The organism is Pseudomonas vranovensis DSM 16006 (assembly GCF_000425805.1).
GTDB classification, from domain to species: domain Bacteria; phylum Pseudomonadota; class Gammaproteobacteria; order Pseudomonadales; family Pseudomonadaceae; genus Aquipseudomonas; species Aquipseudomonas vranovensis.
Window position 1 is genome coordinate 164,674 of record NZ_KE384454.1, and the last position, 55,328, is coordinate 220,001.

Annotated in this window: 58 protein-coding genes and 2 riboswitches (1 of these 60 running past the window's edge); of the genes, 18 read left to right on the forward strand and 40 right to left on the reverse strand. The window is 62.6% G+C overall.

The features are described from left to right. Positions 1-64: 64 nt before the first annotated feature. The 5 genes from H621_RS0120260 to H621_RS0120280 are packed head-to-tail and all read right to left on the reverse strand — an operon-like array spanning position 65 to position 2,403. Positions 65-310, reverse strand: coding sequence for a DUF1272 domain-containing protein (locus tag H621_RS0120260; RefSeq protein WP_028945124.1), 246 nt, complete (start codon positions 308-310; stop codon positions 65-67). A 26-nt stretch (positions 311-336) separates the two neighbouring features. Further along, on the reverse strand, positions 337-1,083 hold the full coding sequence (gene cobM / locus H621_RS0120265; protein WP_028945125.1) for a precorrin-4 C(11)-methyltransferase: 747 nt from the start codon (positions 1,081-1,083) through the stop codon (positions 337-339). Between the two features lie 28 nt (positions 1,084-1,111). Beyond that, complete coding sequence (locus H621_RS0120270) at positions 1,112-1,513, reverse strand: cobalamin biosynthesis protein (protein WP_028945126.1); 402 nt, start codon at positions 1,511-1,513, stop codon at positions 1,112-1,114. A gap of 1 nt (position 1,514) precedes the next feature. Beyond that, complete coding sequence (locus H621_RS0120275) at positions 1,515-2,207, reverse strand: CbtA family protein (protein WP_028945127.1); 693 nt, start codon at positions 2,205-2,207, stop codon at positions 1,515-1,517. Between the two features lie 10 nt (positions 2,208-2,217). Next, entirely contained in the window at positions 2,218-2,403 is a 186-nt protein-coding gene (locus H621_RS0120280; RefSeq protein ID WP_028945128.1) for a CbtB domain-containing protein, read from the reverse strand. A gap of 97 nt (positions 2,404-2,500) precedes the next feature. Then, a riboswitch (cobalamin riboswitch) is annotated at positions 2,501-2,729 on the reverse strand. A gap of 60 nt (positions 2,730-2,789) precedes the next feature. Next, positions 2,790-2,986, forward strand: a riboswitch (cobalamin riboswitch). Positions 2,987-3,084: 98 nt separating this feature from the next. Between H621_RS0120280 and cobW the strand changes: the two genes are divergently transcribed. From cobW to H621_RS0120300, 4 genes are read left to right on the forward strand one after another with little or no spacing between them, the layout of a single operon-like run. After that, a complete protein-coding gene (gene cobW, locus H621_RS0120285; RefSeq protein ID WP_028945129.1) occupies positions 3,085-4,155 on the forward strand; it encodes a cobalamin biosynthesis protein CobW in 1,071 nt (356 codons plus the stop codon). A 3-nt stretch (positions 4,156-4,158) separates the two neighbouring features. Beyond that, entirely contained in the window at positions 4,159-7,920 is a 3,762-nt protein-coding gene (gene cobN, locus H621_RS0120290; protein ID WP_028945130.1) for a cobaltochelatase subunit CobN, read from the forward strand. 1 nt (position 7,921) lies between these two features. After that, positions 7,922-8,920, forward strand: a complete 999-nt coding sequence (locus H621_RS0120295) for a magnesium chelatase ATPase subunit I (RefSeq protein WP_028945131.1) — start codon at positions 7,922-7,924, stop codon at positions 8,918-8,920. Between the two features lie 47 nt (positions 8,921-8,967). After that, positions 8,968-9,582 (forward strand): vWA domain-containing protein, encoded by a 615-nt coding sequence (locus tag H621_RS0120300; protein ID WP_028945132.1) that lies wholly within the window; start codon positions 8,968-8,970, stop codon positions 9,580-9,582. Positions 9,583-9,680: 98 nt separating this feature from the next. Here the strand turns inward: H621_RS0120300 and H621_RS0120305 are convergent, their stop codons facing one another. Next, complete coding sequence (locus H621_RS0120305; protein ID WP_028945133.1) at positions 9,681-9,947, reverse strand: hypothetical protein; 267 nt, start codon at positions 9,945-9,947, stop codon at positions 9,681-9,683. A gap of 318 nt (positions 9,948-10,265) precedes the next feature. On the opposite strand from H621_RS0120305, the gene H621_RS0120310 reads away from it, so the two are divergent. Beyond that, positions 10,266-11,591 carry a sigma-54 dependent transcriptional regulator gene (locus H621_RS0120310; protein WP_028945134.1) on the forward strand — a complete coding sequence of 442 codons (1,326 nt, stop codon included), beginning with the start codon at positions 10,266-10,268 and terminating at the stop codon, positions 11,589-11,591. A 104-nt stretch (positions 11,592-11,695) separates the two neighbouring features. Here H621_RS0120310 and H621_RS0120315 read toward each other — a convergent pair whose 3' ends face one another. From H621_RS0120315 to pnuC, 8 genes are all read right to left on the reverse strand, one after another. Then, the gene (locus tag H621_RS0120315) at positions 11,696-12,976 is read right to left on the reverse strand and encodes a transporter (protein WP_028945135.1); all 1,281 of its coding nucleotides are present in this window, start codon (positions 12,974-12,976) and stop codon (positions 11,696-11,698) included. Positions 12,977-13,022: 46 nt separating this feature from the next. After that, on the reverse strand, positions 13,023-13,799 hold the full coding sequence (locus tag H621_RS0120320; RefSeq protein ID WP_028945136.1) for a hypothetical protein: 777 nt from the start codon (positions 13,797-13,799) through the stop codon (positions 13,023-13,025). A 33-nt stretch (positions 13,800-13,832) separates the two neighbouring features. Beyond that, complete coding sequence (locus H621_RS0120325; protein ID WP_028945137.1) at positions 13,833-14,516, reverse strand: C39 family peptidase; 684 nt, start codon at positions 14,514-14,516, stop codon at positions 13,833-13,835. A 64-nt stretch (positions 14,517-14,580) separates the two neighbouring features. Continuing rightward, positions 14,581-15,852: a hypothetical protein gene (locus H621_RS0120330; protein ID WP_028945138.1), complete on the reverse strand. Its 1,272-nt coding sequence runs from the start codon at positions 15,850-15,852 to the stop codon at positions 14,581-14,583. A 51-nt stretch (positions 15,853-15,903) separates the two neighbouring features. Beyond that, positions 15,904-16,476 (reverse strand): hypothetical protein, encoded by a 573-nt coding sequence (locus H621_RS0120335; protein WP_028945139.1) that lies wholly within the window; start codon positions 16,474-16,476, stop codon positions 15,904-15,906. Between the two features lies 1 nt (position 16,477). Then, positions 16,478-16,915, reverse strand: coding sequence for a hypothetical protein (locus H621_RS0120340; RefSeq protein ID WP_028945140.1), 438 nt, complete (start codon positions 16,913-16,915; stop codon positions 16,478-16,480). Positions 16,916-17,241: 326 nt separating this feature from the next. Then, on the reverse strand, positions 17,242-17,766 hold the full coding sequence (locus H621_RS0120345; RefSeq protein WP_028945141.1) for an AAA family ATPase: 525 nt from the start codon (positions 17,764-17,766) through the stop codon (positions 17,242-17,244). Next, positions 17,763-18,329, reverse strand: coding sequence for a nicotinamide riboside transporter PnuC (pnuC, locus tag H621_RS0120350; RefSeq protein ID WP_028945142.1), 567 nt, complete (start codon positions 18,327-18,329; stop codon positions 17,763-17,765). The genes H621_RS0120345 and pnuC overlap by 4 nt, the downstream gene beginning before the upstream one ends. A 279-nt stretch (positions 18,330-18,608) precedes the next feature. On the opposite strand from pnuC, the gene H621_RS0120355 reads away from it, so the two are divergent. Further along, a complete protein-coding gene (locus H621_RS0120355; protein WP_028945143.1) occupies positions 18,609-19,439 on the forward strand; it encodes an undecaprenyl-diphosphate phosphatase in 831 nt (276 codons plus the stop codon). A 4-nt stretch (positions 19,440-19,443) separates the two neighbouring features. Continuing rightward, positions 19,444-19,890: a DUF1294 domain-containing protein gene (locus H621_RS0120360; protein WP_028945144.1), complete on the forward strand. Its 447-nt coding sequence runs from the start codon at positions 19,444-19,446 to the stop codon at positions 19,888-19,890. On the opposite strand, the gene H621_RS0120365 is transcribed toward H621_RS0120360, so the two are convergent. Next, positions 19,883-20,242 carry an MmcQ/YjbR family DNA-binding protein gene (locus tag H621_RS0120365; protein WP_028945145.1) on the reverse strand — a complete coding sequence of 120 codons (360 nt, stop codon included), beginning with the start codon at positions 20,240-20,242 and terminating at the stop codon, positions 19,883-19,885. The genes H621_RS0120360 and H621_RS0120365 overlap by 8 nt on opposite strands. After that, positions 20,235-21,143 carry a LysR substrate-binding domain-containing protein gene (locus tag H621_RS0120370; protein WP_028945146.1) on the reverse strand — a complete coding sequence of 303 codons (909 nt, stop codon included), beginning with the start codon at positions 21,141-21,143 and terminating at the stop codon, positions 20,235-20,237. Before H621_RS0120370 ends, H621_RS0120365 begins: the two co-directional genes overlap by 8 nt. A 128-nt stretch (positions 21,144-21,271) precedes the next feature. On the opposite strand from H621_RS0120370, the gene H621_RS0120375 reads away from it, so the two are divergent. Further along, positions 21,272-21,883, forward strand: a complete 612-nt coding sequence (locus tag H621_RS0120375) for an FMN-dependent NADH-azoreductase (RefSeq protein ID WP_028945147.1) — start codon at positions 21,272-21,274, stop codon at positions 21,881-21,883. A 138-nt stretch (positions 21,884-22,021) separates the two neighbouring features. Further along, positions 22,022-23,056, forward strand: coding sequence for an alpha/beta hydrolase family protein (locus H621_RS0120380; RefSeq protein ID WP_028945148.1), 1,035 nt, complete (start codon positions 22,022-22,024; stop codon positions 23,054-23,056). Here the strand turns inward: H621_RS0120380 and H621_RS0120385 are convergent. Then, positions 23,050-24,240 (reverse strand): MFS transporter, encoded by a 1,191-nt coding sequence (locus H621_RS0120385; protein ID WP_028945149.1) that lies wholly within the window; start codon positions 24,238-24,240, stop codon positions 23,050-23,052. The two genes, H621_RS0120380 and H621_RS0120385, sit on opposite strands and share 7 nt — an antisense overlap. A gap of 223 nt (positions 24,241-24,463) precedes the next feature. After that, positions 24,464-26,050 carry an ABC-F family ATPase gene (locus H621_RS0120390; protein WP_028945150.1) on the reverse strand — a complete coding sequence of 529 codons (1,587 nt, stop codon included), beginning with the start codon at positions 26,048-26,050 and terminating at the stop codon, positions 24,464-24,466. 225 nt (positions 26,051-26,275) lie between these two features. Here H621_RS0120390 and H621_RS0120395 point away from each other — a divergent pair, with 225 nt between their 5' ends. Then, the gene (locus tag H621_RS0120395) at positions 26,276-26,608 is read left to right on the forward strand and encodes a YceK/YidQ family lipoprotein (RefSeq protein WP_036990185.1); all 333 of its coding nucleotides are present in this window, start codon (positions 26,276-26,278) and stop codon (positions 26,606-26,608) included. Between the two features lie 23 nt (positions 26,609-26,631). Here H621_RS0120395 and H621_RS0120400 read toward each other — a convergent pair whose 3' ends face one another. Further along, positions 26,632-27,303, reverse strand: a complete 672-nt coding sequence (locus H621_RS0120400; protein WP_028945152.1) for an SOS response-associated peptidase family protein — start codon at positions 27,301-27,303, stop codon at positions 26,632-26,634. A 145-nt stretch (positions 27,304-27,448) separates the two neighbouring features. Between H621_RS0120400 and H621_RS0120405 the strand changes: the two genes are divergently transcribed. Beyond that, positions 27,449-27,979 carry a DUF2867 domain-containing protein gene (locus H621_RS0120405; protein ID WP_028945153.1) on the forward strand — a complete coding sequence of 177 codons (531 nt, stop codon included), beginning with the start codon at positions 27,449-27,451 and terminating at the stop codon, positions 27,977-27,979. Here the strand turns inward: H621_RS0120405 and H621_RS0120410 are convergent. Both H621_RS0120410 and H621_RS0120415 read right to left on the reverse strand, forming a co-directional pair. Continuing rightward, positions 27,976-28,260, reverse strand: coding sequence for a hypothetical protein (locus H621_RS0120410; protein ID WP_028945154.1), 285 nt, complete (start codon positions 28,258-28,260; stop codon positions 27,976-27,978). The genes H621_RS0120405 and H621_RS0120410 overlap by 4 nt on opposite strands. A 79-nt stretch (positions 28,261-28,339) precedes the next feature. Then, positions 28,340-28,858 (reverse strand): DUF3016 domain-containing protein, encoded by a 519-nt coding sequence (locus tag H621_RS0120415; RefSeq protein ID WP_028945155.1) that lies wholly within the window; start codon positions 28,856-28,858, stop codon positions 28,340-28,342. Positions 28,859-28,934: 76 nt separating this feature from the next. Between H621_RS0120415 and H621_RS0120420 the strand changes: the two genes are divergently transcribed. After that, positions 28,935-29,630, forward strand: coding sequence for a metallophosphoesterase (locus H621_RS0120420; RefSeq protein WP_028945156.1), 696 nt, complete (start codon positions 28,935-28,937; stop codon positions 29,628-29,630). On the opposite strand, the gene H621_RS0120425 is transcribed toward H621_RS0120420, so the two are convergent. From H621_RS0120425 to H621_RS27370, 3 genes are all read right to left on the reverse strand, one after another. Then, entirely contained in the window at positions 29,599-30,225 is a 627-nt protein-coding gene (locus H621_RS0120425; protein WP_028945157.1) for a LysE family translocator, read from the reverse strand. The genes H621_RS0120420 and H621_RS0120425 overlap by 32 nt on opposite strands. Before the next feature lie 82 nt (positions 30,226-30,307). After that, a complete protein-coding gene (locus tag H621_RS0120430; RefSeq protein WP_028945158.1) occupies positions 30,308-31,126 on the reverse strand; it encodes an AraC family transcriptional regulator in 819 nt (272 codons plus the stop codon). Then, entirely contained in the window at positions 31,110-32,003 is an 894-nt protein-coding gene (locus H621_RS27370) for an alpha/beta hydrolase family protein (protein WP_105641313.1), read from the reverse strand. The genes H621_RS0120430 and H621_RS27370 overlap by 17 nt, the downstream gene beginning before the upstream one ends. 164 nt (positions 32,004-32,167) lie before the next feature. Between H621_RS27370 and H621_RS0120440 the strand changes: the two genes are divergently transcribed. Together H621_RS0120440 and H621_RS0120445 are read left to right on the forward strand one after the other, a co-directional pair. After that, positions 32,168-32,794, forward strand: coding sequence for a LysE family translocator (locus H621_RS0120440; protein ID WP_028945159.1), 627 nt, complete (start codon positions 32,168-32,170; stop codon positions 32,792-32,794). Positions 32,795-32,914: 120 nt separating this feature from the next. Beyond that, entirely contained in the window at positions 32,915-33,175 is a 261-nt protein-coding gene (locus tag H621_RS0120445) for a DUF1652 domain-containing protein (RefSeq protein ID WP_028945160.1), read from the forward strand. Here H621_RS0120445 and H621_RS0120450 read toward each other — a convergent pair. The 12 genes from H621_RS0120450 to H621_RS0120505 form a co-directional block, all read right to left on the reverse strand. Beyond that, a complete protein-coding gene (locus H621_RS0120450) occupies positions 33,172-33,447 on the reverse strand; it encodes a peptidylprolyl isomerase (protein ID WP_007932676.1) in 276 nt (91 codons plus the stop codon). The two genes, H621_RS0120445 and H621_RS0120450, sit on opposite strands and share 4 nt — an antisense overlap. A gap of 34 nt (positions 33,448-33,481) precedes the next feature. Further along, on the reverse strand, positions 33,482-35,443 hold the full coding sequence (locus H621_RS0120455) for an acetoacetate--CoA ligase (RefSeq protein ID WP_028945161.1): 1,962 nt from the start codon (positions 35,441-35,443) through the stop codon (positions 33,482-33,484). 24 nt (positions 35,444-35,467) lie between these two features. Further along, positions 35,468-35,947 carry a serine protease inhibitor ecotin gene (gene eco, locus H621_RS0120460; protein ID WP_028945162.1) on the reverse strand — a complete coding sequence of 160 codons (480 nt, stop codon included), beginning with the start codon at positions 35,945-35,947 and terminating at the stop codon, positions 35,468-35,470. 56 nt (positions 35,948-36,003) lie between these two features. Beyond that, on the reverse strand, positions 36,004-36,774 hold the full coding sequence (hbdH, locus tag H621_RS0120465; RefSeq protein ID WP_028945163.1) for a 3-hydroxybutyrate dehydrogenase: 771 nt from the start codon (positions 36,772-36,774) through the stop codon (positions 36,004-36,006). 10 nt (positions 36,775-36,784) lie between these two features. Beyond that, positions 36,785-38,176, reverse strand: a complete 1,392-nt coding sequence (locus tag H621_RS0120470; RefSeq protein ID WP_028945164.1) for a GntP family permease — start codon at positions 38,174-38,176, stop codon at positions 36,785-36,787. A 211-nt stretch (positions 38,177-38,387) separates the two neighbouring features. After that, complete coding sequence (locus H621_RS0120475) at positions 38,388-39,779, reverse strand: sigma-54 interaction domain-containing protein (RefSeq protein WP_028945165.1); 1,392 nt, start codon at positions 39,777-39,779, stop codon at positions 38,388-38,390. 30 nt (positions 39,780-39,809) lie between these two features. Further along, a complete protein-coding gene (locus H621_RS0120480; protein ID WP_028945166.1) occupies positions 39,810-40,832 on the reverse strand; it encodes an ABC transporter permease in 1,023 nt (340 codons plus the stop codon). Next, positions 40,832-41,890, reverse strand: a complete 1,059-nt coding sequence (locus tag H621_RS0120485; protein ID WP_028945167.1) for a microcin C ABC transporter permease YejB — start codon at positions 41,888-41,890, stop codon at positions 40,832-40,834. The genes H621_RS0120480 and H621_RS0120485 overlap by 1 nt, the downstream gene beginning before the upstream one ends. After that, positions 41,887-43,737: an extracellular solute-binding protein gene (locus tag H621_RS27375; protein WP_036990188.1), complete on the reverse strand. Its 1,851-nt coding sequence runs from the start codon at positions 43,735-43,737 to the stop codon at positions 41,887-41,889. The genes H621_RS0120485 and H621_RS27375 overlap by 4 nt, the downstream gene beginning before the upstream one ends. A 98-nt stretch (positions 43,738-43,835) precedes the next feature. Then, positions 43,836-44,117, reverse strand: coding sequence for a peptidylprolyl isomerase (locus tag H621_RS0120495; RefSeq protein WP_010226518.1), 282 nt, complete (start codon positions 44,115-44,117; stop codon positions 43,836-43,838). A gap of 32 nt (positions 44,118-44,149) precedes the next feature. Further along, complete coding sequence (locus tag H621_RS27380) at positions 44,150-45,247, reverse strand: 3-deoxy-7-phosphoheptulonate synthase (RefSeq protein ID WP_051270642.1); 1,098 nt, start codon at positions 45,245-45,247, stop codon at positions 44,150-44,152. Positions 45,248-45,799: 552 nt separating this feature from the next. Next, positions 45,800-46,465 (reverse strand): response regulator transcription factor, encoded by a 666-nt coding sequence (locus H621_RS0120505; protein ID WP_028945168.1) that lies wholly within the window; start codon positions 46,463-46,465, stop codon positions 45,800-45,802. Between the two features lie 169 nt (positions 46,466-46,634). Between H621_RS0120505 and H621_RS0120510 the strand changes: the two genes are divergently transcribed. Then, positions 46,635-47,276, forward strand: coding sequence for a response regulator (locus H621_RS0120510; protein WP_028945169.1), 642 nt, complete (start codon positions 46,635-46,637; stop codon positions 47,274-47,276). On the opposite strand, the gene H621_RS0120515 is transcribed toward H621_RS0120510, so the two are convergent. Both H621_RS0120515 and exaA read right to left on the reverse strand, forming a co-directional pair. Beyond that, positions 47,273-47,911 carry a pentapeptide repeat-containing protein gene (locus H621_RS0120515; RefSeq protein ID WP_028945170.1) on the reverse strand — a complete coding sequence of 213 codons (639 nt, stop codon included), beginning with the start codon at positions 47,909-47,911 and terminating at the stop codon, positions 47,273-47,275. The genes H621_RS0120510 and H621_RS0120515 overlap by 4 nt on opposite strands. 83 nt (positions 47,912-47,994) lie before the next feature. Beyond that, complete coding sequence (gene exaA / locus H621_RS0120520) at positions 47,995-49,800, reverse strand: quinoprotein ethanol dehydrogenase (protein WP_371919702.1); 1,806 nt, start codon at positions 49,798-49,800, stop codon at positions 47,995-47,997. A 325-nt stretch (positions 49,801-50,125) separates the two neighbouring features. On the opposite strand from exaA, the gene pedF reads away from it, so the two are divergent. Next, positions 50,126-50,563, forward strand: coding sequence for a cytochrome c-550 PedF (gene pedF, locus H621_RS0120525; protein WP_028945172.1), 438 nt, complete (start codon positions 50,126-50,128; stop codon positions 50,561-50,563). A 126-nt stretch (positions 50,564-50,689) separates the two neighbouring features. Here pedF and H621_RS0120530 read toward each other — a convergent pair whose 3' ends face one another. Both H621_RS0120530 and H621_RS0120535 read right to left on the reverse strand, forming a co-directional pair. Next, a complete protein-coding gene (locus tag H621_RS0120530; protein WP_028945173.1) occupies positions 50,690-51,841 on the reverse strand; it encodes an acyl-CoA dehydrogenase family protein in 1,152 nt (383 codons plus the stop codon). 16 nt (positions 51,842-51,857) lie between these two features. Further along, the gene (locus tag H621_RS0120535) at positions 51,858-52,928 is read right to left on the reverse strand and encodes an enoyl-CoA hydratase/isomerase family protein (RefSeq protein WP_028945174.1); all 1,071 of its coding nucleotides are present in this window, start codon (positions 52,926-52,928) and stop codon (positions 51,858-51,860) included. Positions 52,929-53,263: 335 nt separating this feature from the next. Between H621_RS0120535 and H621_RS0120540 the strand changes: the two genes are divergently transcribed. Next, complete coding sequence (locus H621_RS0120540) at positions 53,264-54,445, forward strand: porin (protein WP_028945175.1); 1,182 nt, start codon at positions 53,264-53,266, stop codon at positions 54,443-54,445. 229 nt (positions 54,446-54,674) lie between these two features. After that, on the forward strand, positions 54,675-55,328 hold the 5' portion of the coding sequence (gene nosP / locus H621_RS0120545; RefSeq protein ID WP_028945176.1) for a nitric oxide-sensing protein NosP. The gene runs 510 nt beyond the window's last position; the window shows 654 of its 1,164 coding nt (coding positions 1-654); the start codon lies at positions 54,675-54,677; its stop codon lies off the right edge, out of view.

A 55,328-nucleotide genomic window follows, 5' to 3' on the forward strand; every position in this document is an offset into this window, starting at 1 on the left:
CATACGGTGTAGCCGCTGCCGAGGAACGAGGCTGCGATCGACTGCGCAGCAGTCGCCGATAAGGTCAGTGAGTCGGGCAGCCTTGCGCCTTGACTATCCGCTGGGTAGACGCCGGGTACTTGATCAGCTTCTCAGCCGCCCGCGCCGGGCGCTTGACCAGCTCACCACCACAGTTGGGGCACTGGCCCTTGAGGGGCTGCTCGCTGCAGGCACGGCAAAAGGTGCATTCGAACGAGCAGATCAACGCATCCTTACTGTCGCCCGGTAGGTCACAGCCACAGCATTCGCAGTTGGGTCGCAATTCAAGCATGGTCAACACCTCAGGGTAGTATGCGTTCAGGGCCGATACAGGTGCGCATGGCTGGCACGGTACAACGCTGATTCGGAAAAACTGTCACTGGCCAGCACCCGGCCCACGAGGATCAGCGCAGTGCGTCGAAAGCCCTTGGCCTGCACCTGCGCGACAATTCCGTCCAGGGTGTCGAGCACCCAGTCCTGGTCTGGCCAGGTGGCGCGATGCACCACGGCAATCGGACAGTCACCACCGTAATGCGGACGCAGGGTTTCGACAATCCTCTCCAGGTGCTTGACCCCCAGGTGGATCGCCAGGGTACTGCGATGACGCGCCAGGTCAGCCAGTTGTTCGCCTTCGGGCATCGGTGAGTTGTCGCCGAAACGGGTGAGGATCACGGTCTGGGCGATGTCCGGCAAGGTCAGCTCGCAGCCGAGCAGGGCAGCGCTGGCCGCCACTGCGGTGACGCCGGGGACGATCTCGTAGGGAATGCCCAGCGCGCGCAGGTGGCGAATCTGCTCGCCAATGGCGCCATACAGGCTTGGGTCGCCACTGTGTACCCGGGCCACATCACGGCCCAGGTCATGGGCGGCCTTGATCGCCTCGATGATTTGCCCCAGGTGCAGTTCGGCGCTGTTGATGACGGTCTGGGCGCTGTGTCCTTCGAGCACAGCGGCAGGCACCAGTGAGCCGGCATAGATGATCACCGGACAACGGTGGATCAGGCGTTGGCCCTTGACGGTAATCAGTTCGGGATCGCCGGGGCCGGCACCGATAAAGTAGACGGTCATGCACAGTCCTTGGGATAGAAAGGGAGAATTATCCGCCAATGCCGCCGGCGCTGGCCAATGCCAGGGTGGCATCGGCGTGCAGGGTGCGGGTGACCTGCAGGTGAGCGGGGCCGGCAACCTGTTCGGCCAGCGCCAGGGCGGCGCTTTCGGCCACGCCGTAGCAACCGCTATGGGCAAAGGCGACGTCCGAGCGGTGGCTCAAGCGCGGCTCGAAGGCCGACAGCTGCGCAGCCGAGAAAAACACAACGGGCACACCCAAGCGGCTGGCCAATTGAATCAGGCCCGGCTCGTCGCGCTTCAGATCAATACTGGCAAGGCCCGCGACTGCCGCCAGGGGCAGTCCGTGGGCCTTGAGGGTGTGTTCGAGCAGGTTGCCCAGCGTGTCGACCGGGCAACCTCGCCGGCAACCCAGGCCGACAAACAACTGCATGTCAGGCCTGCTTCGGGCGACGGAACAGCCAGGCGCTGATCAGGCCCAAGGCCAGCCAGAACGCGGCATTGGTCACCAGCGAGGCAACCTTGAACTCGGCTTCCAGCGCCTCGGGAGCGAGCATTTCGTGTACATCAGGCTGCGGCGCGCCAATCACGTGGGGCACTACCAGCAGTACCACGCCCAGGGCCTTGAACAGCCAGTTGTGGGCGAACACGATCAACCCGAGCCCCACGGCGGTGGCGGCAGCGGTACCCACCCACCAGGCCTGGCGCTGGGCCAGGTCGGCCGCGGCAGTACCGGGCAGTTCCGGCGGCAGCCCCAGGGTCGGGGCCAGGCAGAACACGGCAAAGCCACCCAGGCCCCAGAGGGCACCGGTGAGGGCGCTGTTGGGCGCGCGCAGGGTATAGAGCGCGGCCAGGATCAGGGCGAAGCCGACGGCCACCACCAGGTTGCCGCCGGTGGTCGACAGCACTCGCTGCCAGCCATCCTCGGGCGACCAGGCTTCACTGTCATGATGATGGTCGGCGGCGACACCGTGAGCATGCTCATGGGGCTCGACCGCCGGGGCTGCGCTTTCATAGGTTTCCGCCTGCAGAATCAGCGGCGCCACCCAGAAGCTTTGCAGCAGGGTCAGCAACAGGGCGGCCAGGAGGCCTGCAAACCCTGCAGTACTGGCAATACGCTTGATCATCGGTCGGCACTCAGTGGCAAGGGAAGGCGGCGCTGTGGCGGGTGTCGTGGGCGGCGTTGTGCACCGCTTCGATAGGCGAGAAACCGGCGAAGTAGACCAGGCACAGGCCCAGCAGCGAGGCACCGACAGCAACCAGCAGGCGCTGGCTCAGGGTTGAGGGGGTAACGGCGGAGTGACTGGCGGTACTGGTACGCATGGCGCTTTCCTCTTGGTGTTGTCGGCAACAGGCAAGCGCAAGAAACCCCTGCACGGCGTCCGTCCAGGGGTTGCAACAGCGCCCGCCCACCGCGGGTTTGTCAAATCGAGCCTGGGCCGGTCTCCGGGCTGGCGAGGGGCGGGCAGATTGCCGCGCCGAAGGCGTCACCTTCCCATGCCGAACTGCGGGCACAGTGGTTCTGACGCTTTCCTCGCTTACCGTTGCGGGGGCAGCACCGGACTTGTCCTACGTCGTGATCAACACGTGTATGACGCACCGGTTTCCCGTTTCACCCTGTAAAGGGCACCCAAACGAATCGCACTAGCAAATCACGCAACCACGCAAGCGTCAATTGTGACAGCAGTTGACCACTCACCGGGCACTGCGTAGCCTAGCCGCTTCGAGGTTCTTCGGCGTTGGCCGAAGCTAAGACGGGAACGCGGTTGAAGCCGCGGCTGCCCCCGCAACTGTAAGCATTGAACGGTTCGACACAGCCACTGCATCGCTGCGGGAAGGCGTCGTTCGACTGGCCGCCGGCCGGTGCAATGCAAGCCAGGAGACCTGCCTCGATCAGTTTCCGACATTAAACCGGGCGGGGTGATCCGGTGGCGAACGCGCCCGGGCAGTGCTGCCTGTGGTTCTCGTCCTGCATGCCCGCCATTTGCTGCCAAGGGCATCGACATGAAAACACTGGCCAAACTCCCTGTCACCATCGTTACCGGCTTTCTCGGCTCGGGCAAAACCACGCTGCTGCGTCATATGCTCGACAACGCTCAGGGCCGACGCATTGCCGTGATCGTCAACGAGTTCGGCGAGCTGGGCATCGATGGCGAGATCCTTAAGCAGTGCAGCATCGGTTGCACCGAGGAAGAAGCCAGCGGCCGCGTGTATGAGCTGGCCAACGGCTGCCTGTGCTGCACCGTACAGGAAGAATTCTTCCCGGTGATGCGCGAGCTGGTAGCGCGCCGTGGCGACCTGGATCATATCCTCATCGAAACCAGCGGCCTGGCCCTGCCCAAGCCGCTGGTGCAAGCTTTCCAGTGGCCGGAAATCCGCAACGCCTGCACGGTCGATGCGGTGATTACGGTGGTCGACAGTCCGGCCGTGGCCGCTGGCACCTTCGCCGCCTTCCCGGAGCAAGTCGATGCCCAGCGCAAGCTGGACCCGAACCTGGATCACGAATCGCCGCTGCACGAACTGTTCGCCGACCAGTTGGCCAGTGCCGACCTGGTGGTACTGAACAAAGCTGACCTGATTGCCCCTGAAAACCTGGCCAAGGTACGCGCCGAGGTGCAGGAGGAGCTGCCGCCAGCGGTCAAGGTGATCGAAGCGAGCAGCGGTCGCTTGCCGCTTGAAGTGTTGCTGGGCCTGGGCGCCGAATCCGAAGCGCATATCGATGGCCGCCGCACCCACCACGATTCGCACCATGACGGCGACGACGACCACGACGATCATGACCACGACGCCTTCGACTCGATCTCCATTGAGCTGCCTGAAGCCGACGAAAGCCTGCTGCTCGATGCCCTGACCCAACTCGTAGTCCAGCACGGCATCCTGCGGGTCAAGGGCTTTGCGGCAATTCCCGGCAAGCCGATGCGCTTGCTGATCCAGGGCGTGGGCACCCGCTTCGACAAACACTTCGACCGCGCCTGGCGCAGCGAAGAACCGCGCACCACGCGCCTGGTGCTGATTGGCCAGGCACTTGACGCCACTCAACTGGAAGCGCGCCTGCGCGCCGCCCTGGGCGCTTGATCCATGCACCTGCTGCGGACCCAGCCCGGTGGCTTCGTGCCGGACGACAGTATTGCCGACCTGGGCCAGACCCCGGCCGAGCTCGTCATTCTCTGCAGCGGTGATTCGCACCTGGCATTGCTGGCCGAAACCGCCCAGCAATTGCCCGAGGATTTTCCCAGCCTGCGCCTGGCCAACCCCATGCAGGTGCAGAACCATGCCTCGGTCGACCTGTATGTGGACGAGGTGTTGCGCCATGCCAAGGTCATTCTGGTGTCGCTGCACGGCGGTGTCGGTTACTGGCGCTATGGCGTTGAGCAGTTGCTGGAGCTGGCCGCACGCGGCGTTCAGCTGATTTTGGTGCCGGGCGACGACCGCCCGGACCCGCAGCTCAGCAGCCTGAGCACGGTGAGCGCCGCCCAGGCCGAACGACTTTGGCACTACCTGCGCCAGGGTGGCAAGGCCAACGCCTTGAACCTGTTCAAATGCCTGGCCAGCCTCTGGCTGCACCGCGATTACCCCTGGAGCGAGCCACAGCAACTGCCGCGCACGGCGCTGTATCACCCGCACAAGGCGGCCGCGCAACTACAGGACTGGTATGCCGACTGGCAGGTGATGCAGCCGGTGGTGCCGATCCTGTTCTACCGCTCACACCTGCAGGCAGCCAATACCGCGTTTATCGACACCTTCTGCGAACGCTTGCAACTGGCTGGTCTCAATCCTATGCCGATAGCCGTGGCCAGCCTCAAGGAAGCCGGCTGCCTGGTCCAGGTCGAGGACTGGCTGGATGAAGTCGAGGCGGCGTTGATCATCAACACCACAGGCTTTGCCCAGTCCAGCCCCGAGCAGCCGCACCTGCGGCCGTTTCGTCGCGACATTCCGGTGTTGCAGGCCATCTGCGCCCAGGACAACGAACCGGGCTGGGAGGCCAGCGAGCAAGGCCTTGGGGCGAGGGACCTGGCAATGCACATCGTGCTGCCGGAACTGGACGGGCGGATCATTACCCGGCCGATCAGTTTCAAGGACCTGGCCTGGCGCAGCGAGCGCAGCCAGTCGGATGTGGTCTGCTATCGCCCCCATGCCGAGCGCATGGATTTTGTTGCCGAGCTTGCGCGCCGCTGGTGTGTACTGGCGCAGTTGCCCAACCCGGACAAGCGCGTGGCGCTGATCCTGGCCAACTATCCGACCCGCGATGGACGCATCGGCAACGGTGTGGGCCTGGACACTCCGGCCGCAGCGCTGAATATCCTGCGAGCCCTGAAGGATCAGGGCTATCCGCTTGACGAGCTGCCCGCCAGCGGCACTGCGCTGATTCAGGCGTTGCTGGGCGGCGTGAGCAACGACCTGGACAGCCTCGACCAGCGTCCCTGCTTGCAAAGCATGGCGATGGAGGACTACCTGGCAGCCTTTGCCCAATTGCCCCAGGCCAATCAGGACGCGGTGCGCGAGCGGTGGGGCGAACCGCAGCAGGACCCGATGTGCCGCAATGGCCGGATGATGGTCGCCGGCCTGCGCTTTGGCCTGACTTTCGTCGGCATTCAGCCGGCCCGGGGGTACCAACTGGACCAGAGCGCGGTGTACCACGACCCCGACCTGGTACCGCCCCACGGCTATCTGGCGTTCTACTTCTGGTTGCGCCACGGCTATGGCGCGGATGCGCTGATCCATGTCGGCAAGCACGGCAACCTGGAGTGGCTGCCGGGCAAGGGCGTGGGCCTGTCGGCCAACTGTTGGCCGGACGCCTTGCTCGGGCCGTTGCCCAACATCTATCCCTTCATCGTCAACGACCCGGGCGAGGGTGCCCAGGCCAAGCGCCGTACCCAGGCGGTCATCATCGACCACCTGATGCCGCCGTTGACCCGCGCCGAAACCTACGGCCCGCTGCGTCACCTGGAGGCGCTGGCCGACGAATACTACGAAGCCCAGCTGCTTGACCCGCGCCGCGCCCGTGAACTGCAGCGCGATATCCTCGCGCTGGTGCGCGACAACCACATTGACCGAGAGCTACAGCTCGAAGGTGCGCTGGACGACGCAGCCATCTGGTTACCGCGGCTGGACACCTATCTTTGTGACCTGAAGGAGTCGCAGATCCGCGATGGCCTGCATGTTTTTGGCGAGTCGCCCACCGGGCGCTTGCGCACCGATACCTTGCTGGCCCTGCTGCGGGTAGCCCGCGGTGACGGGCGTGGAGCCAACGCCAGTCTGCTGCGGGCGCTGGCCAAGGCACTGGCGCTGGGATTCGACCCGCTCGATTGCGACCTGGGACAACCCTGGAACGGGCCGCGCCCGGCGCTGTTGCAAGAGATTGATGCCGGCCTGTGGCGAACGGCTGGGGACACGCGCGAGCGTCTTGAAGCGTTGGCGGGCCGCTTGATCGGCGATAGCCTGGGCGGCCATGCGCACATTCCCCAGGACGCGCAATGGTGCGATGTGCAGGCTGTGTTGCAGGGGCTGGTCGAGGTGGTCGCGCCGCAGCTGGATGCCTGTGGCCCGGCTGAGCTGCATGGCCTGCTCGCCGCCCTGCAGGGCCGCTTCGTGCCTGCAGGCCCGAGCGGCGCGCCCAGCCGGGGACGCCTGGACGTGCTGCCCACCGGGCGCAACTTCTACACCGTCGATGTGCGCAACCTGCCGACCACCACGGCCTGGCGCATCGGCTTTGCCTCGGCCAACCTGATTCTGGAGCGCCACCTGCAAGACCACGGTGATCACTTGCGTCAACTGGGGCTGTCGGTGTGGGGCACGGCGACCATGCGCACCGGCGGCGATGACATCGCCCAGGCCATGGCCTTGCTCGGGGTACGCCCGGTGTGGGCCAGCGGCAGTCAACGGGTCGATGACTTCGAGATTTTGCCATTGAGCCTGCTCGATCGACCGCGGGTGGACGTGACGCTGCGGGTATCAGGTTTTTTCCGCGATGCGTTCGGCAGCCTGATCAACCTGTTCGATGCTGCCGTTCGTGCAGTCGCAGCGTTGGACGAGCCTGACGACCTCAACCCGTTGGCGGCCAGGGTGCGTACCGAGCGTGCCGAGTTGCTCGCTCAAGGCGTTGAGGCCGAGCAGGCCGCACGTCAGGCTGGGTGGCGCATCTTCGGCGCCAAACCCGGGGCTTATGGGGCCGGGGTGCAAAACGCCATTGACGGGCGCCTGTGGCAAAACCGTCAGGACCTGGCTGAGGTTTACCTCAATCATGGTGGCTACGCCTATGGCGCGGCGGACGACGGTACGCCGGCACGGGCCGACTTTGCCCGGCGCCTTGGCCAGGTCCAGGCAGTGATCCAGAACCAGGACAACCACGAGCATGACCTGCTCGACTCCAATGACTACTACCAGTTCCAGGGCGGCATGCTGGCAGCCGTGGAAAGCCTGGGCGGCGCGCCGGTCGCCAGCTACCACGGCGACCACAGCCAGCCGGACCGTCCGCGCATCCGTACCCTGAAGGAAGAGCTCAACCGGGTGATCCGTGCCCGGGCGCTGAATCCCAAGTGGATCGCCGGGGTCAAGCGCCATGGCTACAAAGGAGCGTTCGAACTGGCGGCCACGGTCGACAACCTGTTCGCCTTCGATGCCACCACGCACTTGATCGACGACCATCATTATCAGTCGCTGGCCGATGCCTATGTGCTCGACGCCCCGACCCGCGACTTTATCCGCCAACACAACCCCGAGGCTTTACGCGATATCACCGAACGCCTGCTCGAAGCGCAACAACGTGGTTTGTGGCAGGCGTCGGGTGCATACCGCGAGGCCCTGGAAGAGCAATTGCTCGATGGCGAAGAAGAGACTTGAGATGACTGAACCTGCACACTTCCCGCTGTCTGCCGTGGTCGGCGCCGATGAACTGAAACTGGCCCTGTGCCTGACCGCCATCGACCCGAAGATTGGCGGCGTGCTGATCGAAGGCCCCCGAGGCATGGCCAAAAGTACCCTGGCCCGGGGGCTTGCCGACCTGTTGGGCGATGGTCCGTTCGTGACCCTGCCGCTGGGCGCCAGCGAAGAGCGATTGGTGGGCACTCTGGACCTGGATGCGGCGCTGGGGCAGGGCAAGGCGCAATTCTCGCCGGGTGTGCTGGCCAAGGCCGACGGCGGTGTGCTCTATGTGGATGAGGTCAATCTGTTGGCCGATCACCTGGTGGACCTGCTGCTGGATGTGGCGGCCAGTGGCACCAACCGGGTCGAGCGCGACGGTATTTCCCACCGTCACAGCGCCCGCTTTGTGTTGATCGGCACCATGAACCCGGAAGAGGGCGAGTTGCGCCCGCAATTACTCGATCGCTTTGGCCTCAACGTGGCCCTGGACGGGCAACCGGCGCCTGAAGCACGTGGGCAGATTATTCGTCGGCGTCTGGATTTTGATGCCGACCCCGAAGGCTTCTGTGCCCAGTGGGCGCCCGCCCAGGCGCAGTTGCTAGAGCGTTGCCAAGGGGCGCGCGAACGACTGGCGCAGATTCCGCTGGATGACCAGGCCTTGGCGCACATCACCGAACGCTGCTTCGGCGCCGGCGTCGATGGTGTGCGGGCTGACCTGGTCTGGCTACGTGCGGCCAGGGCCCATGCCGCCTGGCGCGGTGCCTTGCACATCGAGGCAGAGGATATTGATGCAGTGGCCGAGTTCGCCTTGCGCCACCGTCGTCGTGAACGCGCCGCGCAGCAGATGTCTGCGCCCGAACCCCAGGGTCGACAGTCGTTCTCCGCTCAGCAAGGGCAAGGTGCCTGGGGCGACATGCCGCCACAAGCAACCCCCACCGGCGCGCGACGCGAGGTGCCGAACTGGGCAAAAAAGCCCTGAGCATCCGTCGGCCGCGCTCGGCGGATGCCAAACCCCGCCCAGGCAGCATCAAGCAAGGTTCCAGGGGGGCTGCCCGCGATGCTGCCCAGGGTACGGTCGCCTGGCCCGCCACCTTGCTCAAGGGACGACCGCGTCAACGCCTCGACCTGTGCTGGCAGCAGCGCAGGGCCAGTGCCCACGAGCTCTGGCTGGTCATCGTCGACGCCTCGGCCTCGACCCGCCGCTACCAGGCCCTGAGCCAGGCCAAGGGCTTGCTTGCCGGGTTCTTCGATCAGGCCTACCGGCAACGGGCGCGCTTGACCTTGCTCACGGCCAGCGGCAACACCCCTACCTGGCAGCGCCATGGCCTCAAGGCATCAGCGGCATTGCAGCCGTGGCTTGAAAACCTCGGCGCCGGTGGCGGTACGCCGTTGCTGGCAGCCTTGGAACAGGCACGTCATTGGCTGCAGGCCCGACAGCGTCAGTTTCCGGCCGAACAACAACGTTGCCTGGTGCTGACCGACGGCCGGCTCAAGGCCTGGGACCCGGTGGCGCCACTGCCGTGCCCAAGTTTGCTGGTGGATATGGAGCGCGCAGCGGTACGCCTGGGGCGTGCGCGTATATTGGCGCAGCAATTAAATGCCAACTACCAGGCGATAGACAGTTTCAAGGTGATTGAATAATAAAGGCGCGTACGGATCGCTACGGAAAACAGTGCGGCAACGTGTCGCACTATAAAGAACGGGCAACTAGAAAGTTGCCCGATGTGTAAGGTGCAACGTTACTTTGGCATTGACCAGGGTTGCAGGTCGTAGCCTTTTTCACTCAGTTCGGCACGCACTTCTTCGATCAGGTGCGCGAGTTGCGCAGGGTCGGTATAGGTGCTGCTGGGCACCTGTTTGCTACCGATACGGGTGCTGGTCCGGTCGATCACTGCCAGGCTCAGTTCGCCAGTACCGTTAGGCGAATCCCAGGCTACACACTGGAAGGGCTCGAAGGCGTGGTCGGCAATCAGCAGTGCTTCGTTGACACGGAGCGGGGCATTCATGGGTTCGGTCTCTCTGTGGGCCCAAACAAAAAATAAAGTACCGTGCGTTGTGCAGCGGTGAGTTACTTGTACTGATGCACGCAGTACCGGGTGGAGTCACATGCAGGTTTATAATTTTTTTGTTTTCGACAAAAAAGTTGTAACAGGCGTCCACTCTGACGTTGAAAGTTGACGAAAATTCCCCGCCGTCAATTTATCGTCCCTGCTTTGCAGACAGACGGTAGTGGGCGTCTGACGCATCGTTGCTACTGTTACAAACGGGCCTGCCAACGTGCTGTTTCTATTTAAAATTCCAACATTTGGCGCCAAGGAAAGGTCATGCTCGAACCTTCGTCCAACCGCCGTTTGCTGATCGTCGATCCCTGCGATGATTGTCACCGTTTGTTACCTGGGCTGCGTAATGTCGGCTGGGACGTGTACAGCTGTACTTTGTCCTCGGCCCAGGAATATCCCTGCGACGTCGGCTTGTTGCGTTTGCAGGCCTCGCACCTGCAGCACCCCGATGCGGTGAAAGACCTCATCAGCCGCAGCAACACCGAATGGATTGCCGTTCTCAGCCCTGATGAGTTGCGCACCCAGAACGTCGGCGACTTCGTGTGCGAATGGTTTTTCGACTTTCACACCTTGCCCTTCGATGTCTCCCGGGTGCAGGTCACTATTGGCCGGGCCTTCGGCATGGCACGCCTGCGCGGCAAGGGCAATGTCCATGTCGATGGCACCGAGCATGAATTGCTGGGGGACAGCCGGCCGATCCGCGAACTGCGCAAGTTGCTCAGCAAGCTGGCGCCCACCGAGTCGCCGGTGCTGATTCGCGGGGAGAGCGGTACCGGCAAGGAGCTGGTGGCGCGCACGTTGCATCGCCAATCCCAGCGCCGCGACAAGCCCTTCGTGCCGATCAACTGCGGCGCCATTCCCGAACACCTGATCCAGTCCGAACTGTTCGGCCATGAGAAAGGCGCGTTTACCGGCGCTCATCAACGCAAGATCGGGCGTATCGAAGCCGCCCATGGCGGTACCTTGTTTCTCGATGAAATCGGCGACCTGCCGCTGGAGCTGCAAGCCAATCTGCTGCGGTTTCTACAGGAAAAGCACATCGAGCGTGTCGGTGGCAGCCAGCCGATCGACGTGGATGTGCGGGTCCTGGCGGCCACCCACGTCGATCTGGAAAAGGCCATCGAGAGCGGGCGCTTTCGCGAAGACCTCTATTACCGGCTCAATGTGCTGCAAGTGGTCACTGCGCCCCTGCGTGACCGGCATGGCGACTTGTCGATGCTGGCCAGCCATTTCTCCCATTTCTACAGCCTGGAAACCGGGCGGCGCCCGCGCAGCTTCAGTGAAGACGCCCTGGTAGCGATGGGCAAGCACGACTGGCCGGGCAATGTACGTGAACTGGCCAACCGGGTCAGGCGTGGCCTGGTCCTGGCCGAAGGGCGGCAGATCGAGGCCCAGGACTTGGGATTGGCGACCCAGCATGCGTTCGCAGCCAGCATGGGTACCCTCGAAGACTACAAGCACCGGGCCGAACGCCAGGCGTTGTGCGATGTACTCAACCGGCACAGCGACAATTTGAGTATTGCTGCCAAGGTGCTGGGCATCTCACGGCCGACCTTCTACCGGTTGCTGCACAAGCATCAGATCCGTTGAACTGCGCTCGCGGGGCTAGCCCGTGCCTACGGTAGGAGCGGGCTTGCCCCGCGAAGGATTCAATGAAAAGCCCGCCGAAGCGGGCTTTTTCGTGGGCGCGAGGCTCAGAAGTAGTATGGGAATTTCAAGCTGAAAGAAAAGTCCGGCGAGTCGTCGGTAAGGCCGATGGAAAGGTTCGGCACGATGGTCAGGTTGTCGGTGGCGGCCAGCGTCATGCCGATGTTGAAGTTCGCCGCGTTGTAGTCGCTGCTGGGGACCGATTGCCAGTCGCCGCCATCGGGTTTGATCTTGCTCTTGCTGGAGAACTGGTCGGTGAACGAGAACGACATACTCATCTTCTCGTTCAAGGCAAACGCAATACCGGCACCAATCTGCCAGGAGTCGCCGAGTTTCACGTCGCCTGGGACTTTGGTGTTGATCGTGGGGCTGATGTCGCTGAACGAATCCTCCATGTTGTAGGTGTAGGACAGGCTGCCGAAGAGCACGGCGGGGTCAAAGGTCTTGACCAGCGAGATACCCGGAGTGATCGCCCAGACGCCGTTGCCGGTCGGGAGGTCTTCAGGTACCGAAAGGTTGTCGTTGGTGGGGTCGTTGACCAGTTTGATGCCGTAGGGATCATCACCAGTGGGTGCCTTGACCCGCAACGTGACCACGGCGTCAGGCAGGTTTTCCGATTCGTCGAGGAACTTGTAGGCCACACCGACGTTGACATCGCCGATGGTGGGGTCGCGCTTGACGGTTGCGTCAGATGACACCGGCCCCGCGCCGCCTGCGCCGCCAGACGAGTAGGTGGACTCGCGGTAGATGACCGGCACGTTGATATCGAACTGCCAACGCTGGTCCAGGTTGTAGCGTGCGGTCAGGTCCAGGGTCCAGTTATCGGCCTTGATACGGTCGAGGTTGATGTTGCCAAGGAAGATCGAGTCCAGGGCCAGGAAGCCGTTGAGCACCAGGGCTCGGGTATCGTAGTGGGTGTAGGTCAGGCCGGTCTCGACGCTGAACTTGCCGCCACCGAAGAAGCCGCTGGCTTCGTCATAGAGGTTGGAAACGCTCTGTGCCGGCTCCGAATCTTCCTTGAGCGACTGGCCGTAGGAGCTGCCTGTGGTCCCGGGTGCGCCTGCAGCCACGGTCTGGCCACCCCGGGTGGGTTCGGCGGGGGATTTTGTCAGGCGTTTGGGCTGCGGCGTGACGGGTGTTTCTTCGACCTGGCGAACGCGCTGTTCAAGCACCATCAGCGCGTTCTGCTGTGCTTCGTAACGCTGTTTCAACTCCATCAGTTCTTGTTTTAGTGCCTCGACCTGGGGGTCGGGTGCTGCGTGGAGCAATGTCGCTGGAGTCAGGCTACTTAAAACGACAATAGCTCTGAACGTTAACGATCGGTGCATGGGTTAGCCGTCCCTTCTGACTACATTTGATGAGACAGAGCGTAGATCAGAATCCGGGTGTGCGAAGGCCTTTGAGCTGGTCCAGGCTTCCGCTGAGCGCCCCGGCCGTCGGCACGTTCTCGCGTAGCACGACATTGAGGGAGGTCAGGTTGGTGACCCGGTTGCCAGCGCCGAGCAGGGTGGTGTTCTGCATCAGCCCGCCCTGGGCAAGCCGTTGCATGGCACTGCCCTGGTTGTTGTTGGCGACGATGTTCATTTGCACACCTGTGCCGCTTGAGGTAACGCTCATCGAACCTGCTTCGTTGGAGATGACCGCCGGTGTATTTGCGGCCAAGGCATTGCCCTGTGTTTGAATGGCCGGTGCTTCGTTGGCCTTGGTGACGTTGATATCGACGTTGTTGTAGGCGGTATTATAGTCGCCGGCAGCCCGCACGACCTGGGTGACGCCTTCGGTGGTGCTCAGGCCAGCGCCACCGGTGACGGTACCGGTGCCGGGGTTGGGCGAGGTGACGGTGTTGGTGCTGGCGGTTTGTGGCTGTGCCGTGGTCGTGGTTTTTTCCTCGAAAGTCGACACGTAGAACTGTGGTTTGAGGGTCGCTTGCTGAACTTGTAGCGAGGCTTTTGCGCCGATCAAATCACCTTGGGCGTTTTGCCAGGTGGTGCTCATGACCACGCCAAAGCTGATGATCCGTCCAGGCATCACATAGCGGCCCCGCAGGTTCGCCAGTTCCTGGTCTTTCAATTCGATGGGTTTGAGTATCTGTGCCTGGCTTGGCAGGCTGGCGGCCATGCACAGCACGGCGACCCAGATTGAAGTTTTCATTGGATACTCCCGGAGCCTCATGCTCCCTTGTCATTAGAAGAAGTCGCTTTGGATGAATCCGAAATCCATCAACTCTGCGTCTTGCACCGGGGTAAAGGCGTTGACACGGTTCTTGGCAGTCAGCGGCAGCGGTGGGTCGAGCAAGGCGTTGGTCTTGTCGTAACCCTTGCCGATGACGGCGAAAATGATGCCGTTCCAGCCTTTGACAAAATCATCGATCTTGTAGCGTTTGTGGCCCAACACCGGATCACCGATGTACACCCATTCCTTGTCGACTTTCTGCATGACGACAAAGTGCTTGTAGCCACGGATGTCCAGCAGGACCACGGTGGGAATGCGAATACTGTGCAAGGTTTCGGGTTGGACCCGGTAGCCGCGGGCACGCATGCCCAGGCTTTCCACGTACTTCTTCATGTCGAGCATGGAGAAGCCCTGGACGCGCACCAGATCCTGATCGGCATGTGCAAGCATGCCCTCGATGATCTGCGCTTCATCCACATCCAGCCAGTAGGCCTGGCGCAAAATGGTCGCCAGCGACGCTGCACCACAACTGAAATCGGTTTTCTGTTGCACCAGGTCGGCAAATTTACGTTCGCGTACGCTCTGGATGGGCTTGTACACCACCGCGCCACCCGGCAACAGCACGGTCAGTGGCATCTGGGCTGCTTCGCCCTGGCTGGCCAGGCAAAGCAGAAACGCCAAAGCGATGTTGCGCATGATCGTACGCCTCCCTGGTTGTCGTGAAAAAGGCCCCCCGAAGGGGGCCTCCAAGCCACAGCGTTTACATCGAGGTGTTGGAGATGGCCAGCGAGTTGCTCTGCTGGTTGCCGACACCGGCTGCCACGTTCACGCCCAGGTTGCCGCTGCCGCCGTTGACCGAGCCACTGAGGGTTGCGGTGTTGGTGACAGGGTTGGCCCAGCCGGTTGGAGTCAAGATCTGGAAGGAGACAGTATTGCTCATTTCATATGCATTGGCCTCCCCGTAGAGCTTGGTCACGTCAAGCGAGGATTCGGACTCTTTGCTGCCCGATTTTTCGTACGAAGACGAGGACTTTTTGTCGAACGAAGCATCGAACGATTTTTCAAACGCCGATTTTGCCTTCGCGTCGAGCGATGCGTTCAGATTGCCCTCCACGGAGTTGGTGGTGCTGCTGTCGTGCCAGCCGTGTTCGTGAGACACAGTGTGGGACGCGTCAAACCCGGCTTCCAGAGAAACGCTCAAAGACGCTTTCTGCGAGCCGCTGGCGTCGAATCCAACCGAGCCACTCGACTTGTTGCTCTGCTTGCCAGCCGCTTCCCAGCTCGAAGACGAGCTCGTATCGACGCTCAGTGCAGACCCCTTCAGAGAAGAGGACGAGCCACTGGCCGACTTGGTCAACGTAATCGTATCCAGGCGATAGGTGCGATCGGCGTTGTTGTTCACCACCAGGCCAGGACCATCCTGATCGGCGGAGGCGGTTGCGGTTGCGTTGCCGAGTGGGGCGTTGGAGTTGGCAATTGCCATGGTGTTTTTCTGCTGGTTCAGGTCGCCGCCAGCAATGTTGATCCCCATGTTGCCGCTGCCATTGTTGGCCGAGGCGCTCAGCACAGCAGAAGCTTGGCTGCCGTAGTTGTCGACTTTGTTGTTGTTGCTGTATTGCTTGACTTTGGCTTCAGCGTTGGCCATGCCGAACACGAAGCTGTTGTCGAGTTCGGATTCTGCGCCAGCGTTAGCAATGGCAGCGGCGTTGTCTTGTTGGTTGCCAGCACCTGCCGCCACGTTGACACCCACGTTACCGCTGGTACCGGTGGCGGAGCTGCTCATCTCAGCTTCGTTGATGGTGCCTTCGTTGCGGATTTTGTTGTTGGTGCTGCTTTGCTTGTCCCACGCATTGGCGGTCGCATAGACCGGGACTTTGGTTGGAGGCGGGGTGTGGGGGTTGTGGTTATTGTTGTTGTGGTGATGGTTATTGTTGTTGTGATTGTTGTTATTGCCTTGCCCTGCTTGTACAGCAACAGCCATGACCGCAGCAATTGCGAAAACCAGAGGCTTGAGTGCCATCGAAGGTTTCATGGTGATTCTCCGTACTTTATTTTAGGTTAAGTGTTGTTGCTTACCTTTGGGTCAATCCGCGACCCGGACGTTGAGGGTGTTGGCCATTCGGTTCCCCACCCCTGCGCTCTGATTCAACTGAATGACTCCACGGCTACCGGTGAAGGCCTGGTCACTGGTAGTGACCTGGCGATAGCCGGGTGCTGAGTCAGTTGGATCGGAGTTGTTGAGCAGCGCCACGTTCTGTTGCATGAGGACGCTGTCGTCGATGTTCTGCGGTTGATTGCTGATGCTGATCCGCAGTGCGTTGGCTTGCTGGGTGGCAGCGCCCGCGCTCTGGTTGACGCCCAGGGCGCCGCTGCCGTTGCTGAAGGAGTCACCCTGGATGCTGGCCCCGGCATCCATCGCCGGGCTCACCTGGGTGCGCAGGCGTTGACGGATCTCGGTGGTCGCGCTGGCGTTGTGGCCAGTGGCGAAGGCCCGGGCGTTGGCCTGCTGCTGCAGGTCGCCAGCCGCCTGATTGACTGTGAGGTTGCCCTGGTATTGCATGCCGGTATTGTCGATCTCGGCGGTGTTGGTCACAGGGGGTTGGGCGAAGGCCGATGCACTGCAGAACGAGGCCAGAATCAGCAGCGTATGCTTCATCTCACTTGCCTCCGGTCAGGATCTGCAGCGGCGCCAGGCCTTTCTGCACACTGGAGTTGACCATGTTGGAAATGCCGTTTCCGGAGTTGCCGGTACGTCCACCGGCCAAATTCGGCAACTGGGTCTGGTTGTTGATATTGGTGCCGATGTTGCTGGTCTGTTGATTGATCAGCGCGTTGATCCCGGAGCCACTGCTGATCGAGGCAAAGTCACCGTCGCTCAACTCGTTTGTCTGCTTGAGAATGTGCGCCGAGGGGTTAGTGTTGACAGTGACCGGGTTGGGGTCCGGTACCAGGGGCGGGCGCATGGCGTTGCGCGGCTGCACATCGCGGGTGATGACGACGATGCCGTTCTCGGCCTGGACCGGCAAGCTGACGCTTGATCCCAAAGCGCATCCAGCAAGCAGGAGGTGAAAAATGCCTTTGTCTATTTTTCCCACGATCCAATTCCTTCTTCGGAGGTGCTGGTCCTGTTCAGCGTTGCGAGGAAGAGAGCAGAAGGTGTGCCGGTTTTGATTTATTGTTGAAAATCAATGAACTGGCTTTATTTGTCGTGGGGGTCAAAAAAAAGTTGTAACGCAGCCGAGACACAGGGCGCGTGCGCACAGTGATTTTGCGGGCGCCAGGGCGCTTCAACGGTCCCGCAGGTCGACTGTTTCAGGTGGTTAACACATTTGCCTGTAAACGCGTTGGCCGCTTTAGATCGCGGGTTTGCGTGGCGGCGAGTGTTTCAGAAGTGGACAATTTGTCGCAGGGCGAACGGGGCTCAGGCCTGCAGCAAGCGGCTTACCGCCTCAAACACAGCGTATTTGCGCTGCTCCCAATTACCTTGCACTACCTCGAAGGGCTGCTGGTGCATCGACAACCAGTCGTGAATAGCCTGGAAAAACGCCTGGCGCTCGGTCAGTTGCGGCTGGCAGCGTTGCCCATCGTCGTGCCAGGGGATGGCGTCGGGGCAAAGCAGTACGTGCAGGTCGTAATGGCGCGCCAACAACGCCTCTTCGAGCCACGCCGGGCAATCGCCAAACAGCGTGCGACTCCAGAGCATATTGCTCAACAGGTGCGTATCGAGGATCAACAGCGAAGGCTGCCTGGCACGAGCGGCATCTTCCCAGGCCAATTGGCCACGCGCGATCGCCGGTATGTCGGCATAGCAGGTGTCCCGGCGATGTTCGTCGATGAAGTAACGCACATATTCGCCCACCTGCTCACCACCGAAATGCGCCTGGAGCTCGCCACTGAGCCAGCTTTTTCCGCTGGACTCGGGGCCGGTGAGGACCACAACCTTCATGCGCTCACCAACGCAGGATCACGCCGCCATTGCCGCCAGCCTTGCACCGCGATCAGGGTGAACAGGGCATAGAGTGCGGCGGTCAAGTACAAGCCCTTGTACAGGAACAGGCCAACGAAAATCACATCCAGCACGATCCACAGCGGCCAGCACTGCACGCGTTTTTGTGCCATCCACCATTGCGCCACCAGGCTGAAGCCGGTCAGGGCGGCATCCAGCCAGGGCTGGGCAGCATCGGTCCAGGTGGCCATTGCGGCACCCAGGGCCAGGCTGCCGAGCAAGCCCAGGCCCAGGCTGAAGAGCATCGGCTGGGTGTCCAGGTAAGTGACCTGGCGTGCCTGGCGCTTGCTGTCCGGGCGGGTCCACTGCCACCAGCCATAGAGTTGCAGCACGGCATAGACCAGTTGCAGGAGCATGTCCGAATACAGCTTCACGTCATAGAACACCCAGGTGTACAGCAGCACCATCACCAGGCCGATCGGCCAGCACCAGGGGTTTTGCCGGGTGGTGAGCCAAACGGCGATAACGCCGAGCACGGCGGCGAACAGTTCGAGGCCGGACATCGGCGTTCCTTGGCTGTTTAGGAGAGGGCAGGGATTGTAACCGCTGGCGCAGCGTTTGCCGACTCAACGCGCAGGTGCATATGCGGATTCAACCAGCAGCGTTTAGCCCGCAGGTCTGCTAGGATTTCGGCCCCCCGAAGGCGAACCTTCCGGGGGCTGAACTTTTCGGCCGACTTTGCGACCAACAGTCGCTGTACAACGGCCGGGCATTCGAATCGCCATGCGCTTGTAGACACTATAAAGGGGGCATGCCTGAGGGCATCGCTTCGTGGGGGAATAATGGATCTTTGGACTGGCCTGCAGGCCGTCATACTGGGTATTGTCGAAGGCTTGACCGAGTTCTTGCCGATTTCCAGCACCGGTCACCAGATCGTGGTTGCAGACCTGATCAACTTCGGTGGTGAGCGGGCAATGGCCTTCAACATCATCATTCAGCTGGGCGCAATCCTGGCGGTGGTGTGGGAGTTTCGCCGCAAGATCTTCGACGTGGTGCTGGGATTGCCCAAAGAGCGACAGGCCCAGCGTTTTACCGCCAACCTGCTGATCGCGTTCCTGCCGGCGGTGGTGCTGGGGGTACTGTTCGCCGATGTGATTCACCATTACCTGTTCAACCCCATCACCGTGGCCGTGGCCCTGGTCGTCGGCGGGGTGATCATGCTCTGGGCAGAGCGGCGCGAGCACGTCATCACGGTCGAGCAAGTCGATGACATGCGCTGGACCGATGCCCTCAAGATCGGCTTTGCCCAGTGCCTTGCCATGGTCCCGGGTACTTCGCGTTCCGGTTCGACCATTATCGGCGGGCTGCTGTTCGGCCTGTCGCGCAAGGCGGCCACCGAGTTCTCGTTCTTCCTGGCCATGCCGACCATGGTGGGTGCGGCGGTGTACTCGGGCTACAAGTACCGTGAGCTGTTCCAGCCGGGTGACTTCCCGGTGTTCGCCATCGGCTTTGTGGTGTCGTTCATCTTCGCCATGATCGCCGTGCGCGGGCTGCTCAAGTTCATTGCCAACCACAGCTACGCGATGTTCGCCTGGTACCGCATAGTCTTCGGCTTGATCATCCTGGCCACCTGGCAGTTCGGTTGGGTCGATTGGGCTACCGCGCAAGGTTGATACGATGAGCCGTGGGCAAAACCCTGCGCACCGTGCCGGGCGCGACAATGGCAGCGTTCAGCACCTGCGCAGCAAACTGCTGGTGTTTGGCTGCCTGTGCCTGTTGCCGCTGGGCGGGGCGCTGCAGATGGTGCTGAGCGGACAGTCCTGGTTGCCCGCGGTGGCCTATCCGTTGGCAAGCCTGGTGACGTTTGCGCTCTATTGGCGTGACAAGCAACAGGCCCGCAACCAGGCCAGGCGCACACCCGAGAAGGTGTTGCACGCCAGTGAACTGTGTGGCGGCTGGCCGGGTGCGTTGCTGGCCCAGCAGCGGTTCCGGCATAAAACCCGCAAGTTGTCGTTCCAGCTGACGTTCTGGGCCATTGTCGCCTTGCATCAGTTGTTCTGGATCGATCAAGTGTTGCTGGACGGTCGCTGGCTGGGCAGCGCCCTCGGGCCGCTGCTCAGATAAGCAGTCCTGGCTGCAGGCGCTTGGGCAGGCGCCTGACCACCAGTTGATGGGAGCGCTGCAGCAGGTCGCAGAGTTCCTCGCGGCCCATGGGGTAGGGTGGCGCCAGGCTGATCCAGTGCGCCCGCGCCAGGTAAGGCGCCGGGCGTACGCCGGGGCGATCGACATAACCCAGGAACAGTTCAGCCTCGACCTTGAACGAAAGGCCAGCACCGGCCAGGTCCAGTACCGCAAACATCTTGTTGCCAGCCACCGAGAACACCCGCACACCACCCCATTTGTAGTCTTCCCGCGCACCGGGCAGGCCCAGGCAGAAGTCCACCACCTGCGCTTCGCTCATTTTTCGTTCAGACATAACGCTCCCCACATTCGGCAAAAGACGCCACCAGGTGATCGATCCACACCCGCACCGCAGGCAACAGGCCGCGCCGATGCGGATAGACCGCCTGCAGATAGCCCCCGGGCAGCGACCAGTCTGGCAGCAGGCGCACCAGCTCGCCACGGGCCAGTTCCTCTTCGCAGTGCATGATCGGCAGGGCGGTAAAGCCAAGGCCTGCCATCGCTGCAGCCTTGCGCACGACAAAATCATCAATGGCCAGGCGCGCCTCCATAGCCAGTTCCTGCTTGCGGCCCTGCGCGTCGAGCAGGCGCAAATGTACGAGGCGGTCGGCGTCTGTGGCACCCAGCACCGCCAGCCCGGCCAGGTCATCGGGCGTAGTCGGAGCATGGGCGGCGGCGAACGCCGGCGCTGCCACCAGGTACATCTGCGCCTGGCGCAAGCGCCGGGTGACCAGGGCCGGGTCTTCATCGCCCAGGTCGCGCACGCGCAAGGCCACATCGATGCCTTCGGTGATCAGGTCGACCCGGCGGTTGAGCAGGATCATGTCCAGCTGTACCTGGGGGTACAACGCCAGAAACTGGCTGATGACCTGCGGCAGCAGCGTGTGGGCCAAGCCCACCGGGCAGGACACCCGCAAGCGGCCGCGTGGCTCGCTGGTCATGGTCGCCACCGCTTCATCGGCCATTTCGGCCTCCAGCAGCATGGCCTGGCAGTGGCGCAGGTAGCGTTCGCCCACCGCAGTCAACTTCAGTTGCCGGGTGGTGCGCTGCAACAGGCGCGTGCCCAGGCGCTCTTCCAGCTCGGCAATGCGCCGGGACAGGCGCGACTTGGGGATACCGAGCAGGCGCCCGGCGGCAGCAAAGCCACCGGCTTCAACCACACGGGCGAAGTAGAAGAGGTCATTGAGGTCCTGCATGGCTCGCTCCATTGTCCTGCCAGTAGGACAAACTAACGCATTTTTGCTGTCTTATCAGCTATTCGCTGCTCAAGTAGGATTGTCCCCATCGTGATCGCCCCGATGCGGTCTTCATTCAGGAGAGTCCCATGAAACTGTTGCACATCGATTCGAGCATCCTGGGCGACAATTCCGCCTCCCGTCAGCTGAGCCGCAGCGTGGTCGAGGCCTGGAAAGCCGCCGACCCTTCCGTTGAAGTGGTCTACCGTGACCTGGCCGCCGACGCCATCAGCCATTTCTCCGCCGCTACCCTGGTGGCTGCCGGCACTCCACAAGACCTGCGCGATGCTGCCCAGCAGCACGAAGCCCAACTGAGCGCCGAAACCCTGCAGGAGTTCCTGGACGCCGACGCCGTGGTGATCGGCGCGCCGATGTACAACTTCACCGTACCGACCCAGCTCAAGGCCTGGATCGACCGCGTTGCGGTGGCCGGCAAGACCTTCCGCTATACCGAAGCCGGCCCTGAAGGCCTGTGCGGTGACAAGAAAGTCATCCTGGTGTCCACCGCCGGTGGTCTGCATGCGGGCCAGCCGACCGGTGTCGGCCACGAGGAGTTCCTCAAGGTGTTCCTGGGCTTTATCGGCGTCACCGACCTTGAAATCGTCCGTGCCCACGGCCTGGCCTACGGCGACGAGCCACGCGCCAATGCCATGAGCGCCGCCCAGCAGCAGATCAGCAACGAGTTGTTCGCCGCCGCTTGATCCGCGACCGCGCACTACCCGAACCGACAGCAGGCCTGGCTTGCTGTCGGTTTTTTCATTGAGCTTTCATCTGCGCCCATGGGCCCGGCGATATGCTGGCGATATGCCCGGTAGTGCCGGGGGCGGGTGAGGTGAGGGCTGATGCGTATCGTGGCGGCGTTCTGTGTGCTGTGGCTGCTGGGCCTGGCGGCGGGAGTACGGGCAGAGCCCGTGCAGCACTGGAGCGTCGGCTTGCACCGCATGCAGTTCGCAGATCCGCTCGATGCCCGGCCGGTACAGGCGCTGGCGTTCTATCCCTCCAGCGGCCCGGAACGCAGCAGCCGGATCGATGGCTATCGGGTGGAGGCGTTTGAAGGTGCGCCAGTGGTGATAGGGCGCTATCCCTTGTTGATGCTGTCCCACGGCAACACCGGCTCGCCGCTGGCCCTGCACGACCTGGCCACGGCCCTGGCACGTCGGGGCTTCGTGGTGGTGGCCGTGACTCACCCAGGCGACAACGCCCATGACCACAGTCGGCTGGGCACCTTGAGCAATCTTTACGGGCGGCCGTTGCAGATCAGTGCCGCGATCACCACCAGCCTTGCCGACCCCTTTCTGGCACCGTATATCCGTGGTGAGAGGGTGGGGGTGATTGGATACTCCGCCGGCGGTGAAACGGCCCTGATACTGTCCGGGGCGCACCCTGACCTTGAACGTTTGCATCGCTATTGCCAGGAGCACCCTCGCGATTCCGACGCCTGCAAGACCAACGGAGTGCTGATTGCCGATCGCGCCGACCTTGCCGCCGAGGCCGACCCCCGGGTACATGCCTTGCTGTTGATGGCGCCGCTGAGCCTGATGTTCGGTCGCCAGGCACTGGCACAGGTGAAGGTGCCGGCATTGATCTACAGCGGCGACAACGACCAGTTGCTTTCCATCGAGAAGAACGCCCAGGCGCTGGCCCGCAAGTTGCCGGTCACGCCCAACTACCGGCTGCTGGCCGGCGCCGGGCACTTCGTGTTCATGGCTCCGTGTGACGAGGAGCAGCGCCACCACATGGCGGCGCTGTGCAACGACCCCGACGGCGTCGACCGTGAAGACATCCACCTTTCACTGCAGGCCGAGGCTGCGCACTTTTTTGCCCGTACCCTGGGCCGGCCCCGGCGCGTCGGGCTGGATACCGCCGATCAGTGAGCGCGGGCGCGCTGCGACAGGGTCAGGGCCAGGCCGACACCGGCCAGCGACAGCAGGGCGGCGATGCAGAAGATCCAGGCATAGCCCAGATGCACGGCAATTGCTCCCATCAAGGGGCCGGAGATCGCCAGTGCCAGATCGAAAAAAACGGCGTAGGCACCCAGCCCGGCACCCCGACTGGACACTGGCACCTGCTTGATGGCTTCGACCCCCAGTGCCGGGTACACCAGCGATAGGCCAAAACCGGCCAGGCCTGCACCCAGCAATGCCAGTGCCGGGTTCGGGGCCAGCCACAGGAGTGCCAGGCCCAGAGCCTCAGTGGCCATGCAGGCCATTGCCACCTGGTAGCCGCCAAAACGGTTCACCGCGTTGACAAACAGTAGCCGCGAAATGATGAAGCACACGCCGAAGGCGCTCAGGCACCAGGCCGCACCGCTCCAGCCTTGCTCCAGGTAGAACAGGGTCACGAAGGTGGTCAGGGTGCCGTACCCGATCGAGGCCAGCGTCAGGCCTACCCCGCACGGCGCGACCCGGCCAAAGGCCGCCCAGAACGGCAGGCGTTCACCGCGCACCACGGGTAGCGAGGGTTTGTTGCGGATCACCAGCAGCGCCAGGGCTGCAAGCGCAGTGAGTACCAGCCCCAGGCTGGCGAAGTTCACCTGGTCGGCCAGCATCACCCCAAGCGGTGCACCGATGGCGATGGCGCCGTACGAGGCTACGCCGTTCCAGGAAATCACCCGGGCCGTGTTCTCGGCACCCACTGCGCCGATACCCCAGCTCAAGGTGGCAACACCGATCAGCCCCTGGGCCAGGCCCAGCAACACGCGGCCAGCGAGTAGCACCAGCAGGCTCAACAGTGGCAGCTCGACCGTCAGTGCAGAAGCTGTGGTGAGTGCGCCGCTGGCGGCAATGCCGATCAAGCCGTAGGTAATTGCCCGTTTGGTGCCCTGGCCATCGGCGACACGGCCAGCCATGGGGCGGCTGAGCAGCGTGGCGAGGTACTGCAGGCCAATGGTCAAGCCGGCGATTACGGCGCTGAAACCCAGTTGGTCATGCACATAGCCTGGCAGCACTGCGATCGGCAGGCCGATACAGAGGAAGGCGATGAAGGTATAGAAGACGATCGAGAGGATCTGCAGGGTGATCGACAGGGTACTGGCAGGGGCGGGTTGGTGCGCAGACATGAGCTCGTTCGCTGGCGGGCGGAGGGAGAGGGCCCATGATCGCTGGCGGCGAGGATAAAAGAAAGCAGGCTAACTAATTTAAAACAATCGCGCCGTAGCGGCTGCCGAGGTACGCGGTGCGATCGACTGCCACGCGGTCGTTATCCAGTCACACTGATGGTGCTGAATGACGACCGCTTCGCGGCCGATCGCAGCCTGGTGGCAGCCGCTACAGGCGAGTGCTTTAGACCACTACACCCTGACTACGCAGATAGTCGTCGTAGGTACCGCTGAAGTCCACCACGCCGGTGGCGCTCAGCTCGATGATTCGCGTGGCCAGGGACGATACGAACTCACGGTCGTGGCTGACGAAAACAAGCGTGCCCGGGTAGTTCTCCAGCGCCAGGTTGAGCGCTTCGATGGATTCCATGTCCAGGTGGTTGGTCGGTTCGTCCATGATCAGCACGTTGGGCTTTTGCAGGATCAGCTTGCCGAACAGCATGCGGCCTTGCTCACCACCGGAAATCACCTTGACCGACTTGAGGATCTCGTCGTTGGAGAACAGCATGCGTCCCAGGGTGCCGCGGATCACTTGTTCGCCCTGGGTCCATTGGCCCATCCAGTCGAACAGGCTCACGTCTTCCTCGAAGTCGTGTGCGTGATCCTGGGCGTAGTAGCCCAGCTCGGCGCTTTCGGTCCACTTGACTTCACCGGCATCCGGGGTCAGTTCGCCGACCAGGGTACGCAGCAGCGTGGTTTTACCGATACCGTTCGGGCCGATGATCGCCACGCGCTCGCCCGCTTCAACGGTGAAGCTGAAGTTCTGGAACAGGGTCTTGCCTTCGAAACCTTTGGACAGCTTCTCGATGGTCACGGCCTGGCGGTGCAGCTTTTTCGTCTGCTCGAAGCGGATGAACGGGCTGACACGGCTCGACGGCTTGACCTCGGCCAGCTGGATCTTGTCGATCTGCTTGGCGCGCGAAGTGGCCTGCTTGGCTTTGGAGGCGTTGGCCGAGAAGCGGCTGACGAAGGTCTGCAGCTCGGCGATCTGGGCTTTCTTCTTGGCGTTGTCCGACAGCAATTGCTCGCGCGACTGGGTGGCGGCGGTCATGTACTCGTCGTAGTTGCCCGGGAACAGGCGCAACTCGCCGTAGTCCAGGTCAGCCATGTGGGTGCAGACGCTGTTGAGGAAGTGACGGTCGTGGGAAATGATGATCATGGTGCTGTTACGCGCCGTGAGAATGCTTTCCAGCCAGCGGATGGTGTTGATATCCAGGTGGTTGGTCGGTTCATCGAGCAGCAGCACTTCAGGATCGGAGAACAGCGCCTGGGCCAGCAGCACGCGTAGCTTCCAGCCTGGGGCGACTTCGGTCATCGGGCCGAAATGCTGTTCCAGCGGGATACCCAGGCCCAGCAACAGCTCGCCGGCGCGGGATTCGGCGGTGTAGCCGTCCATCTCGGCGAATTCGGTTTCAAGCTCGGCCACGGCCATGCCGTCTTCTTCGGTCATTTCCGGCAGCGAGTAGATACGGTCGCGCTCGGCCTTGACCCGCCACAGTTCCTCGTGGCCCATGATCACGGTGTCGATCACGGTGAATTCTTCGTAGGCGAACTGGTCCTGGCGCAGTTTACCCAGGCGTACGTTCGGCTCGAGCATGACCTGGCCGCTCGACGGCTCGAGGTCGCCGCCGAGGATTTTCATGAAGGTCGACTTGCCGCAGCCGTTGGCGCCGATCAGGCCGTAGCGGTTACCGTTGTTGAACTTGACCGAGACGTTCTCGAACAACGGCTTGGCGCCGAACTGCATGGTGATGTTAGCGGTGGAGATCAAGGGAGGTTCCTGCGGGGTTTCCAGAGGTGTGACGCGAGTCGTACTGCCGACGTTCACGGATGCCGGCGCGTAGGGCGTGGGCGTAAAGCCGCCGATTGTAACACTTGGCGTCTTGTTCCACATCCCGGCTTTGTCTGGTTGCTGCGTTGGCGTGGCGGTCGAGGTTCGGGGACAATGTCCCGGCAATGTCAATCAAACAGCGCAATTGTCGCAAGGATGTGCGTAATGAAATGCTTGGCCACTCTAATGCTTCCCCTGGTGCTGGCCGGTTGCGGAACGATCAACACCGTGTTCAAGGCAGACGAGGTGACGAGCAACACGCTTGCCCGGTGGCAATCTCACTGCGACAGCGTTCCACGCATCTACAGCGGCGCCATACTGGATTTCTGCGCCCTGCATGCCGAGCCCGGGCACTACAGCAGCGGCTACGGCCAGCCGTCGGCCGGGTTGATGCGGGTGGACATGCTGTTCTCGGGGGTAGCCGACACCGTGGTGTTGCCCTACACCCTTTATTGGCAGAACAGGGATGGCAGCATCCCCAGGAGCCGGATCGAATAATGGCGATGGTTGCGCGTAGCGCGTCACTGCACCGGCTGTATGAGTGAGGCGCCCTGGTTGCGCACATTTCCCACGGCAAGGCCTACGCGGTACCACTCGAATACGTCAGACGGCTCGCCCAGGTTCAGGGCCATCTGCTCGGCCTGCCCCCCGGGCATAGCCGGGTCCAGCCAGTGCCCGGCAAGCTCCGGGGGCAGGACCACCGGCCGCCGGTCGTGTACATCGACCATGCCGCCGACGCTGTCGGCGGTGATGATAACGAAACCATCGTGGGCGCCGGATTCGACACTGAACTGACCGATGCCTGCGCACAGCGCCGGGCGTCCGTCCCGGCGCCTGATCAGGTAGGGCTGCTTCTTTGGCCCGCCTTCATCAACCCATTCGAACCAGTTGTCGATCGGCACAATGGCGCGGTGTGGCCAGATGGCTTTGAAAAACGCGCCGTGGGCCACTTTTTCGACGCGGGCATTGATGGGCGGGGCACGGTCTTTGGCCCAGTGTGGTTGCCATCCCCAGCGCACCCGATCGGCATGAAGGGCACCTTCTGCGAGGCGCAACAAGGCTACCCGGGTGGACGGGGCGACGTTGTAGCACTCAAGGGGCTGGTCGCCGACGTGGTTGGCCAGCGGGTGGGGCATGCTCAGGGCGGCGACGAAGTCGTGGATGCCGTGGTACTGGCTGAGTCTTCCGCACATGGTGGGTACCCTGTGTAAGGACAGGTACCCATACTTTAGGGCAGCAACCGAGTTGCTGGGGCACTTCCGTAATCTCCTGACGGCGGATCATGCCGGCCAGGGTAGACTCGTACGCTCCTTCATTTGCCCGTAAGGACACGTGCACATGCCCTCTGAAGTCGTTCGCTGCGACGTACCGGTCGCATCGCTGATCTACCCGCGAGTGGCCAATGCCAGTTTCATCGACGCCCACCAAGCTGCGCTGGCAGACGCGGATCAACCCGCCATGGCGTATTTTCTCGATTTGATGGCTAGCATGCCCGGCTGGATCGACAACCTGATGGTGCTGCGCAACCGTGTGGTGCAGGCGTTCGGGCTCAAGGACCTGGGACGGCTGACGCGCATCGATCGCCAGCGCGACCCGGCCAGTTACCTGCCCGGCGAGCGAGTGGGGATTTTCACCCTGGTCTGCAACACGCTTGAGGAGGTGTTGCTGGTGGATCGTGACAAGCACCTGGACGTGTACATCTCGCTACTGTGCCAAGCCGTCACGGCCGACAGCCCGCGCACTGTCGTGCTGTCGACCGTGGTGCATCCCCACAACCTGCTCGGGCGCCTCTACATGCTGCCAGTGGCGCCGTTTCACCGCTTCATTGCGCCCATTGCCCTGGGCAGGCTGCTACGCGCCCGGCCCTAGACGAACGCCTGGCCATGAAAGCCGCGAGGCAGGCGCTGCAAGCCTGGCAGGGCAGTCAGGCGTTCGGTCCAGGATGCGCGCCAGTCATTGGCCGCAGGATGGGCGCGGGCCTTGCGAGCGGCGCGACGGGCCGCGTTACGTTGTTCACGTCGCGCGTCCTTGTAGGCGTCGGTGTTGCGGCAACTGCGGCATTTGACGCGGTTGAGCTCGCTGGTGGAGACCAGTTTGTTACCGTGGTGTCCGCAGGCCAGGTGGCCGGCAACCTTGAAGTGAGTGACCATTAGGGTTCCTCCTTGCGCTGTTCGATCGGAACAGGCTTATCTGCTTGGACCCCGCGCCAACGCTGGCAGTTCGACAGCTTCAATAGGAAGTGTGGCGTTGCACGGCAAATTGCTTGCGAAACCATTCATCGAGCATGGCCTTTTCAGCATACAGGCGATCGCTCTGGGCACGACGACCAGGGCGTTGCAGATAGGTCTTGTCGCTCACCCGGGCATCGGCCTGGCCCAGGGTCTTGCCCTGTTGCGTCAGCACGTAATGCAAGTCGATGGTCGGCCAGGTGATGTCACGCATGAAGCGGATTTCGTAGGCCTGGGGGTGCCAGGGTTCGTAGCGGCCAGCCAGGTCGATGTCACGGATATCGATACGCAGGGTCTGGCCAGGCGGCAGGTAGCGCTTGCCGAGTTGCTCCAGGTATTTGCGCAGTTCTGCCATCACATATTCGTCGGCGCCACGCTCGTAGCCGTGGCTGTCGAGGCTTGCATCGCGAAACTGTTCGGGTTTGTCGTATATGACCTCGACATTGGACGCCGAGGGAGCCTGCGCCAGGCTGCTCGACGCCAGCAGGCTCAGCGCGACAAAGATCAGGGCACGGCGCATGATTCACCTCCAGGTGCAGTTGTCTGCACACCGTCTATTGTACGCCTGCACGGGTGGGAGATCAGGAGCGAGACACGTGAGTCGGATCGAGCGGTTTACCGCCAATCACCAGGGCCGGGATTTTGCCGTGGGCGATATTCATGGTCATTTTGAGCGTCTTCAGGCGCAGCTTGACGTCATCGAATTCAATCCGCGCGTGGATCGACTGTTCAGCGTGGGCGATCTGGTTGACCGCGGCCCGGACTGTATGCGGGCCCTGCATTGGCTGGAGCAACCCTGGTTCCATGCCGTACAGGGCAACCACGAGGCGTTGGCGGTGACGCATGTCGGGGGTGGTTGGCTCGACTACGGTCAGTACCGTGCGGCGGGTGGCGGCTGGTTTCTCGACCTGCCGGACAGTGAGCAGGCGCGCTTTGCCGCGCGTTTTGCGCAAATGCCCATGGCGCTTGAGGTACAGACACCGGGTGGACTGGTGGGCCTGTTGCATGCCGATTGTCCGTGTGCCAGTTGGCCCACGTTGTGTGAGCAATTGCAGGCAGGCCCCGACAAAGACGTTCAGGAGTATTGCCAGTGGTCGCGCCGTCGACTGCAGAGGGATGACGACACCCCGGTGGCCGGACTGCGCGCGCTGATCGTAGGGCACACGCCGCTGCAACGGGTCCGGGTGCTGGGCAATATCTGGCATATCGACACCGGTGGCTGGTCCCGTGGCCACTTCAGCCTGCTGGAGCTGGGCAGCCTCACGCTGGCCAATCCCATGCCAGGTGAATGATCACACCCAGGGCCAGTAACATCAGCACCGCCCCCGATACTCGCTCAAGCCAGGGCAGCGCCCGGGCGAAATGGCGGCGCACACTCAGGTTGCCAATTGCCAGCGCCACCAGCACATCCCAGCCCAGCACCACCGCGAACATCCACACGCCATAAATCAGCTTCCAGCCAAGGCTGATACCACCGACCATGCTCGCCAGACTCACATAGAACAACGCGTTCTTCGGATTGAGAGTCCCGGACATAAAGCCCATGCCCAGTCCCTGCCACCAGGAGGCTTGCACCACGATCCGGGTGTCGACGGCAGGCAGCGAACTGCCACCGGCATGGCGAATGAACAGCCCCCCCATATACAGAAGGTAAGCGCAGCCCGTCAGTTGAACGGCGGTGAACACGGGACTGTGCGGCTGCAGTGCCGAGAGCCCGGCAAAGGCTGCGACGATAAACACGCCGTTGGCCAGGGCAATGCCCAGGCAGGCGCCGGTTGCCACTCGCCAGCCGGCGTTCATGGAGCTGCGCGCCACCAGGAAAAAATCCGGCCCGGGTGACAGCAAGGCGAGAAAATGCGCGGCGGCAACCATCAGGAACTGCTCCATGGGACTCGATCTTGATCAGCGGTAGGGCTGGGGATTGTCCGGGCAGGCCGGTGCGTCTGTATTGAATAAAATTGCAGGGCGATCAGCTTCGGTAGTGACCCGGTGTGACCCCGGTGTGGGCCTTGAACACCCGCTGGAAGTGACTCTGGTCGGCGAACCCCAAGCGGTAGGCGATCTCCGCGACGGGGGCGCCTTCACTCAACCAGCCGCGGGCGAGGTTTACCCGCTGATTCAATTGGTAGGCATGGGGGGTAAAGCCGGTGGCGGCGCGGAAGGCACGGATCAGCTGGTAGCGGCCCATGTTGGCCAGCTCGGCCAACTCACCCAGCGACAGGCTGTTGTGGGCTTCATCCTGCAGGCATTGCAGCACGGTCTTGAGCGCGCCGTCCGGTAGGGCGGGCAGTACCGAATGCACTAACGGTGGATGAGTATCGGCATCGAAGTCACCCACGAACTCGATCAGAGCGGCTTCTTTCTCGACCGTCGGCGCCGACGAGAACAAGACCTGGTTGAGCTGGCACAGGTGCTGGTAGGTGCTCCGGTCGCGGCTGATGCGTACTGGCTCATCGTCGCCTGTCGACTGGCCGGACTCCCGGCGCAGGGCCTGTAGCCAGACAGCGTCAAGGTGCAACATCTGGTAGCTCCAGGCCGTGCCCGGCTCGGGGTTGCAGGCGTGCATGCGCCGGGCAGGAACAAAGACCAGTGTGCCAGGTTCCAGCCGTGCCTGTCCCCGGCCTGCGCCGGTAAACAGGCTTTGGCCCTGGTCCACGGCACCGATGGAAAAGGTCGGATGACTGTGGGGCTTGTAGCAGGCACGGCTATGACAAGCCTGGCGGCTTTCCACAAACGGCAATGCCGGGTCGCGCCAGAATGCGCTCTGAACTTCAGCGCCTCGAGGCATGCTGCACTCCGATCGATCCAGCGCCTTGTGCGTGTAGCCAGGCCAGTACCTCCGGCCAGTAGCGCGCACCGCTGACTTCGCGAAAAAAGCCGAAATGCCCGACCGGTGCGGGCAAATCGGCTTTGTGGCGCAGTTCGAAGTGCAGGGCTGGGTAGCTGCTGTAAAGTTTTTCCGCTGCGGCGGCTGGCACGTAGTCGTCATCGGCGAACTGCAATGACAGCACCTTGAGCGAGAGGCTGCGGTAGGCCGCTTCGGCCTCCAGCCCTGCTGCAGGCGACAGCAGGTAGTCCGGCTGGTTGGCCCAGGTCGCCCAATCACGCATCAGGCTGCTTGGCAGGTTTTCCGATCCAAGGCCGACGGCGCGGGCTGGAAAGCTCGGCGACAGGCGGGTGAGCAGGGGGATGAGCAACTTGAACAAGGTCCAGTATTTGACGCGCTGAGGCATTGGCCAGCGCCGCCAGTAGGCGAACGAGGCGCCGACGAAGACCGCACCGTGCAAGGCTTGGGAGCGTTCGGCAAGGCCCAGCAATTGGGCGCCGATGCTGTGTCCGATCAGGTAGACCGGTTGCTCGCCAGCCAGTGCCAGGGCGTTGCCAAGCATGCTGTCCAGGTCCTGGCGGCCCCAGTCCTCCAGGCGCAGCGACCTGGGCGCCAAGGTTCCGAGCGCTTTTCCGGTGCCGCGGTAGTTGAAGGTCAGCACCCGATAGCCCTGGTCAGCGAAAAAACCTGCGAATCGACTGTAAAAGCGCATCGGTACCCCCAAGGCGCCAGCGATCAGGATCACCGGCAGATGTGCCGGGGCGTTTACGGGGGCATGCAGCGAAGCGTTCAAGCGGGTGCCGTCCGGGCACAGAACCATCTGTTGCGTCATGCTCATGAGCTAATTCTGCTGGCGGGGTGCTGAATGACCATGCAAGTGGATTGCACGCTAGAAGTCAACCGGCACGCGGATCGCACACGCACAGTTTTCCATCCCAACTGTACCTTGACGCCGGCAGGCCGCTGGCCGGAACCTTGTGGCCTTGCCACCGGAGAACTGCCATGGAGCTGTCCACACTCGCCTTGTTCGTACCCGCCTGCTTCGCCTTGAACATGGCCCCGGGCCCGAACAACCTGCTGTCCTTGAACAACGCCAGTCGCTACGGCTTGCGGATTGCCTGTGTGGCGGGCGTCGGCCGGTTGCTGGCGTTCGCCGGGATGATCGTGCTGGCCGCGATGGGGCTGGCGGTGGTGCTGCACACCAGCGAGTACCTGTTCCTGACCATCAAGTTGTTGGGGGCGGCCTACCTGTTCTACATTGCCTGGCAACTGTGGCGCGCCCCCGTGGCCGCCAGCGCCGTGGTCGCCGAACGCAGCAGCGGCACCTTGCGCCTGGCCCGACAGGAATTCTGGGTGGCCGCGGGCAATCCCAAGGCCATCCTGATCTTCACCGCGTTCCTGCCGCAGTTCATCCAGGTTGGCAGCCCGGTGCCGGTGTCCGAGCAGTTTGCCTGGCTGGGCGGCATGTTCCTGTTGCTGGAGTGGCTGGCCATCGCCCTCTACGGGTGGCTAGGGGCCTACCTGCAGCGCTGGTTCAACCAGCCGGGGCCGCGGCGGCTGTTCAACCGGGTCAGTGCCACGTTGCTGGGCCTGGCCGGTGCTGGCCTGTTGGCAGCGCGCCGCGCCTGAGCCTGTAAGGTAAAGGGCTTATAGAGAAAGGATCTGAGCCTGAGGGCGGAAATGCCCTAGGCTTGTGGCTGGAATCGGGCACACGGAAAGGTTGCCCGCCACTGCCAAGGAGACTTACCGATGCTCTCGACCCTGGAGTTGCGCAATATCATAGAAAGCAGCTTTCTGCCGGTGCGCTGCCAATGCACCCAGGCTGCAGACCGTTCACTGACAGTGCGGGTATTCGACCGCCGCTGTGAACGCGTCGACCTGCTGGTAACCGGCATCAGTGCTGACCAGTTGACCAGCAGCCGGGCCATTTCCAATCTGATAGTCGGTCTTCGCAATGATCTTGCCGATCAGCACAGGCTGCGGGCAGGCCGGCGCAGCGACAGCCTTTAGTCGCGGTAGAACACCTGCACCAGGTGATAGCCGAACTTGCTCTTGATCGGACCGTGCACGGTGCGCAGCGGTTTTTTGAAAATGACCTGGTCGATGGCCCCGACCATTTGCCCTGGACGCACCTCGCCAAGGTCACCGCCGCGCTTGCCGGACGGGCAGGTGGAATACTTCTTGGCCAGCACATCGAACGCCTCGCCCTTGGCGATGCGCTGCTTGAGTTGTTCGGCTTCTTCAGCGGTCTTGACCAGAATATGCCGGGCCTGTGCTTTCATCTCTAAATGCCTTTGCGATGCGGAAAACGCGCCATTATGCCTGATCGCGCAATTCCGGGCGGTCACGAAATTGTTCGAGCGCTTCGGGGTTGGCCAGGGCATCGGTGTTCTTTACCGGCTCTCCATGCACCACGTTGCGAATGGCCAGCTCAACGATCTTGCCGCTGATGGTACGTGGAATATCGTTGACGGCAGCGATCACCGCCGGCACATGACGTGGGGTGGTGTTGCTGCGGATTTCCTGGCGAATCCGTGCCTGCAGCACCTCATCCAGCACCACGCCTTCCTGAAGGCGTACGAACAGTACGACGCGCACGTCGTTCTGCCAGCGCTGGCCGATGGCAACGCTCTCAAGCACCTCGTCTATTTTCTCCACCTGGCGGTAGATCTCCGCCGTGCCGATGCGTACCCCGCCAGGATTGAGTACCGCGTCCGAGCGGCCGTGGATAAGCATGCCACCCGTGGGGGTTTGTTCGGCGTAGTCACCCTGTGCCCAGACGCCGGGGAACTGACTGAAATAGGCTGCGCGAAAACGCTCGCCTTGCGGATCGTTCCAGAACCCCAGGGGCATGGCTGGAAAGTGTCGGGTGCAGACCAGCTCGCCTTTTGCACCTATCAGGGCATGGCCGTCATCGTCCCAGACCTCAACCGCCATCCCCAGGCTCTTGCACTGGATTTCGCCACGACGCACCGGCAGCACCGGATTGCCGATTACAAAGCACGAGCAGATGTCGGTACCGCCAGACATTGACGCCAGGCACAGATCAGCCTTGAACTCTCGGTAGACGTAGTCGTAGCTCTCCGGCGACAGTGGCGAGCCGGTCGACAACAGTAGCTTGAGCGTATTCAGGCGGTGGCTCAGGCGCGGCTGCACGTGGGCATGCTCCAGCGCGGCCAGGTACTTGGCGCTGGTGCCGAACGCTGTGATCCGCTCGCTGTCGATCAGGTCGAGCAAGCGCTCCGGGGCGGGGTGGAAGGGTGAGCCGTCATACAGCACAAGGGTAGTACCCACGGCCAGGCCGCTGACCAGCCAGTTCCACATCATCCAGCCGCAGGTGGTGTAGTAGAACAGCACATCGTCCGGGCCCAGGTCGTTGTGCAGGCCGTGTTCCTTGAGGTGCTGCAGCAGTACGCCGCCGGCGCTGTGAACAATGCACTTGGGCACACCGGTGGTGCCGCTGGAATAGAGGATGTACAGCGGATGATCGAATGGCAGGGGGGTGAATTGCGGCTCGCCGCCGGGTTGGTAGAAGTCGTCCCACAGGCTGATGCGGGCGTTGCTGTAAAATTCGTCGCTGCGGCTGTGCGGGCGGGTGTACGGCACCACCAGCAGTTGTTCGAGGCTCGGCAGCTGGGCCAGTACCTCGTTGATCTTGTCGACCTGGTCGATGCTCTTGCCGGCGTACGGGTAGCCCGCGCACACCATCAGCAGCTTGGGCTCGATCTGGCCGAAGCGGTCGATGATCCCGTGGGTACCAAACTCGGGTGATGAACATGACCAGATGGCACCCAGGCTGGTGCAGGCAAGCATGGCCACCAGGGTTTGCCAGGTGTTGGGCATGCACGCGGCAACGCGGTCGCCGACGCCAATGCCGCAGGCCTTGAAGCTGCGCTGCAGCCCGGCGACCTGAGCGGCCAGCTCGGCATGGCTGATCACCCGGCGTTCGCCATCCTCACGTACAACGATCAGGGCCGGTTGCCCATCACGCCGGCGTAGCAGGTGTTCGGCAACGTTGAGGGTGGCGCCGCCAAACCAGCCGGCGTCGGGCATCTGCGGGCCCTCACTGAGGACTTCGGTGGCCGGCTGGTGCCAACGCACCGCAAAGGTGTCGGCCAGGGTCTGCCAGAACGCGGCACGCTGCTCGATGCTCCAGCGGTGCAACTCGCCATAGTCGGCAAGCGTGAGGTTGAACCTGCGGTTGACCTCAAGGCGGAAGGCATCCATCCGTGTTGCCTGGATGTGCGCCTTGCTCGGCTGCCAGAGCACGTCGTTCATGCCGTGTCCCCTTGGTTGGACCCTTTACTCCACTGTAGCGTGCTTCACTTCAGCCGAGGCCGACCAGATGCGGTAGCGCACCTGGACGCCATCGGGCACGTAGACCACCACTGGCAGCTTGCTGTTGTAGCGCAGCATGAAACCGTCGCCGACCACGGGTACGAAGGCTTCTTTGCGGGTGTTGTCCGGGCAGGCCATCAAGGTCGAGGCAGGGCCCATGACCTTCTCCAGGCGGTAGTAGCTGTAGCCCCAGCCTTGCAGGGTTTTTTCTTCAAGGTTGCCACCCAGGTGCTGGCGGTTGCAGTCGACCTGCAGTTGTTTGCCGGCCATGACTTCGAGCTTGAATGCGGATTCATCGGCCTGTTGCGGCAGGTGGATCACTTGGCGGGTAAAGCCTTTTTCGGCCTCGGGGTAGGGCGCCACATCCTTGAGGCTGGCAGCCTGTACCGAAGTACCGACAGCCAGGGTCAGGGTGAACAACGCGGTGAGGGGGATTGGGCGCATAAGGCCTCCTTGCAGATAAAAAAGCACGATACCGCAGCCAGATCCCGAGCCGCCCGTCACTGGGCCAGCCAACCGCCGTCGATGTTCCAGGCAGCACCACGAACCTGACTGCCAGCTTCGCTACAGAGGAACAATACCAGTTCACCCAGGTGTTCGGGAGTGACGAAGGCCAACGAAGGTTGCTTCTCGGCCAGCAGATCATGCTGGGCCTGTTGTGCCGGAACGCCGCTGGCAATGCGGTCATCGATCTGTTTCTGCACCAGCGGCGTCAGCACCCAGCCTGGGCAGATGGCATTGCAGGTGACGTTGCTGGTGGCGGTTTCCAGGCCCACTACCTTGGTCAGGCCCACCACGCCGTGCTTGGCGGCGACATAGGCAGCCTTGCCGACGGAGCCGACCTGGCCGTGAACCGAGGCGATGTTGATGATTCGGCCCCAGTTGCGCTGGCGCATGCCCGGCAGCACCCATTGGGTACCGTGGAATACCGCCGACAGATTGACGGCGATGATCGAGTCCCAGCGCTCCACCGGGAACTCGTCCACGGGCGCGACATGCTGGATGCCAGCATTGTTGACCAGGATATCGACACTGCCGAACGCGCGCTCGGCGTAGGCGAACAGGTCCTGGATCTGCTTCACGTCGCTGAGGTCCGCCGGGTGATGGCCAACCCGGGTACCATGGCGGGCCACCTCGGCGATGGCTGCACTGGCATCGCCGAAGCCGTTGAGTACAAGGTTGGCCCCGGCCTGGGCCAGGACATGGGCAATCCCCAGGCCGATGCCGCTGGTGGATCCGGTGACCACTGCTGTCTTGCCGTTCAGATTCATGGGTTGCTCCTCAGACGATGCCGGTGGCGTAGAACGTGGCGATAACCACAAACACGGCCAGGGTCTTGATTAGGGTAATACCAAAAATGTCCTTGTACGCTTCACGGTGAGTCAGCCCTGTGACTGCCAGCAGCGTGATCACTGCGCCATTGTGCGGCAGGGTGTCCATGCCACCACTGGCCATGGCGGCCACCCGGTGCAGTACCTCAAGGGGGATGTTCGCGGCGTGGGCCGCAGCAATGAAAGTATCGGACATCGCAGCCAGGGCGATGCTCATGCCACCGGAGGCGGAGCCGGTGATACCGGCGAGCAAGGTCACGGTGATTGCTTCATTGACCAGTGGATTGGGAATCGCCTTTAGCGCATCGGCCAGTACCAGGAAACCCGGCAACGAGGCAATCACCGCGCCGAAACCGTACTCGGACGCGGTGTTCATTGCCGCCAGCAGCGCGCCGCTGACCGCACTTTTGCTGCCTTCGGCCAGGCGACTCTTGATTGCGCCGAAGCCTGCCACCAGTACCAGCAGAATACCGAGCAGCAAGGCCGCCTCGACTGCCCAGATGGCCGTGAGCTTGGCGATCTCGGTTTGCACCGGGGCGCTCATGCCCGGCAGTTGCAAGGTGTGGGTCTTGCCGTACCAGGTGGGAATCCAATGGGTAAACAGCAGGTTCATCACCCCCACCAGCAGCAAGGGCGAAAGCGCAAGCCAGGGGTTGGGCAGCGTGAGGTCGGCTGCAGTTTCCGGCTCGTTGCGCAGCTCCGTGCCATAACCTTCGCCGGCGCGCTGGGCCTTGTTGCGCTGGCGCTGCAGGTAGAGCATGCCGGTGCAGAATACGAACACTGTGCCAATCAGCCCCAGCCACGGCGCGGCCCAGGCGGTGGTGTTGAAGAAGGTGCTGGGGATGATGTTCTGGATCTGCGGGGTGCCGGGCAGGGCATCCATGGTGAACGAGAACGCGCCCAGGGCAATGGTGGCCGGGATCAGGCGCTTGGGGATATTGCTCTGGCGGAACATCTCGGCGGCGAACGGGTAAACCGCAAACACCACCACGAACAACGAGACCCCGCCATACGTCAGCAAGGCGCACACCAGCACGATCACCAGCATGGCCTGGCGGGTGCCGAGCAGGCGGATCGCGGCAGCGACGATCGAACGGGAAAAGCCCGACAGCTCGATCAACTTGCCGAATACGGCGCCGAGCAGGAACACCGGAAAGTACAGCTTGATGAAGCCGACCATCTTCTCCATGAACACACCGGTGAAGGCCGGGGCGACAGCGGAAGGATCGGTGAGCAATACCGCGCCGAGGGCGGCGATAGGGGCGAAGAGGATGACGCTATAACCACGGTAAGCAGCCAGCATCAGCAGCGCCAGGGCTGCCAGGGCGATGATCACACTCATCGAGTGTCTCCTTGGGTGCATCTTGTTTTTGTTGGTTGCTGGAGATAGCGGGAATCGTGCCAATTAGCTATGTTATTGATATATATAGAATATTTTTAGTTTGGGGAGAGAGAAGTCTCTGACTTGAGAATCGCGGGGCAAGCCCGTTCCTACAGACGCTGGGAGCGGGCTTGCCTCGCGACGAAGTCTCAAGAAAGAAACACAAGTCTCTTTATTGAGACGAAACGCCAAGCGCCACTAATTTCTTGTACAGGGTAGATCTCCCCAGCCCCAGCATCTGCGCGGCCTGCGGCACATTCCCGGCGCAGCGCGCGAGGGTGTCCAGCAAAAGCTTGCGCTCAAATTCGGCACACGCCTGTTTATAGCTCAACGACGGCGCTTGCACCGTCAGGGGCGCCAGGTTACCCAGCGCGGCCTGCACATCATGGGCGTTCAAGCGAGGCTGGTCTGCCAGCAAGGTCGCACGCTCCAGCACGTTGCGCAGTTCTCGGATATTGCCCGGCCAGGCATGGCGGGCGAGCAAGGCCTGGGCATCGTCATCCAGCTCATGCTGACTGCCCAACTCCTCGAGGATCGCCTCGCTCAAGGCCGGCAAGTCATCCAGGCGCTCGCGCAGCGGCGGCACCTGAATCGGCAGAACATTGAGCCGGTAGTACAGGTCGGCACGAAACTCGCCCCGGGTCATGGCTGCCGAAAGGTCGGTGGAGGTGGCGGCAATAATGCGAACGTCGCTGTGCATCATCTGGTTGGAGCCCACCGGCTCGTACTCTTTCTCCTGGAGTACCCGCAGCAGCTTGCTTTGCAACGGCAGCGGCATGTCGCCGATCTCGTCGAGGAACAAGGTGCCGCCTTCGGCCAGTTGCAACTTGCCGGGGCGGCCCTTGCGGTCGGCGCCGGTGTAGGCGCCAGGCGCGGTGCCGAAGAACTCGGCTTCGAGCAGGGTTTCGGGGATCGCGGCGCTGTTGATGCTGACAAACGCCTTGTGCGCCCGTGGCGAGGCGGCATGGATGGCATGGGCCAGCAGTTCCTTGCCGGTGCCCGTCTCACCCAGCAGCAGCACGGCCGAATCGCTGCTCGCGCCACGCCGGGCGCGACGCTTGACCTCAAGGCTGGCAGCGCTGGTGCCAATGAATTGGGCAAAGCTGTACTTGGCCTGGCGGGCCCGTAGCAACGAGCGGGTCGAAGCCAGCTCCTGCTGCATGCTGGCATAGCGCTTGAGCAGCGGCGAGAGGCTGCGCAGTTCATCGAACAAGGCAAAGCCGATGGCGCCGATCAACTCGCCGTTGCCGTCATGGACCGGCAAACGCATGACCACCAACGGCTCCTTGGGGGTGTCGAGCATGTCGAGGAGAATCGGCCGGCCGTTACTCAATACCTCGCGCATCAAGCTGCCGGGGATCACGCTCTCGCAGGGTTGGCCGATGGCGCTGGCGGCGTTGTGCAAACCAAAGCGCCGGGCATAGCGCTCGTTCATCCAGACGATACGGGCATCGCGGTCGACAATGATGGTGCCTTCACTGGACTGCTCGATGATTTCAAACAGTGATCGGATCGCCAGCAGGCGCACCTGCTGGTAGTCCTTGAGGCTGTCACTGGCAGGCATGGGCCGCTCCCTGAAGGTCAAAGGCTGGGATTATGCCCGTGGATCGAAGGCTTCGCGCAAGGCATCGCCGATGAACACCAGCAGGGACAGGATCAGCGCCAGCGAAAAAAAGGCGGTGAAGCCCAACCAGGGTGCCTGCAGGTTCTGCTTGCCCTGGTTCACCAGTTCGCCCAGAGAGGCGCTGCCGGCAGGCATGCCGAAGCCGAGAAAGTCCAGGGCGGTGAGGGTGGTGATGGCGCCGGTGAGGATGAACGGCAGGAAGGTCAGGGTAGCGTTCATGGCATTGGGCAGTATGTGCCGCAGGATCACCCAGCGATCCTGCAGGCCCAGGGCACGGGCGGCCAGCACGTATTCCAGGTTGCGCCCGCGCAGGAACTCGGCACGCACGACGTCCACCAGGGCGAGCCAGGAAAACAGCGCCATGATGCCCAGCAACCACCAGAAGTTCGGCTCTACAAAGCCACTGAGGATGATCAGCAGGTAGAGCACTGGCAACCCCGACCATACCTCGAGCAAGCGCTGCCCGATCAAGTCGATCCAGCCGCCGTGATAACCCTGCAAGGCGCCGGCGGCAATGCCGATCACCGTGCTGATCACGGTCAGGGCCAGGGCAAACAGGATCGACACTCGAGTGCCATAGAGCACCCGGGCCAGTACATCACGGGCTTGATCGTCGGTGCCCAGCCAGTTCACGGCCGTTGGTGGGCTCGGGGTGGGTTGCTGCAGGTCGTAGTTGGGGGTATCGGCACTGAAGGGTATCGGGGCGAACAGCATCCAGCCACCCTGGTCCTTGATCAACTGCTGCACGTACTGGCTGCGGTAGTCAGGCTGGAACGGCAACTGGCCGCCGAATTCCTGTTCGGTGTAGCGCTTGAAGGCCGGGAAATACAGCTGGCCCTGGTAACTCAACAGCAATGGCTTGTCGTTGGCCACCAGCTCGGCACCCAGGCTCAGCACCAGCAAGCAGCTGAACAGCCAAAGCGAGTACCAGCCCCGGCGGTTGCGGCGAAAGGCTTGCAGGCGTCTGCGCGAGACCGGCGACAGGCTGAACATCATTGCGCCCTCGTGGCAAAGTCGATTCGCGGATCGACCAGGGTGTAGCACAGGTCACCGACCAGGCGGATCAACAGCCCGAACACGGTGAAGATGAACAGTGAGCCGAACACCACCGGGTAATCCCGCGAAACCGCCGCTTCGTAACTCATGCGCCCAAGGCCATCGAGGGAGAAGATCACCTCGATCAGCAGGGAGCCGGCAAAGAACACCGTAATCAATGCCTGGGGAATGCCGGCCACCACCAACAGGATGGCGTTGCGAAACACATGGCCGTACAGCACCCGGCGTTCACTCAGGCCCTTGGCCCGGGCGGTGATGACGTACTGGCGGGTAATCTCGTTGAGAAAGGCGTTCTTGGTCAGCAAGGTGAGGGTCGCGAAACCGCCGATCACCAGGGCCCCGACCGGTAACACCAGGTGCCAGAAGTAGTCGGCCACCTTGCCCAGCAGGCTGAGCTGATCGAAGTTCTCTGACACCAGCCCCCGCACCGGGAACCAGTTCAGCGAGGTGCCGCCGGCGAACAGCACGATCAACAGCAAGGCGAACAGGAACGACGGCAGCGCATAGCCAATCACGATCAGGCTGCTGCTCCAGGCATCGAACGCCGTGCCGTGACGCACGGCCTTGCGAATGCCCAGGGGGATGGACACCAGGTAGGTAATCAGCGTGGCCCAGAAACCGAGCGACAGGGTAACTGGCATTTTCTCCAGGATCAGGTCGGTCACCTTGGCGCCGCGAAAGAAACTGTTGCCAAAGTCCAGTCGTGCGTACTGGCCCAGCATCAGCCACAAGCGTTCCGGTGCCGACTTGTCGAAGCCATACTGGCGCTTGATGTCCTCGATCAGCTTGGGGTCCAGGCCGCGGCTGGCCCGGGAGCTCGCATGCAGGGTTTCGACACTGGCGCCGGGCGCGCTTGCGCCAATGCCCTGCAAGCGGGCGATAGCTTGCTCCACCGGGCCACCGGGTGCGGCCTGGACGATGACAAAATTGACCAGCAGGATGATCAGCAAGGTCGGAATGATCAACAGCAGCCGCCGCAGGATGTAGACGCTCATGGCTGCTCCTTGAGGCGCTCGGCCATCTGCGCGTTGGTCAACGCCGTGGGGCTGACTTCCCACCAGCTGTCCAGGCCTTCGTCGTTGCTGGCTTGCACCTTGGGCAGCCCGAAGCGGTTCCACCACACCGTGGAGGAGCCGGGTGGGTAGTAGTTGGGGATCCAGTAGTAGTTCCACTGCAGCACCCGGTCCAGGGCATGGGCATGACGCAGCATGTCGGCCTGGGTGCTGGCCTTGACCAGCCCTTCGATCAGCCGGTCGACCGCCGGGTCCTGCAGGGCCATGTAGTTGTTGGCGCCTGGGTCGTTGGCCGAGGTCGAGCCGAAGACGTTGTACAGCTCGATGCCGGGTGAGGTCGTGACCGGGTAGCCGGTCACGATCATGTCGTAGTCTCGGGCCATGAGCCGGTTGACGTACTGTGAAGGGTCGATCCGGCGGATGTCGAGGGTGATGCCGATCTGCGCCAGGTTGCGCTTCCAGGGCAGCAGCAAACGCTCGAAGCCGGTCTGGGCATTGAGGAAGGTGAACTGCAGTGGCTCGCCCTGGTCGTTTACCAGTTGGTCGCCCTCAGGTTTCCAGCCTGCCGCCTGGAGCAAGGCCAGGGCTTGCAGCTGTTTGTCGCGAATCAGCCCCGAGCCGTCGGTTCGCGGCGCTTCGAACACCTGGGTAAATACCTCGTCGGGTATCTGCCCGCGCAAGGGCTCCAGCAGCGCCAGCTCGCCGGCATCCGGCAGCGCCCGGGCCGCCAGGACGCTGTTGGAAAAAAAGCTCTGCTGACGGATGTACAGGTTGCGCATCATCTGCCGGTTGCTCCACTCGAAATCCCAAAGCATGGCCAGCGCCTGGCGCACGCGACGGTCCTTGAATACCGGCCGCTGCAGGTTGAAGACAAAACCCTGGGCCGTTTGTGGTGCTTGCTTGCCCAAGTGGGCGCGCTGCAAGCGACCGTCTTCCAGCGCCGGGCTGTTGTAGCCGATGGAGTAACCGGTGGCGGAGAACTCGCGGTTGTAGTCAAAGCCGCCACCGCGCAATACCTGGCGCGCCACTTCGGTGTCGCCGAAGTATTCGATGCGCAGACGGTCGAAATTGTAGCGGCCGCGGTTGACCGGCAGGTCCCGAGCCCACCAGGTCGGATCGCGTACAAAGGTGATGCTGCGACCGTTGTCGATTGGCCCGATACGATAGGGGCCGCTGCCTACGGGCGTATCAAAACCACCGCCGCTGGCAAAGTCACGGTCCTTCCACTCGTGCTCGGGCAGTACCGGCAAGGTGGCCAGGTCCAGTGGCAGGGTGCGGTTCAGGTTGTTCTTGAAGTGAAAGCGGATCTGCCGTGGCCCCTCGATCTCGACCCGCTCGACATCGGCGAACTGGGTACGGAACTTGAGGTTGCCTTTTTGCATCAGCGTTTCGTAAGTGAAGCGCACATCCTCGGCGCGCACCGGCTGGCCATCGGCAAAGCGTGCACGCGGGTCGAGATAGAAGCGCAGCCACAGACCGTCAGGGGCGCGTTCAAGCTGGTGTGCAATAAGGCCGTACACCGTGTAGGGCTCATCTTGCGAGCGCACGGCCAGGGGCGCGTACAGCCAACCGTCGACCTCGGCCACGCCGGTGCCTTTGTCGATATAGGGCAGCACATGGTCGAACTGACCGATCTCGATGGCCGAGCGGCGCAAAGTGCCACCTTTGGGGGCGTCGGGGTTGGCGTAGTCGAAATGCTTGAAGTTGGCGGGATAACGGGGCGCTTCGCCATAGACCGTGAGAGCGTGGCTGGGAGCTGCCAGGGCGGCATGAGTCCAAGCCAGAAGTAGGACCAAGACTACAGCGAGAGAGGAAGGAACGGATTGCAAGCGCCTGACTACCTGTGCCCACGGGTGTGGCTGTAGCTTAGCAGCTCGGAGCGCTACACCCGAACCGGCCCGGGCGGACCGGTTCGGGTGCGATGGACTCAGTCCTGGCGGCTGGTCACTTCCAGCAGGTGGTAACCGAACTGGGTCTTCACCGGGCCTTGAACGGTGTTGACCGGGGCGCTGAACACCACGGTGTCGAATTCCTTGACCATCTGGCCTGGGCCGAACGAACCCAGGTCGCCGCCCTGACGGCTGGACGGGCAGGTGGAATTGGCTTTGGCGATTTCGGCGAAATCGGCACCGGCTTCGATCTGAGCCTTCAGTTCGTTGCACTTGTCTTCAGTGGCAACCAGGATGTGACGGGCAGTGGCTTTGGCCATGGGAGATGCTCCTTTGCAAGAAAGTGCCGAGACTACCGGATTGCAGCGCTTTTTTCCTGCGCAATGTCACGCAATGCAGCTGCCCCCTGACGCAACAGCGCTTCGGTGCCGTCCCAACCCAGGCAGCCGTCGGTGATCGACACCCCGTATTTGAGCGGTGCATTGCCCAGCGCCTGGCAACCGTCGAACAAATGGCTTTCGAGCATCATGCCGATCAGCGACGTGTCGCCCTGCAAGCGCTGCTCCAGCACCTCGTTGAACACCTGCGGCTGGCGCATCGGATCCTTGCCGCTGTTGGCATGGCTGCAATCGACCATGACCCGTGGGCTCACGCCCGACTTGGCCAGGCCCTGTCGCGCCAGCGCAATACTCTGGCGATCGTAGTTGGGGCCTTGGTTGCCGCCACGCAGTACCAGGTGCGTATCCGGGTTGCCCAGGGTTTCGATGATGGCCGGGAAACCTTGCGCGTCCATGCCGAAGTGCCTGTGGCCGTGGGCAGCGCTGCGAATCGCATCGCAGGCGATGCCGACACCGCCGTCGGTGCCGTTCTTGAACCCTGCCGGCAGGCCCAGGCCGCTGACCATCTCGCGGTGGATCTGCGATTCGGTGGTGCGTGCACCAATGGCCGCCCAGCTGAGCAAATCGTCGAAGTACCCGGCTGCCATCGGTTGCAGCAGCTCCGTGGCCACTGGCAGGCCGCATTCGAGCATGCTCAGCATCAGCCCGCGCGACAGCGCGATACCGGCGTGCATGTCATCGCTGCCATCAAGGTGCGGGTCGTACGCCAGGCCCTTCCAGCCCACCGTTGTGCGCGGTTTTTCAACATAGGCGCGCATCACCAGCAGCATCTGGTCGCTGACCTCTGCGCCCAGGCGTGCCAGGCGCTGCGCGTATTCGCGGGCCGAGCGTGGGTCGTGGAGCGAGCAGGGGCCGACAATCAGCAGCAGGCGTGAATCTTCGCCATTGAGGATGGCGCGTACAGCCTTGCGGTGGCGTTCGACCTGGGCGGCTAGGGCGGTGGACAGCGGCATCTGCTGCTTGAGCAACAGCGGGCTCGGCAGGCGTTGGCTGACGGCGCTGTTGGCAGCGGTGGGTTCGGACAGTGGCAGAGCGAGTGTGGACGATTGCATGTTCTGGATTCCCTGGGCGGATGGCGGGGTCTTGCCCGCGCTGTCGGCCCTATCGAGGTGTTCGACAGTTGGCCTGATTGGCGTCATGTGTATCTGTGCCACCAACAAGTGACCGATCGGAGGCGGCAGACTGGCCCGAACGGGATTGGCTAAATCGCCAGGCGGTAAAGCTTGGGTAACGGTGGTAGGCGGCGTAGTTCATGGGGTAATCCTCAGTATCTGTTCGGTTGCGTGGGGGCTTAAAAGCAAAACCCCCGATCGGAGGGGCCGACCGGGGGTTTGAGTATTCTCGTATTCGGCGGCCCCTTGAAAGTGGGCGCCGGTGTGGGTATCAGCGGCGCCTGTGGCTAAACCAATACCCAAAATAAAACGCAGCGGGAGCGGCCGTCGCGCACTCGGCAACCGCCAGCACTGGGCGCGAGAGGCGACCGGCGGGGTGTGCGTGAGTGAGGGTGGATTGCGACATGGGACTCTCCAGTTGATGAGCCTGAGCTTACTTCAGGCACCGGCGCGGTTTCAATGGCTAATTTCCATCTGCACGATTTATCACGACTATCGTCGCAGGTAGGCGGTGAAGTCGATATCGCCGGCGCTCAGGATCGCCTGCACGCGGTTGTGCACATTGAGCTTGCGCAGAATCGCCGATACATGCGCCTTGACCGTGGTTTCGGCGATGTCCAGGTTGTAGGCGATCTGTTTGTTCGACTCTCCCTTGGTCATGCGTTCGAGCACCAGCAACTGCTTGCGGGTCAGGGCCTGCAACAGCTCGGGGGCAAAGCCCGGGTGCTCGCTGTGGTTGCGCCGGGTACCGGGCTTCTGCGTGCGAATGATGTCGGGCGGCAGGTACACGTTGCCATTGAGGATCTGCTCGATGGCCTCGGTCATTTGCGAGCGCGGCGAGGATTTGGTGATAAACCCCACAGCGCCGTAGGTGATGGCCTGCAGCACGATCTGCTTGTCCTGTTCGGCCGAGACGATGACCACCGGAATGGTCGGTGCCTCGTTGCGCAGGTTGATCAGCCCACCCAGCCCATGCATGCCGGGCATGTTCAGGTCCAGCAGGATCAGATCCAGGTCGTCGTGTTCCCCGGTCAAGGCCAGGGCACTGTCCAGGTCGGCGGTCTCCATCACTTCGCTGCCGGGAAAACCATCACTGATGACGTTGTGGATGGCTTCGCGAAACAACGGGTGGTCGTCGGCGATCAGAATCTTGTACATGGCTTTGCACCTTATTGTTGTGGTTGTCGCTGCACCCCTACATTACAGGCCAGGCGCAACGCTTTGGAAATGCGACCATCGACAAGCAAAACAGTACCAAAGTAGTAGGCGCCAGGGCAGGGGCTGGCTCTAGCATGGCGTGAACTGCCGCCGGACAAGGAACCCTCTCATGGCCATATTGCTGGTCGATGACCACCCGATGTTGCGCCTGGGTGTGGCCCGGACCCTGGAGCAGGGCCTTGAGGGCCTTGCAATTCTGGAAGCGGGTAGCGGTGAGGAGGCCTTGATCAAGGTTGGCGAACAGTTGCCGGGGCTGGTGATCATGGATTTCGACCTGCCGGGCATCAGTGGCCTGGAAACCACCCGGCGCCTGCGCCAGCGCTGGCCGCAACTGCGGGTGCTGTTCTTCAGCGAACACACCGAGCTGGGCCTGGTGCGCCAGGCGATGGATGCCGGTGCCTGCGGGTTTCTCTCCAAGAACGTCGAGCCGGGTGTAGTGCTTGAGGCAGTGCGGCGGGTGTTGTGCGGGCATGCCTACATCGAGCAGGCCCTGGCCACCGCCCTGGCGTTGCAGGCCCATGGCGGGCAGGGCGTGCATGCGCGGCTGCACGGCCTGAGCCAGCGGGAAATCGAGATTTTCCTGATGCTGGCCAAAGGCGGCTCGAACCGCCTGATCGCGCAACAGTTGTGCCTGAGCAGCAAGACCGTGTCCAACTACCTGACCCTGCTCAAGAGCAAGCTGCAGGTCCGTTCCCAGGCCGAAATGGTGCATCTGGCCATCGAAGTCGGACTGTTGCGGGTAGCCGCTTAGTTCCAGGTGTCCGGGCAGCCCTGGCAGCCTTCCATATTGCTGTCCTGGAAGTTGGCGTAGTGCTGGCGGCTGCCGCGCAGGTCGGCACGTTCCAGGTTGCTTTCACCCAGCTTGGCTTCCTGCAGGTTGGCATCGGCCAGGCTTGCACCCTTGAGGTCGGCCTTGCTCAGCCAGGTCATTTCAAGGTCGGCCGCTTGCAGGTTGCTGTTGTGCAGCTTGGCGCCGGAGAGCCGGGCAAATTCCAGGTAGGCCGCACTGAGGTTGGCATCGCTGAAGTTGGCGCCCTGGGCAAACATGCCCCACCCTTGCACTGCAATCAGCGTGGCGCCTTGCAGGTTGGCCAGGCGCAGGTTGCTTTGCTGCAGGCTGGCGCGGGTGAGATTGGCGCCCTGCAGGTTGGCTTTTTCCAGGTTGGCCAGGTCCAGGCGGGCATGGCGCAGGTTGGCGCCGCGCAAGTCGGCGCCGGCCAGATTGATCTTGCGCAGGTCCTGATTGCTCAGGTCGGCGTCGCGCAGGTCGGCGTTGGGGCATTGGCTTTCGGGGGCGATCAGGCAGCCGTTGATGCGCGGCTGGGCATCGTCGTCGGCGAAGGCGGGAGTCAGGGTTATGGCCAGTAGTAGAGGTAGGTAGTTCATCAGTATCTCCTGGGTATGTGACACCGCTATCGCGGTGCAAGCCCGCTCCCACAGAGTGGGGCCGGGCTTACACCGCGAAGGGCTTAACGCTGAGCTGTCTTGGTATCCCAGGCCGGGATCTTGAACACCCAGAACGAACCACCCTGTGCCACTGGCTTGGTCAGCTCGGCCATGTCGCCGCCCCACAGGGGTACTGCACCGCCGTAGCCCACGGTCACGCCGATGTACTGCTCACCGTCCTGCTCCCAGGTGATGGGTGGCGAGACGATGCCGCTGCCAGTCTGGAATTTCCACAGCTCCTCGCCCGTCTTGGCGTTGAACGCCTTGAAGTAGCCGTCACCGGTGCCGGTGAACACCAGGTTGCCCTTGGTCGCCAGTACCCCGGCCCAGAGTGGCAGTCGCTCCTTGTGCTCCCAGACCATTTTGCCGGTGGTCGGGTCCATGGCGCGCAGCGAGCCTACGTGATCCTCATACATGCGCTTGATCCGGAAGCCCATGCCCAGGTAGGCCGAGCCTTTCTTGTAGTTGACCTCTTCGGTCCAGTACTCCTCTTTCCACTGGTTGGACGGCACATAGAACAGGCCGGTGTCCTGGCTATAGGCCATCGGGTTCCAGTTCTTGCCACCCAGGAACGGCGGCGAGACTTCCACTGGCTTGCCTTTGGTCTGGCCAGGCTCGGGCTTGGCCGGACGTTGCCCCGGGTTCTCGACCGGGCGTCCGGTCTTCAGGTCGATGTGGCTGGCCCAGGTGATGTTGTCGGCGAACGGGAAGGCGTTCTTGAGCTTGCCGTTGGTACGGTCGACTACATAGAAGAAGCCGTTGCGGTCGGCGTGGGCAGTGGCCTTGTATTGCTTGCCGTCCTTGTCCTTGTAGTCGAACAGCACCAGCTCGTTGTTACCGGAGAAGTCCCAGGCGTCGTTTGGCGTGTGCTGGTAGAACCACTTCACCTCGCCGGTGGTGGGGTCTACGCCGACCTGGCCGGAGGTGTACAGGCTGTCATAGTCGTGGGGGTTGCCGTCCTTGGAGGTTCGCGCCCAGGTATTCCAGGGCCCGGGGTTGCCGGCGCCGACAATGATGGTGTTGGTTTCGGCGTCGAAGCTTGCGCTTTGCCAGGGGGCACCGCCGCCGTGGCTCCAGGCCTCGACCTTGCCGGTTTCGGTGTTCGGGTCATCCGGCCAGGACGGTGCCTTGACGTCACCGGTCGGGGTGCTGTCCTTGCCGTTCAGACGGCCCATGTGGCCTTCGACGAACGGACGCATCCACACTTCTTCGCCGGTGTCCGGGTCGCGGGCAAACAACTGGCCGACCACGCCGAATTCGTCGCCGGAGCTGCCGTGAATGAGCAGCACCTTGCCACTCTTCTGGTCTTTGACCAGGGTCGGGGCGCCGGTCATGGTATAGCCGGCGCTGTGGTCGCCGAACTTCTTCCTCCACACCACCTTGCCGGTGTCCTTGTTCAGGGCCACGACCTGGGCATCGAGCGTGCCGAAGAAAATTTTGTCGCCGAAGATCGCCGCACCACGGTTGACGACGTCACAGCACGGGCGAATGTTGTCGGGCAGGCGGTGGTTGTAGGTCCACAGGCGCTTGCCGGTCTTGGCGTCAAGGGCGAATACCCGCGAGTAGGAGCCGGTGACGTAGATCACCCCGTCGTTGACGATGGCCTGGGACTCCTGGCCGCGTTGCTTTTCGTCACCGAACGAATAAGACCAGGCCGGGGTCAGCTTGAACACGTTCTTGTCGTTGACCTGGGCCAACGGGCTCCAGCGCTGGGCGTTGGTGCCCATGCCGTACTGCAGCACGTTGCCGGTGCTCTTGTGGTCATCGGCAATGTCATCCCAGCTCACCGGCTTGGCGAAGGCGGGCGCCGCCAGGGCCAGGCTGCCCATCAGCAACACGGTATGCACGGCAGCAGTCAGAGGCTTGAGCGAGGCGGGTAACGATCTTATTGTCATGGTTGGAGTTCCCAATGAAGGTTTTGGCCCTTCTAGCCTGGGATTTCCCTGCACGGCTTGATACGGAAAAACTCCCGCCCTTTGCGGGAAAACTTCCCAAACCGCCTGTGATTTGGCACTGCTCCACAAGCGCTACGACCAAGGGAGTAGAGCGCGACCCCCAAAGCAGCATGGGGCGGTAGCCAGCGGCTGCCTAAGCTGGCGAGCAACCTTTCAGCCGAGAGGTGTTCGCGTGCAAACAGCAGTCGAGGGCAGAACAATGACAACAGCAAAAAACGCCTGGTTGAGCCTGATGGTGGTGGGCAGCCTGATCAGCAGTGCGGCGGTGTTCGCCCATGGCAACGTAACGCCGACGGCGGTCAACATCGGCAACCTTGAGAAACTTGGTGAAGAGTGGCGGGCGGAAAACCCCTACCGCAACAGCAAGGATCACGACGAAGCGGTCTCGATAGGCGCATCGGCCTACAACCAGAACTGTGCGGCGTGCCATGGCCTGGAAGCCAAGTCCGGGGGTATTGCACCCGACCTGCGCCTGCTTGATGAAGGCGCGATGGGTGATGAGTGGTTTGTGGAGCGGGTGCGCAACGGCGCGGTGCGCGATGGCCGGGTGTACATGCCGAAGATGGCCGATTACCTCAGCCAGGAGGCGTTGTGGGCGGTGCGCAGTTACCTCGATACCGTGCGCGTGGATGAGTGACTGGCTTGAGTCACGACCGCCAGCGGCTACAGACAACCGCTGTAGCCGCTGGCGATGAACGAGGCTGCGATCGGCTGCGAAGCAGTCGGCATCCTGCCTCGCTCCTACCGTTGAGGGGGCCAACCGCTACAAGGCGTAGTGCTTGAGCTCCCGGGCGATCAGCATGCGCTGGATCTCGCTGGAGCCTTCGTAGATCTGGGTGATCCGCGCATCGCGGTAGTAACGCTCGACCGGATAGTCCTCCAGATACCCATACCCGCCATGCACCTGGATCGCCTTGGAGCAGACCCGTTCGGCCATCTCCGAGGCGAACAGCTTGGCCTGTGAGGCTTCGCTCAGGCACGGTTTGCCGGCGCTGCGCAGGCGTGCGGCATGCAGGATCAGCAGGCGTGCAGCGTTGATCTGCACCTGCATGTCGGCCAGCAGGTTGGCGATGCTCTGGTGCTCGTTGATCGGCTTGCCGAACTGGATGCGGTCACGGGAGTACACCAGCGCTGCTTCGAATGCCGCGCGGGCGATGCCCAGGGCCTGGGCGGCGATGCCGATACGGCCGCCTTCAAGGTTGGACAGCGCAATCGCCAGGCCCTTACCGCGCTCACCGAGCATATTGGCGGCAGGGATACGGCAGTTGTTCAAGGTGACCGCGCAGGTGTCGGAGGCGCGGATGCCCATCTTGTGTTCGCTGCGATCGACCACGAAGCCTTCATTGTCGGTAGGCACCAGGAACGCCGAGATGCCTTTCTTGCCCAGGTCCGGGTCAGTGACGGCAAACACGATGGCAAGGCCTGCGCGACGCGCGTTGCTGACAAATTGCTTGGCACCATTGATGACCCAGTGATCACCTTGCAGCTCGGCGCGGGTGCGCAGGTTGTGCGCCTCGGAGCCTGCCTGGGGTTCGGTCAGGCAAAAACAGCCGATCACCTCACCGCTGGCCAGGCGCTCGAGCCAGGTCTGCTGTTGTTCGGCATTGCCGTAGGCGAGCAGGGGGCCGCAGCCTACCGAGTTGTGGATACTCATCAAGGCCCCGGTGGCACCATCGCCGGCGGCGATCTCTTCCACGGCCAGGGCGTAGGCGACATAGTCGGTGTAGCTGCCACCCCATTGCTCGGGGACGACCATGCCGAGCAAGCCAAGCTCGCCCATTTTCTTGACCACGTTGTCATCGATCCAGCCGGCCTTTTCCCAGGCCTGGGCATGGGGCGCGATTTCGCCACGGGCAAAATCGCGGGCCATGTCGCGGATCATGATCTGTTCTTCGCTCAGTTCCAGGTCTTGCATCTGCGTACTCCAGGCCTTACAGGCCTTCGAAGAATTGGTTCACGCGCGAACGGTTGAGGTCGGCGAGGACGGTGGGGTTCCAGCGCGGCTGCTTGTCCTTGTCGATGATCAGCGCCCGCACGCCTTCGATCAGGTCGCCATGATCGAACCACTGCTGGTCCAGGTGCAGCTCCATGGCAAAGCAGTCTTCCAGGCTCAGGTGACGGCCACGGCGCAGCATCTCCAGGGTCACGGCCATGGCCAGCGGTGAGCGGGTGCCCAGCAGGTCGGCGGTCTTGAGTGCCCACTCATGGCTGTCGGCCACGGTCACGGCCCGTAGTTGCTCCACGATACTGCTGACATCGGGCAGGGCGAAGAAGTGATCGATGGCCGGACGCAGCCTGGCCAGCGGTGCGTCGTCCAGGGTCTGGGTGCCGAGCTTGGCCAGCAGGCCTTGCAGGTCCTTGAGCGGGTGGTCGCCAACGTTCAGCTCATCGAGGCGCTCGTCGAGCAGGCTCAGCTTGCCGCTGTCCAGGTACCAGTCGGCCAGGCCGCAGTACAGTGCGTCGGCGGCGCCGATCTGTACCCCGGTGACGCCCAGGTAGGTGCCCAGCTCGCCAGGGACGCGGGACAGGAAGTAGCTGCCGCCCACGTCGGGGAAATAACCGATGCCCACTTCTGGCATCGCCAGGCGACTGCGCTCGGTGACCACGCGCAGTTCAGCGCCTTGTGCCAGGCCCATGCCACCGCCCAGGGTGAAACCGTCCATCAGGGCCAGGATCGGTTTGCGGTAGTGGTGGATGCACAGGTCGAGGGCGTATTCCTCGACGAAGAAATCGCGGTGCAGGCTGTCACCGGCCTTGTAGCTTTCATACAGCGAACGGATGTCGCCCCCTGCACAGAAACCTTTGGGGCCTTCGCCACGCAAGACCACCGCCTGCACCTGCGGATCGGCCGCCCAGGCATCGAGCTGCTGCTGCAACTGGCGCACCATGTCCAGGGTCAGGGCATTGAGGCCGGCGGGGCGGTTGAGGGTCAAGTGACCGATATGGTTGCGAACCTGGGCCAGAATCGGCGCCTGGGTTGGCGTTTGAACGTGCGCGGTCATCGCTGTCTCCCTGCTTTGTTATTGATTTTCCACGTGAAATATCACGATCTGGGTAAGCGCTCGAGGATCAGGGGATCCTAACAGTGCAAATTTGCCTATTACAATTCGTAAAACTGCAATTGGTCGCTGCATTTTTGCATGGCTGTGCGCCTTCCGGGTCGGGTGTTGCCACTTTAGCCTTGTGACACGGCGGAAGGGGGGAGTAGTTCCCCTTGCCGCCCCTCTACCTGCTTGCGCCAAAGCAGCAGGCAGTTGGCGCCAAGGCAGCGTATGGGCCAGGTGCAGGCCTTTCGATAATCGCCTCCGAATCAGTCACCCCGATTGCGGAGCGCGTCATGCACAACAATAACAATGCCCATCGCCGTATCCTGCCCTTGCTCACCAGCCTGTCTGCCCTGACCTTGAGCCCCTTGGCCTGCGCCGACATCATGCTCTACGACAAGGACCAGACCACCTTTTCCACCGATGGCTATATCAACGCCTTCTACGTCAACAGCGACATCGACCGCGCTGGCGAGCAGTACGACCGGCGCCAGTCACGGGTGAAGATGGGCTTTTTGCCCAACACCCTGGGCTTCAACATGACCCGCCAGGCCGATACGTTGAAATTGGGTGGCCGCGCCTCGTTCTGGGTGACCATCAACGACAGCGAAACCAACGGCACCGACACGGCCATCGATGTGCGGCAGTTCTATGGCACCGTGGCCAACCCCGAGTGGGGTGAAGTGCTTATCGGCAAAGACTTCGGCCTGTTCGCCCGCTCCAACATTCTGCTTGACGAGCTGTTGGCAGGCTATGGCCAGGTCAGCGACACCCTGGGGCTGGTGGACGGCGGCGGGGTGTCGTTCGGCAACATCGGCAGCGGCTACCCGTACCCATTCCCCACCTCGCAGATCACCTACCGCACCCCCTTGATGGAAGGCTTGCGAGTGGCGGTAGGGATCATGGACCCGGTCGACACCAACGACGACAGCGCGGTGGGCAAGGCCTACCAGGAGAACCCGCGCACCGAGAGCGAGATCACCTACCAGTTCGACCTGGGCGGTGCGCAGATCTACAGTTGGCTCAACGGCAGCTACCAGACCTCGGACAACACCGACAGCAACGTCGATTCGGTGACCTCCGAGGGCGTGGGCTACGGCGTACAGGCAAAAATGGGCGTCTTCTCGCTGACCGGCTCGGGCTTTACCGCCAAAGGCATCAATCCGTTTTTCACCAACAACGCCGGGGAGGCGACCTTGCGCGAGGTGGACAGCACCGGCTACCTGGTGCAGGGCTCGTATCGGTTCGGCAAGAATCGACTGGCATTGTCGTATGGCAGGACCAAGGATGATGGCAATGGTGCGGTGAACACCGGGGCCGACTACGAGACGCGGGGCATTGCGCTGTTCCATGACATCAATGACAACCTCAAGCTTGTGGCCGAGTACAACCAGTTCGAGATCGATGGGCACGAGGGGGATGCACAGAACGAGGATACCGATACCCTGGCGCTGGGGGCGGTGTTGACCTGGTAGCCCGAACCACGGCCGCTGCGCGGTCGATCGCAGGCTGTCGCCAGCGGCTACAGGGTCCCGGCCTGCAACCGGTAGCCGCTGCCGAGGAACGAGGCCGCGATCGACTGCGCAGCAGTCGCCATCCAGGCACATACAACCAACGACACCCCAACCCACTACCCAAGTAGCATTCGGCCCACCCCCGGGCCGCCCTAGACTGCCTGCATCTTCCAGGGCGGAGCCCGTCGCCATGCAGTCATTTTCCAGCGAAGGCGTGATCAGCGCCGTCTCGCGCGCCAGCGCTGCCGAGCAAGTGGCCCAGGAACTGGCCAGCCAGTTGCTGCACCCGCACCTGGGCTTTGTGTTGTTTTTCTGTTCTGCCAGCTACGACCTGCCATCCCTCGCCCGGGCGTTGCAGCAAAGCTTCGGCGGTATTCGCCTGGCCGGTTGCACCAGCGCGGGTGAGATCACCCCCCAGGGCTACGGCCGGGGCTGCGTGACCGCCCTGGGTTTCGATCACCGACAATTCTCCATTGCCGCCGAACGCATCGATGCCATGGAGCAGTTCAGCCTGTTCCAGGCCCAGGCGATGGTCGAGCGCCTGGTGACGGGCTGTCGCAGCAACAGCCTGGCGCCGATCAAAGGCCACAGCTTCGCCCTGACCCTGCTCGACGGGCTTTCCAGCCGCGAGGAAACCGTGCTTGCCGCCCTGAGCGCCGCCCTCGGAGATATCCCGCATTTCGGCGGCTCGGCCGGAGACGACAACCAGTTGAGCCACACCCATGTGTACTTCGAGGGTGCCTTCCACAGTGGCGCGGCGGTGGTGTTGCTGGTGAACACCGGGCTGGACTTTGAAGTCTTCACCACCCACCACCTCGAACCGCGGGGCGAAAAACTGGTAGTC

Coding starts and splice junctions, on each gene's coding strand:
- H621_RS0120260 (WP_028945124.1), bottom strand. CDS start 310: ATGCTTGAATTGCGACCCAACTGCGAATGCTGTGGCTGTGACCTACCG.
- cobM (WP_028945125.1), bottom strand. CDS start 1,083: ATGACCGTCTACTTTATCGGTGCCGGCCCCGGCGATCCCGAACTGATT.
- H621_RS0120270 (WP_028945126.1), bottom strand. CDS start 1,513: ATGCAGTTGTTTGTCGGCCTGGGTTGCCGGCGAGGTTGCCCGGTCGAC.
- H621_RS0120275 (WP_028945127.1), bottom strand. CDS start 2,207: ATGATCAAGCGTATTGCCAGTACTGCAGGGTTTGCAGGCCTCCTGGCC.
- H621_RS0120280 (WP_028945128.1), bottom strand. CDS start 2,403: ATGCGTACCAGTACCGCCAGTCACTCCGCCGTTACCCCCTCAACCCTG.
- cobW (WP_028945129.1), top strand. CDS start 3,085: ATGAAAACACTGGCCAAACTCCCTGTCACCATCGTTACCGGCTTTCTC.
- cobN (WP_028945130.1), top strand. CDS start 4,159: ATGCACCTGCTGCGGACCCAGCCCGGTGGCTTCGTGCCGGACGACAGT.
- H621_RS0120295 (WP_028945131.1), top strand. CDS start 7,922: ATGACTGAACCTGCACACTTCCCGCTGTCTGCCGTGGTCGGCGCCGAT.
- H621_RS0120305 (WP_028945133.1), bottom strand. CDS start 9,947: ATGAATGCCCCGCTCCGTGTCAACGAAGCACTGCTGATTGCCGACCAC.
- H621_RS0120310 (WP_028945134.1), top strand. CDS start 10,266: ATGCTCGAACCTTCGTCCAACCGCCGTTTGCTGATCGTCGATCCCTGC.
- H621_RS0120315 (WP_028945135.1), bottom strand. CDS start 12,976: ATGCACCGATCGTTAACGTTCAGAGCTATTGTCGTTTTAAGTAGCCTG.
- H621_RS0120320 (WP_028945136.1), bottom strand. CDS start 13,799: ATGAAAACTTCAATCTGGGTCGCCGTGCTGTGCATGGCCGCCAGCCTG.
- H621_RS0120325 (WP_028945137.1), bottom strand. CDS start 14,516: ATGCGCAACATCGCTTTGGCGTTTCTGCTTTGCCTGGCCAGCCAGGGC.
- H621_RS0120330 (WP_028945138.1), bottom strand. CDS start 15,852: ATGAAACCTTCGATGGCACTCAAGCCTCTGGTTTTCGCAATTGCTGCG.
- H621_RS0120335 (WP_028945139.1), bottom strand. CDS start 16,476: ATGAAGCATACGCTGCTGATTCTGGCCTCGTTCTGCAGTGCATCGGCC.
- H621_RS0120345 (WP_028945141.1), bottom strand. CDS start 17,766: ATGAAGGTTGTGGTCCTCACCGGCCCCGAGTCCAGCGGAAAAAGCTGG.
- pnuC (WP_028945142.1), bottom strand. CDS start 18,329: ATGTCCGGCCTCGAACTGTTCGCCGCCGTGCTCGGCGTTATCGCCGTT.
- H621_RS0120355 (WP_028945143.1), top strand. CDS start 18,609: ATGGATCTTTGGACTGGCCTGCAGGCCGTCATACTGGGTATTGTCGAA.
- H621_RS0120360 (WP_028945144.1), top strand. CDS start 19,444: ATGAGCCGTGGGCAAAACCCTGCGCACCGTGCCGGGCGCGACAATGGC.
- H621_RS0120365 (WP_028945145.1), bottom strand. CDS start 20,242: ATGTCTGAACGAAAAATGAGCGAAGCGCAGGTGGTGGACTTCTGCCTG.
- H621_RS0120370 (WP_028945146.1), bottom strand. CDS start 21,143: ATGCAGGACCTCAATGACCTCTTCTACTTCGCCCGTGTGGTTGAAGCC.
- H621_RS0120375 (WP_028945147.1), top strand. CDS start 21,272: ATGAAACTGTTGCACATCGATTCGAGCATCCTGGGCGACAATTCCGCC.
- H621_RS0120385 (WP_028945149.1), bottom strand. CDS start 24,240: ATGTCTGCGCACCAACCCGCCCCTGCCAGTACCCTGTCGATCACCCTG.
- H621_RS0120395 (WP_036990185.1), top strand. CDS start 26,276: ATGAAATGCTTGGCCACTCTAATGCTTCCCCTGGTGCTGGCCGGTTGC.
- H621_RS0120400 (WP_028945152.1), bottom strand. CDS start 27,303: ATGTGCGGAAGACTCAGCCAGTACCACGGCATCCACGACTTCGTCGCC.
- H621_RS0120405 (WP_028945153.1), top strand. CDS start 27,449: ATGCCCTCTGAAGTCGTTCGCTGCGACGTACCGGTCGCATCGCTGATC.
- H621_RS0120410 (WP_028945154.1), bottom strand. CDS start 28,260: ATGGTCACTCACTTCAAGGTTGCCGGCCACCTGGCCTGCGGACACCAC.
- H621_RS0120415 (WP_028945155.1), bottom strand. CDS start 28,858: ATGCGCCGTGCCCTGATCTTTGTCGCGCTGAGCCTGCTGGCGTCGAGC.
- H621_RS0120425 (WP_028945157.1), bottom strand. CDS start 30,225: ATGGAGCAGTTCCTGATGGTTGCCGCCGCGCATTTTCTCGCCTTGCTG.
- H621_RS0120430 (WP_028945158.1), bottom strand. CDS start 31,126: ATGCCTCGAGGCGCTGAAGTTCAGAGCGCATTCTGGCGCGACCCGGCA.
- H621_RS27370 (WP_105641313.1), bottom strand. CDS start 32,003: ATGAGCATGACGCAACAGATGGTTCTGTGCCCGGACGGCACCCGCTTG.
- H621_RS0120440 (WP_028945159.1), top strand. CDS start 32,168: ATGGAGCTGTCCACACTCGCCTTGTTCGTACCCGCCTGCTTCGCCTTG.
- H621_RS0120445 (WP_028945160.1), top strand. CDS start 32,915: ATGCTCTCGACCCTGGAGTTGCGCAATATCATAGAAAGCAGCTTTCTG.
- H621_RS0120450 (WP_007932676.1), bottom strand. CDS start 33,447: ATGAAAGCACAGGCCCGGCATATTCTGGTCAAGACCGCTGAAGAAGCC.
- H621_RS0120455 (WP_028945161.1), bottom strand. CDS start 35,443: ATGAACGACGTGCTCTGGCAGCCGAGCAAGGCGCACATCCAGGCAACA.
- eco (WP_028945162.1), bottom strand. CDS start 35,947: ATGCGCCCAATCCCCCTCACCGCGTTGTTCACCCTGACCCTGGCTGTC.
- hbdH (WP_028945163.1), bottom strand. CDS start 36,774: ATGAATCTGAACGGCAAGACAGCAGTGGTCACCGGATCCACCAGCGGC.
- H621_RS0120470 (WP_028945164.1), bottom strand. CDS start 38,176: ATGAGTGTGATCATCGCCCTGGCAGCCCTGGCGCTGCTGATGCTGGCT.
- H621_RS0120475 (WP_028945165.1), bottom strand. CDS start 39,779: ATGCCTGCCAGTGACAGCCTCAAGGACTACCAGCAGGTGCGCCTGCTG.
- H621_RS0120480 (WP_028945166.1), bottom strand. CDS start 40,832: ATGTTCAGCCTGTCGCCGGTCTCGCGCAGACGCCTGCAAGCCTTTCGC.
- H621_RS0120485 (WP_028945167.1), bottom strand. CDS start 41,890: ATGAGCGTCTACATCCTGCGGCGGCTGCTGTTGATCATTCCGACCTTG.
- H621_RS0120495 (WP_010226518.1), bottom strand. CDS start 44,117: ATGGCCAAAGCCACTGCCCGTCACATCCTGGTTGCCACTGAAGACAAG.
- H621_RS27380 (WP_051270642.1), bottom strand. CDS start 45,247: ATGCAATCGTCCACACTCGCTCTGCCACTGTCCGAACCCACCGCTGCC.
- H621_RS0120505 (WP_028945168.1), bottom strand. CDS start 46,465: ATGTACAAGATTCTGATCGCCGACGACCACCCGTTGTTTCGCGAAGCC.
- H621_RS0120510 (WP_028945169.1), top strand. CDS start 46,635: ATGGCCATATTGCTGGTCGATGACCACCCGATGTTGCGCCTGGGTGTG.
- H621_RS0120515 (WP_028945170.1), bottom strand. CDS start 47,911: ATGAACTACCTACCTCTACTACTGGCCATAACCCTGACTCCCGCCTTC.
- exaA (WP_371919702.1), bottom strand. CDS start 49,800: ATGGGCAGCCTGGCCCTGGCGGCGCCCGCCTTCGCCAAGCCGGTGAGC.
- pedF (WP_028945172.1), top strand. CDS start 50,126: ATGACAACAGCAAAAAACGCCTGGTTGAGCCTGATGGTGGTGGGCAGC.
- H621_RS0120530 (WP_028945173.1), bottom strand. CDS start 51,841: ATGCAAGACCTGGAACTGAGCGAAGAACAGATCATGATCCGCGACATG.
- H621_RS0120535 (WP_028945174.1), bottom strand. CDS start 52,928: ATGACCGCGCACGTTCAAACGCCAACCCAGGCGCCGATTCTGGCCCAG.
- H621_RS0120540 (WP_028945175.1), top strand. CDS start 53,264: ATGCACAACAATAACAATGCCCATCGCCGTATCCTGCCCTTGCTCACC.